We start from the raw sequence: 55,671 nt of genomic DNA on the forward strand, positions 1-55,671 counted from the left end.
CGAGGCGCCCGAGGGAACGGCGGCGCGGCCGAAGGACCCGTCCTCCAGGACGACGTCCACTTCGACGGTGGGATTGCCGCGGCTGTCGAGAATCTGACGGCCGACGATGTCGACGATGGCGGTCATGACGAGGTTCCTCTTCGTTGGGCGCGTCGGTCCGGTCGGGACCGCGAGGCGCGTCGAGATCGATGTCACGCCACGGTCAGCCCGTGGTCGCGGAAGACGGCGCGAGCGCGGTCGACCAGTTCGGGCGACGGCGGTTCGGTATCGGTGAGCGTGTAGGGGACGCCCTCGGCGGCCCATTTGTATTCGCCCATCTTGTGGAAGGGCAGCACGTCGACCCGCTCGACGTTGCCGAGGCGGGCGGCGAAGGCGGCGAGCCCGGCGATCTCGTCGAATTTGTCGGTGAGGCCGGGAACCAGGACATAGCGCAGCCAAATGGGCTTTCCCATCCGCGCCAGCCGTTCGGCGAAGTCGAGCGTCGGCTGCAGCGCGACCCCGGTCAGCGCCCGGTAGGTCTCCTCGGTGAAGGCCTTGATGTCGAGCAGCACCAGATCGACGTCGGCGAGGAGATAGTCGTCGGCGTGCAGGCCGAGGTAGCCGGAGGTGTCGAGCGCGGTGTGGAGACCCATCTCCTTACAGCCGCGCAGGATCGCGTGGGTGAAGTCGGGCTGGACCAGCGGCTCGCCGCCCGACAGCGTCACCCCGCCCTTGGCATGCATCAGAAACTTGGCGTAGGTCGCGATCTCGGCCAGCACCTCCCTCGAGGTGGTCGGCTTGCCGTGGTGCATGTGCCAGGTGTCGGGGTTGTGGCAATAGGCGCAGCGCAAGAGGCAGCCGGAGAGAAACAGCACGTAGCGGATGCCGGGACCGTCGACCGCGCCGCCGGTCTCGGTCGAATGGATCCATCCGCGAATGGCCGGGCGCACCGCGCGTAGGCCCGAAGGCTTGCGCGCGGGCGAATATCCGGCCGGTGGGCGTTCAGTGGAGACCATGGAACGTCCGCGAGATGACGTCGAGCTGCTGCTCGCGCGTCAGTTTGATGAAGTTCACCGCATAGCCGGAGACCCGGATGGTGAGCTGCGGATAGAGTTCCGGGTGGTCCATGGCGTGCAGCAGCGTCTCGCGATCGAAGACGTTGACGTTGATGTGGTGGCCGCCCTGGAAGAAGTAGCCGTCGAGCAGGCCGGTGAGGTTCTCCACCCGCTCCGCCTCGGCCGCGCCGAGCGCCGACGGGACGATGGTGAAGGTGTAGGAGATGCCGTCCTGGCTGTGCTGGTAGGGCAGTTTCGCCACCGAGGCCATCGAGGCGACCGGACCCTTGACGTCGCGGCCGTGCATCGGGTTGGCGCCCGGCGCGAAGGGCTGACCGGCCTTGCGGCCGTCCGGCGTGTTGCCGGTCTTCTTGCCGTAGACGACGTTGGAGGTGATGGTCAGCACCGACAGGGTGGCGACGGAGCCCCGATAGGTCTTCTGCTTGCGCAAGGACCCCATGAAGGTCTCCACCAACCACACCGCGATGTCGTCGACCCGGGCGTCGTTGTTGCCGAAGGCGGGATAGTCGCCCTCGATCTCGAAGTCGTGGGCGAGGCCGCGCGCGTCGCGGATCACCTTCACCTTGGCGTAGGTCATCGCCGACAGGCTGTCGGCGGCGACCGACAGGCCGGCGATGCCGCAGGCCATGGTGCGCAGGATGTCGCGATCGTGCAGCGCCATCTCGATCCGCTCGTACATGTACTTGTCATGCATGTAATGGATCGAGTTGAGGGCGCCGACATAGACCTTGGCGAGCCAGTCCATCATCGGCAGCAGCTTGGCCTTGACCTCCTCGACGTCGAGCACGTCGCCGGAGACCGGCGCGAAGGTCGGGCCGATCTGATCGCCGGAGAGCTCGTCGCGGCCGCCGTTGATCGCGTAGAGCAGCGTCTTGGCGAGATTGGCGCGGGCGCCGAAATACTGCATCTGTTTGCCGATCCGCATGGCGGAGACGCAGCAGGCGATGCCGTAGTCGTCGCCCCAATAGGGCCGCATCAGATCGTCGCTCTCGTATTGGATCGACGAGGTGCGGATCGAGGTCAGCGCGCAATAGTCCTTGAAGCCCTTGGGCAGGCGCTCCGACCACAGCACGGTGAGGTTCGGCTCCGGCGCCGGGCCGAGGGTCTCGAGCGTGTGCAGGAAACGGAAGCTCGACTTGGTGACCAGAGGCCGTCCGTCGATCCCCATGCCGCCGATCGACTCGGTGACCCAGGTCGGATCGCCGGAGAAGAGCTGGTCGTATTCGGGCGTGCGCAGGAAGCGGACGATCCGCAGCTTCATCACGAAATGGTCGATCAGCTCCTGCGCGCCCTCCTCGTCGAGCGTGCCTTCGGCGAAGTCGCGCTCGACATAGACGTCGAGGAAGCTCGACACGCGCCCGAGCGACATGGCGGCACCGTTCGATTCCTTCACCGCCGCCAGATAGGCGAGATAGGTCCACTGGATCGCCTCGCGGGCATCGACCGCCGGCCGCGACAGGTCGAAGCCGTAGGACCGGCCCATGACGACCAGTTCCTTCAGCGCCCGAATCTGCTCGGCGATCTCCTCGCGGCGACGCAGGGTCTCCTCGTCGAGCGTGTCGAGTTCGAGGCTGGCGCCTTGCGCCTTCTTGTCCTCGATCAGCCGAGCGACGCCGTAGAGCGCGACGCGGCGATAGTCGCCGATGATGCGGCCGCGGCCGTAGGCGTCCGGCAGGCCGGTGATGACGCCCGACTTGCGGCACTTCAGCGCCTCGGGCGTATAGACGTCGAAGACACCGTCGTTGTGGGTCTTGCGCAGGCTCGGGAACACCTTCTCGAACCACGGCTGGCCCTCGAAACCATAGGCCTCGAGCCCGTTCTTGACCATCCGCCAGCCGCCGAAGGGCATGATCGCCCGCTTCAAGGGAGCGTCGGTCTGAAGGCCGACGATCTGTTCGAGGTCGCGGTCGATGTACCCCGCGCCGTGGCTGACGATCGAGGCGACCACCGAGGCGTCGACGTCGAGGACGCCGCCCCGGGCGATTTCCGCCTCGAGCAGAGTCTTCACCTTCGCCCACAGGGCGTCGGTGCGCGCGGTGGCGCCGGCGAGGAAGGCCGCGTCGCCCTCGTGAGGCACGACGTTCTTCTGGATGAAGTCGCGGACGTCGATCTCGCGCGTCCACACGCCGTCCTCGTAGCCGCGCCACGGCGCCCGTTCGGCTACGGAGAGAGGATCGGCTTCGAATTCGCGCGGCTGGATGTTCATGGCTGTGACCTCGTCGAAGACGCGTCGGGAGTGATTTCGAAACCCTGTCGCGTGCCTTCTTGCGTTCGAGACGGATTGTACGACTTTAGTCGAGAAGGGCCGTCAGGGAAGCCCCTCATCGAGCTTTGCATTCCGGCATGTCGGGCATGCCCTCGGCGGTGACGGTCGCGACCCTGAGGACGTTGGTCGATCCGGCGACGCCGTCGCCGTCGCCGGCGGTGACGACGACGAGATCGCCGGGCGTGGCCAACCCTTCGGCCGCGGCCTTGCGTACCGCGCCGCGGATCTTGTCGGCGAAGCCGTCCGGAACCGGCCCGATCACCGCATGGACGCCGTAGGCGATCATCAGCCGCCGCGAGATCGCGGCGCTGCGGGCCATGCACAGGATCGGCATCTCCGGCCGCTCGCGAGCCGCCCGGAGCGTGGTCGAGCCGGAGGTGGTGTAGGTGACGATGGCCGCCGCGCCGAGCGAGCGGGCGACCTGGGAGGCGGCGGCGGTGATCGCGTCGGAGGGGGTGAGGATGCGCGGCGGCACCCGTTGGGCGTCGCTCATCTGCCGCCAGATCGGGTCCTTTTCGACCCGCCGGGCGATGCGGTCCATCATCGTCACCGCCTCCAGCGGATAGGCGCCGGCGGCGGTCTCCGCCGACAGCATCACCGCGTCGGCGCCGTCGAAGATGGCGGTGGCGACGTCGGAGGCCTCGGCGCGGGTCGGCGCGGGGCTCGTCACCATCGATTCCAGCATCTGGGTGGCGACGATCACCGGCTTGCCGGCGCGACGCGCCTCGCGAACGATGGTCTTCTGCAGGGTCGGCACGTCCTCCGGCGGCATTTCGACGCCGAGATCGCCGCGCGCCACCATGATCCCGTCGGCGAGATCGACGATCGCCTCGAGATGGTCGATCGCCTGCGGCTTCTCGATCTTGGCGAGCAGCGCCGCCCGCCCGCCGATCAGCGCCCGCGCCTCCGCCACGTCCTCGGGACGCTGGACGAAGGAGAGGGCGATCCAATCGACGCCGAGATCGAGCGCGAAGGCGAGATCGGCGCGGTCCTTGGCCGTCAGGGCCGAGATCGGCAGCGCGACGCCCGGCACGTTGACGCCCTTGCGGTCGGAGAGGGCGCTGCCGGCGATCACCCGCGTCTCCGCGTGATCGGGGCCGCGGCTCTCCACCTCGAGCCGCACCTTGCCGTCGTCGAGCAACAGCTCGGCGCCGGGAACGAGCGCGGCGAAGATCTCCGGATGGGGCAGGCCCACCCGCGTCTCGTCGCCGGGCTCCATCGAGAGATCGAGGCGGAAGCGTTGCCCCGCGACGAGGTCGATGCGACCGGCCGCGAAGGTCGCGAGCCGCAGTTTCGGCCCCTGGAGGTCGGCCATGACGCAGACCGGGCGGCCGGTCCGCCGCTCGAGATCGCGCAGGATCTCGGTGCGGCGGCGATGCTCCTCGTGTGTGCCGTGGCTGAAGTTGAGCCGGAACACGTCGACCGCCCGGTCGAACAGCGCCGCCACGACCTCGGGCGTCGACGACGCCGGCCCGAGGGTCGCCACGACCTTGGTGCGCCTGAGCCGCAGGATCGCGGGCAGGGCGTCCGTCCGAGGGGTCGCGAGGGGGGCGTTCATCACAGAAGCCTCGCCATGGCGACGGCGGTGTCGGACATGCGGTTGGAGAAGCCCCACTCGTTGTCGTACCAGGAGAGGACCGAGACGAGCGTGCCGTCCATGACCTTGGTCTGATCGGTGTGGAAGATCGAGGAATGCGGGTCGTGGTTGAAGTCCGACGAGACGTTCTTGTCGTCGGTGTAGCCGAGGATCCCCTTCAGCGGGCCGTTGGCGGCGGCGCGGATGGCGTCGTTGATCTCGTCCTTCGAGGTGGCGCGCTTGGCGATGAACTTCAGATCGACCACCGACACGTTCGGGGTCGGCACGCGCACCGCGAAGCCGTCGAGCTTGCCCTTGAGTTCCGGCAGCACCAGACCGACGGCCTTGGCGGCGCCGGTCGAGGTCGGGATCATCGAGAGGGCCGCCGCGCGGGCGCGGTAGAGGTCCTTGTGCATGGTGTCGAGGGTCGGCTGATCCCCCGTGTAGGAGTGGATCGTCGTCATCATGCCCTTCTCGATGCCGATGGTGTCGTTGAGCACCTTGGCGAAGGGGGAGAGGCAGTTGGTGGTGCAGGAGGCGTTGGAGACGACGAGATGATCCTTGGTCAGCTTGTCGTGGTTGACGCCGTAGACCACGGTGAGGTCGGCGCCGTCGGCGGGCGCGGAGACCAGGACGCGCTTGGCGCCGGCGGCGAGATGCATGGCGGCCTTGTCGCGGGCGGTGAAGATGCCGGTGCATTCCATCGCGACGTCGACGCCGAGATCGGCCCAGGGGAGCTGGGTCGGATCCTTGATGGCGGTGACCTTGATCGGGCCGCGGCCGACGTCGATGGTGTCGCCGGCGACGGTCACGGTGCCGGGGAAGCGGCCGTGGACGCTGTCGTAGCGCACGAGATGGGCGTTGGTCTCGACCGGGCCGAGATCGTTGATGCCGACCACCTCGATGTCGGTGCGACCCGACTCGACGATGGCCCGCAGCACGTTGCGACCGATGCGACCGAACCCGTTGATGGCGACGCGGACGACCATGGATGTTTCCTCCTGAAAGGGGATCTCGACCTCTCCGGTTCGATCCGGACGGACATCGATCGAGCAGGGGCGAACCGCACCCTTCTCCTCTTTTCGACGGTCCGCGGGGCGGCGGCGGTCGTTCGGAGGGGAAGGGTGCGATCGTTCATTCGGCGGCCTTGCGGGCCGCCTTCGCCGGTTCGGCACTCGCCGGCGCGGTCGCCTCGACGAAGGGGCGGCCGTAATAGGTGTCGAGCAGGATCGCCTTGAGTTCGGCGATCAGCGGGAAGCGCGGGTTGGTGCCGGTGCACTGATCGTCGAAGGCCTCGACCGCGATCCGGTCGAGCTGGGCGAGGAAGTCGGCTTCCGCCACGCCCGCCGCCTGGATCGACACGGGGATGTCGAGCGCCGCCTTCAAGTCGTCGAGCCAGCCGAGCAGAGCGGCGATCTTGTCGCCGGTGCGAGCGCCGCCGAGACCGAGATGATCGGCGATCTCGGCATAGCGCCGACGGGCCTGCGGCCGGTCGTATTGCGAGAAGGCGGTCTGCTTGGTCGGGTTGTCGGTGGCGTTGTAGCGCACGACGTTGGAGATCAGCAGCGCGTTGGCGAGCCCGTGCGGGATGTGGAAGGCGGCGCCGATCTTGTGGGCCATCGAGTGGCAGACGCCGAGGAAGGCGTTGGCGAAGGCGATGCCGGCGATGGTGGCGCCGTTGTGGACCTTCTCGCGCGCCTCCGGGTCGCTCGCGCCGTTGCGATAGGCATCGGGCAGATGCGCCTTGAGGAGCTTCAGCGCCTGCAGCGCCTGACCGTCGGAGAACTCGTTGGCCATCACCGAGACATAGGCCTCGAGCGCATGGGTGACCGCGTCGATGCCGCCGAAGGCGGTGAGCGACTTCGGGAGGTTCATCACGAAGTTCGGATCGACCACCGCCATGGTCGGGGTCAGCTCGTAGTCGGCGAGCGGATACTTCATGCCGGTGGCGTCGTCGGTGACGACGGCGAAGGGGGTGACCTCCGAGCCGGTGCCCGAGGTGGTCGGGATCGCCACCAACTCGGCCTTCACGCCGAGCTTCGGGAACTTGTAGATGCGCTTGCGGATGTCCATGAAACGCAGCGCCAGATCCTCGAAGTGCACCTCCGGGTGCTCGTACATCACCCAGATGATCTTGGCCGCGTCCATCGGCGAGCCGCCGCCGAGCGCCACGATGACGTCGGGCTTGAAGGCCGCCGCCCGCTCCACGCCCTTGCGCACCGTGGTCAGGGTCGGATCGGCCTCGACGTCGCAGAAGATCTCGACGTCGAGCCCGGCTCGCTTCAGGAGCGCGATGGTCTCGTCGACATGGCCGTTCTGGAACAGGAAGCGGTCGGTGACGATCAGGGCGCGATGCTTGCCGGCGAGATCCTTCATCGCCTCGACGATCGAGCCGCGCCGGAAATAGATCGACTTGGGGAGCTTGTGCCAGAGCATGTTCTCGGCTCGCTTCGCGACTGTCTTCTTGTTGATCAGGTGCTTCGGTCCGACGTTGTCGGAGATCGAATTGCCACCCCAGGAGCCGCAGCCGAGGGTGAGCGACGGCGCGACGTTGAAATTGTAGAGATCGCCGATGCCGCCGTGCGACGAGGGCGTGTTGATCAGGATGCGGGCGGTCTTCATGCGGGCGCCGAAGGCGCGGACCCGCTCGTCGTGCCGATCCTGGTCGGTGTAGAGCACCGAGGTGTGGCCGATGCCGCCGAGCGCCACCAGTTCGGCGGCGGCGTCGAGGGCGGCCTCGAAGTCGCGGCGGCGATAGAGCGCCAGCGTCGGCGACAGTTTCTCGTGGGCGAACGGCTCCTCGTCGCCGATCACGTCGACCTCGCCGATCAGCACCTTGGTGTCGGCCGGCACGGCGATGCCGGCGCGCGCGGCGATCGTCACCGCCGACTGACCGACCACGTCGGCCGAGAGATGGCCGTTGGGGAACACCACCGGGCGCACCCGGTCGAGTTCCTCGGGCGAAAGGATGTAGCCGCCGTGGCTCGCGAAACGATCGCGCACCGCGTCATAGACCGCGTCGACCGCGACCACCGCCTGTTCGGAGGCGCAGATCATGCCGTTGTCGAAGGTCTTCGACATCAGGATCGAGGCGACCGCGCGCTTGATGTCGGCGAATTCGTCGATCACCACCGGCGCGTTGCCGGCGCCGACGCCGATCGCCGGCTTGCCCGAGGAATAGGCCGCCTTGACCATCGCCGGACCGCCCGTCGCCAGGATCAGATTGATCTCGGGATGCTTCATCAAGGCGTTGGAGAGGTCGACGGTGGGGGTGTCGACCCAGCCGATGATGTCGGCCGGCGCGCCGGCGGCGATCGCCGCGTCGAGCACCACCTTGGCGGCGGCGCAGGTGGAGAACTTGGCGCGCGGATGCGGCGAGAACACGATGCCGTTGCGGGTCTTCAGGGAGATCAACGCCTTGAAGATCGCCGTCGAGGTCGGATTGGTGGTCGGCACGATGCCGCAGATGAGGCCGATCGGCTCCGCGATGGTGAGCGTTCCGCCGACCTCGTCGACCGAGAGCACGCCGCAGGTCTTCTCGTCCTTGTAGGCGTTGTAGATGTATTCGGAGGCGAAGTGGTTCTTCACCACCTTGTCCTCGACCACGCCCATGCCGGTCTCCTCGGCCGCCATCATGGCGAGCGGGATGCGGGCGTCGGCGGCGGCGAAGGCGGCGGCGCGGAAGATCTCGTCGACCTGGGCCTGGGAATAGCCGGCGTAGATCTGCTGGGCACGCTTCACGCGCGCGACCAGCGCGTCGAGGTCGGCGAGGGTCGATACGGGCATCTGGCACTCCTGTCGTCTGGACGGGGATGCGATCGATCGTTTCCGTCCGAAGGATACCGGCGCGGGACGGGACGTCGTCGGACGTCGCATCGTGACGACACGAGGGTCGTGACCGGACCGTGTCGCCGATCACGCGGAGCCCCGCCGGAAGAGACGCCGCCGAGCGGCGCCCTCGTTCTTTTCGGACGCACTGAAAACGATTTCACACGAATCGTCAAGGTGAACCGTGGGGTTTTCGGCCCGATGCGCATTGCTACGGACCCCATGCGCGGCAGTGTGCGGGAGTGCATTTCGGAATTCCAGCGAAATGATATGTAAACGTTTTCTAATATTGGCCGTCGAAGGCGCGCTCCCGCGGCGAGAGGCCCCGCTTCACGATCGGGTGAAACCGCCTCGGCGGGGGGGCGTCGCGGCCCGCGATCCCGGGTTTGGAACCGGCTGGCGCCGTCGCGCCGCTCCGGAGAACGGAATTTTCCAGATCCCGCGAACAAGAGTTGCCGTGCTCTCGGCCGTCCACCCCCGACGTGGAATGATCCGAGGCGAGACGGGGACCGCCGCCCGCCCTTCGCGGACACCTCGCGGGAAGAGGACCTTCATGACGATCGACTGGCAGAACTTCACGCCCTGGGCCTCGCTCGCCGGCGGCCTCCTGATCGGCCTCGCGGCCGGTGTTCTGGCGCTGCGGTCGGGTCGCATCCTCGGGGTCAGCGGCCTCGTCGCCGGCCTGTTCGAGGCCGACGACGAATGGCGCGCGCGTTTCGCCCTGATCGCCGGTCTGGTCGCCGCCCCGGTCCTGCTCGGGTTGGTCGCGCCGCTCGCCGCGCCGACCCTCGACGCGGGATGGCTCGCGGTGATCGGCGGCGGCCTTCTGGTCGGTTTCGGCACCCGGCTCGCCGGCGGCTGCACCTCCGGTCACGGCGTCTGCGGTCTGTCGCGCCTCTCGCCGCGTTCGATGGTCGCGACCGGGGTCTTCATGGCGGCGGCGGTGGCGACCGTCTTCGCCGTCCGTCATCTCGCCTGACGAGGTCGAACATGCGCCCGCTCTTCACCTTCTCCGTCGGTCTCGCCTTCGGGCTCGGCCTCTGCCTCTCCGGCATGACCCTGCCGTCGAAGGTGCTCGGCTTCCTCGACGTCGCCGGCGCCTGGGATCCCTCGCTCGCCTTCGTCATGGGCGGGGCCGTCGCCGTCGGTCTGGTGCTGTTCCGCCTCGCCCGCTCCCGCCTCGCGCCGCCGTCGACGCGGATCGATCGCGGTCTGGTGACCGGCAGCGCCCTCTTCGGCATCGGCTGGGGCCTCGTCGGCTTCTGCCCGGGGCCGGCGCTCGCGGCGCTCGGCGTCGGCGAGCCGAAGGCCCTCGCCTTCGTCGCGGCGATGATCGCCGGCACCCTGGCGCATCGCCTCGTCGCGGCGCCGAAGGCGGCCGTCCTCGGCCTCGATCTCGCCCGCCCGCGCGAGACCTGCGGCGCCTGAACCGCGACGTGAGGCGCGCGGGGGCTCAGCCCAGGAAGCGCCGCATCACCGCGGCGATGTCGTCGCCGTCGTTGTCGCCGATCACCTCGTCGGCGATCGCCTTCAGCCCCGGCGCGGCATTGCCCATGGCGACGCCGTGGCCGACCGCCGAGATCATCGAGACGTCGTTGAGATTGTCGCCGAAGGCGAGGATCTCGTCCGGCGCGATGCCCTGCGTCGCCGCCCATTCGACGAGACGCGGCCCCTTGCTGGCCCCGGTCACCATCACGTCCCAGCGGTTGGTCCAGGACGATTCGATGTTGAACCCGTCGAGCGCCTCGGCCTCGCGGTGCCAGTCGGCGAGCGCCTCGGTGTTCTCGGAATTGACGACGAGCTTCCAGACGAGCGGCGCCGCCTCGATCGTCGCCTCGAAACTCGCGACCTGCTCGAGACGCGGCCTGAGGCGTTCGGGAAAGCCGTTGCCCCAGGCGGCGAGCCCGTCGAGATGCGGGGTCGGGACCTCGAAGGTCATGGCGTCGCGCACGTAGAGCAGGCAATGGACGTCGTGGCGGCGGCAGAGCGCGACCATCTCGCGCGCCTTGGCCTTGTCCATCGACCGCGCGAGCAGCGGGCGCTCCTCGGCGAAATCGTAGACATAGGTGCCGTTGCAGCAGATCGCCGGGGTCGTGAGCCCGAATTCGGCGTGGAGCGGCCGCGCCAGGACGTGATGCCGGCCGGTCACCACGACCACCGCCACCCCCTTGGCGCTCGCCTCGTCGACGGCCTGCCGGGTGCTCGGACGCAGACGGCCGCGACCGTCGAGCGAGGTGCCGTCGAGGTCGAGTGCGACGAGGCGGATCGATCGGGTGGACATGGCGTTCGTCTCCTCGTCGCGCGCACCCGCCCGAAGGCGGCCGGGGCGCCGACCCGAGACGTCATACGACGGCCCGGGTCGCGCCGAAAGCCGTGGCGCGGGCGGGGCAGATCCGTCGCGAGCGCCGCTCTCCTCAGCGCGTCTCGAAACGGACCGAGACCGAGGAGCGGAAGACCCCGCCGGGCGGCGGCGGCAGACGCACCGCCCCCATCATCGCATGGACCGCTCCGTCGAGGATCGCCTGCCCGCTCGAGCGCAGGATCGAATGGGCGACGATCGTGCCGCGCGGCCCGACCGTGAAGGCGACCACCACCACCCCGATCACGTTCGCCTCGCGCGCCGCCGACGGATAGTGGCGATGCCGCCGGATCTCGCCGGCGACGAGCGAGGCGTAGGAGGCCGCCGCGGCGCGCCGCGCCGCTCCCTCCGCCGCGCGCCGCGCCGCCTGGACGGCGGCGTCGATCGACGCGGTCCGGCGCGGCTCGGCCGGCTCGGTCCGGCGCTTCGGCGGCTTTTCCCGGCGCTCTTCGCGCAGGATCGTCGGCCGCTCCGGTGGCGGCGGCAGCGGCGCCGCCTCGGGCACGGGGACCGGCTCGGGCTCGGGCGTCGGTTCGGGCGTGGGCTCCGGTGGAGGCGTGACGGGAGGCGGCGTCTCGCTCGTTACCGGCTCGGGTGTGGGTTCGGGTTCCGGGACGGGCTCGGGTTCGGGCGGCGTCGGCGTCTCGGTGCGGGCGGCCTCGCTCGGCGGCGTCTCCGGCGTCGCCGCCGGGCTCGGCTCGGTCTCGGCGACGAGGCTGATCTCGACCGGCCCCTCGCCCGGCGTCACCCGTTCCTCGGCCCTGAGGAGCAGGGCGCCGGCATGGACGAGGAGGACGACCGCCACCGCGATCGGCCTCAGCCACGGCGGACGCGGCGCCCCCTCGGTCACGGCGCGGCCTCTGCGGGAGGCCGGCTCTTGGAGATCAGCGCGATCCGGGTGAGCCCGTCGGCGGCGAGCCGATCGATCACGGCGACGACGTCGCCATAGGGCGCGTCGCGATCGCCGCGCACATGGATCGGCCGATCGTCCCGCGCGCCGAGCCGGGCGCGGATCGTCGCGACGAGATCGCCGGCGGCGACCGGATCCGTCCCGACCGCGAGGCCGCCGTCGCGGCCGACCGTGACCACGATCGGTTCGGCCGGCGGCAGCAGCCGCGCCGTCGAGGCATGCGGCAGATCGACCTTCAGGCCCGCCGCCAGCATCGGCGCGGTGATCATGAAGACCACCAGGAGCACCAGCATCACGTCGACCAGCGGCGTCACGTTGATGTCGGCGAGCGGGCGATGACGGCGCCCCTGGGTCGGAAGACGGGCGTGGAGGTTCATGACGGGGGGCCTCCTTCGACGAGATCGACGGCATGGGCCTCGATCGCGTCGGCGAGATCGGCCGCGACCGCCCCGAAGGCGGCGCCGAGCCGGGTGTAGCCGACCGAGGCGGGAATGGCGGCGGCGAGCCCGTAAGCGGTCGCCGCCAGCGCCTCGGCGATGCCGGGGGCGACCACGGCGAGGCTGGTGTCCTTGGCGGCGGCGATGCCGGCGAAACTCGCCATGATGCCCCAGACCGTGCCGAAGAGCCCGACGAAGGGCGCGACCGAGGCGATCACCGCCAGATCCGGCAGCCGCCCCTCGGCGCGCGTGAGGAGCGCCCGCGCCGCCCGGTTCATCGCCTCGGCGAGGCGGTGGCGCTTTTCGCCGGTGGTCTCCGCCGGCAGGGTCCGGCGGGCGGCTTCGTCCCCGGCCGCGAGGATCGGCCGGGTCGGCCCGCGCCCCTCGTGGAGCGAGGCGATCGCCCGCCGCAGGCGCCACAGCGAGACCCCCGCCTCGACGATCAACACCCAGCACCACACCGAGGCGAGGCCGAGCAGGATCATGACGGCCCGGCCGACGAGGCCGGCGCTCTCGAAGAGGCCGAGCGGGGTGAGCGAGACGGTGTCCATGAGCGGGTCCGATCGAGGGGCGATCCGGGCGGCGGCCGGAGGCGAGGGGAGGCGCGGCGGTCGGCCCGCCGCGCCTCCGGTCCGTCAGAACTTCACCGTCGCGCCGGCCCAGAAGGTGCGGCCGGGACCGGCGACGCCCTGGAGGACGCCGGTGGTCTTGAAGGTGGTGAAGTCGACCCCGCCGAGCGGCAGCACGTAGGACTGGTCGAGGATGTTGTCGACGCCGACGTCCAGGCGGACGTTGTTCCACTGATAGCCGCTGCGCCAGTTGAGGAGGGCATAGCCCGCCGTCGTCAGCTCGCGCCGCGTCTCGGAGACGTCGGTCTTCTCGGCGACCATCTGCACGTCGACGTGGTTGGTCCAGGCGCCGAGACAATGATCGAGGCCGATCCGGCCCTCGAGCGGCATCACCCGATAGAGCCCGTCGCCGGTGTCGAGGTTGCGGCCGTGGGTGTAGGAGAGCCGTCCGGTCAGATCGAAGCGGCCCCAGGTCTCCGACGACCAGATCTTCGCCGCCGCCTTGGCGTCGAAGCCCCAGAGCTCGGCGTCGTGGTTGGCGAACTTCAACAGAACGAACGGGTTGGGCGCGCTCCAGCTGGTCGAGGTGATGCGATCGGCGTCGATGTAGTTCTCGACGTAGCTGTAATAGGGCGTCACCTCGAGGCTCCAGGCCTCGCGCGCCGCGTCGTGCAGCTTGAAGGTCGCGGAGAGCGTGTGGGCCACTTCCGGCTTCAGGTCGATGTCGCCGACATAGCCGTTGGCGTCGCCGAACCAGGTGGTCATCGACGCGGCCATGCGGCTCGACGACCACGCGTAGCGTTCGTAGAGGTTCGGCGAACGGGTCTTGCGGGCGTAGCCGAACTCGGTGTCGAGCCGCTCGTTCGGGGTCCAGCGGGCGAGCGCCGTCAGGTCGAAGTTGACGTCGGTCTTGGCGTGGCTGCGCGCGTTGAAGGCGGCGGCGTCGAGCGGATAGAGGAACATCGCCGGCATGTCGGTGCGGGTGTTGTAGCCCTGCACGTCGCCGGTATCCATCCAGACGGTGTCGTTGCGGACGCCGAACAGGGTCTTCCACTCCTTCGACCAGACGTGTTCCCACTCGACGAAGGTGCCGAGCCGGATGCGGCGGCCGTCATGGATGTTCTCGAAGGTGTTGCAGCACATGCCGGCCTTGCCGGTCACCGGCGGCCACCAGTCGTCGAGGGTCGTCGCCTGCAGCTCGTTGCCGATCCGGATCACGTCCTCTTTCGACCAGTCGACGTCGCCCTTGACCGACCAGCCGAGATCGTTGCCGCGCGTGTCCATCGGCATGCCGGTGGTGGGGGTCGATCCGCCCTTGTCGGCGAGGAAGTTCATGACGTGGTCGGTGTGATGCCAATAGGCGCGGGCGTCGATCCGCCCCCACGAGGTGTCGCCCTGATAGCGCAGGGTTCCGAACACGCCGCGATTGTCGGTCATGTCCATGCGCTGATTGACGAAGCCCTGATAGGGGATGTGCTGGAACCCGCCGGAGATCGAGAAGAGCCCGTCGGCGGTCTTCTTCGACAGGGTCAGCAGATGGTTCTGGGTGGCATATTCGGTCGAGCGCACCATGACGTCGCCGCCGGCGCGGTAGTTGCGCGCCTGCGAGGCCGAGCCGGAATAGTCGAGCGCCCATTCCGGGGTCGCCAGCGAAAGCGTCGCGGAGGTGCCCATGCCGTCGCCGTTGGAACGGTAGAAGGCGGAGACCGAGCCGTGGACGGTGAAGGCGGCGCCGGGCGCGGCGAACTGCGGTGCCTTGCGCTCGACGATGATCGAGCCGGCGATGGAATCGCCGCCCTTGGAGACCGGGGTCACGCCCGAGAGCACCTCGACCGAGCCGATCGCCGAGGGGTCCACATAGGAGAGGGGCGGGTTCATGTGGTTGGCGCAGGCCGAGGTGATCGCCATCCCCATGGTGAGGACGTTGATGCGGTCGTCGGCGAGCCCGCGCATCACGGGAAGGCTGGAGACGCCGCCGCCGGCCGCCGCCTGGACGCCGGGGATGGCGGTCATCATCGCGCCCGTGTCGGGGCTCGCCGCGCTCGCCTCGGCGAGCGGCGTGCCGGTCAGCGTGAAGGCGCCGAGCGGCGAGGCGAGGCCGGTCGCGCGTCCCGCCGGGGCGGGCGCGGCCGGCCTGTCGGCGGTCACCACCACCTCGGGGAGGGGCGCGGTGTCGGCGGGAGCGGCGAGGGCGGGAAGCGAGGCGCCGAGTACGGCGGAGAGCGAGAGGAGCGCGGTGCTCCCCATGAATCGAAGACGGATCATGATCGTATCCTGAGACGGCACGGCGCGGCGAACGGCGCGTGCGGCCGAGGGAAGGCGCCGTCGTGCCTCGTGAGGCATCGACGCGCGCGGCTCGTCGTCGTCAGGAGAGAGCGGGCGGGGCGCGGCCGCGAATGTGATCGAGCAGGCGCGGCGCCACCACCGCCTCGACGTCGAGGCGCCACTGGACGATGCGGCCGGCCGGCGTCGGCATCGGCGGCAGCGCGATCGCGGGCGGCGGGGCGATCCCGCCGGCGGCGACCAACTGGCACAGGCCGCAGGCGTCGCCGTGGCGCACCACGACCGGGTCGACGGTGGTGCGCCGGTCGAGGGTGACCTGATCCTGGGCGCAGACGATGATGTCGACCAGCGGGTCGAAGGTCATCCGCATCATCGCCGCGCTCGATCCCACCGGCGCGAAGATCTGAACGATCATCGCCAGTGCGATCAGAAGCCGGCCGATGTGGACGGAACGACCCGACATGGAACCCCCTTGCTCGATCGAGCCGTAACATCCCGGCTCCCTCGCGCCAATAGGCGGAATTCCACGTATCCACGATGCCGGCGGCGGCGTGTCGTCACATCGTCGTCGCGACCCGGCCGTCGGTGCCGACGAAGATCGCCGAGATCCCCAGCCGCTCGGCGAGGGCGAGCCCCTCGCGCCGGCCGCGCACCATCAGTGCCGTCGCCCAGGCGTCGGCCGCCATGCAGGTCGGCGCCGTCACAGTGACGGCGGCGAGGTCGTTGTCGAGCGGCGCCCCGGTCCTCGGGTCCATCGTGTGCGACAGGGTCCGGCCCGCGACCTCGACGACGTGACGGTAGTTGCCCGAGGTCGCGATCGCCGCGTCGCGCAGTTCGATCAGACCGAGCAGATCCCGGCTCTTGCCGTCGGGCCGTTCCTGACCCACCGCCCAGGCCGTCCCGCCCGGCTTGGTGCCGGCGGCGCGCAACTCCCCGTCGATGCCGACGAGGAAGGAGGAGAGGCCGGAGCGTTCCGCCTCGCGCGCCAATTCGTCGACGCCGAACCCCTTGGCGATCCCGGAGAGATCGATCCGGAGCGGCGCCAGCTTGCGCACCCGGCGTGCCGAGGGGTCGAGGATCAGCGTCTTCGGCGGCTCGAACGAGGGCCGGCCGGCGATCGCGGCGATCGCCCGTCCGTCGGGCGTGCGGGTGCCGCCGCCGAAGCCCCAGGCACGGACGAGATCGCCGACCCCGACGTCGAAGGCGCCCTCCGAGAGACGGCCGATCTCGAGCGCCGCGCCGAGGACGCCGAAGAGATCCTCCGGAACCTCGATCCAGGCGCCGACCGGAGCGGCGTTGAGCCGCTCGAGATCGGAGGTCGGCCGCCACGTCGACATCTGCCGCTCGACCCGCTCGACCGCCGCCTGGAGGCGCGCCGCCAGTCCGGCGGAGTCGAACCCCGCGTCGGCGAAGAAGACCGCCGACCAGCGCGACCCCATGGTCGGCCCGTTGAGGGCGAAGCGGTGCGAGGGTTCGGTCGGATCAATAGACGTCTTCGACATAACGGCCCTCCGAGCGCAGCGTGGCGAGGTCGAGCCCGACCGGACGAACGATCGCCTCGAGCGTATGGGTCACCGCGAGCGCCATGTCGCGGCCGCCGCACACCAGCACCTGGGCGCCGTGCAGGATCAGGTGACGCAGCCGATGGGCATCGGCGGCGATCCGGTCCTGGACATAGGCGCCGTCGCCGGGATCGCGCGAGAAGGCGGTGCTGAGCGAGGTCAGCCGGCGTTCGGCGAGATGCTGGGCGAGCTCGTGCTCGTAGAGGAAGTCCGACGACGGGCTTCGGCCGCCCCAGTAGAGATGGACCGGACGTCCCTGGGCATTGGCGCGGACGAAGCCGGCGAGCGGCCCGATGCCGGCGCCCGCGCCGATCAGGATCAGCGGCGCGAGGCCCTGGTTCGGACGGAAGGTCGGATTGGCGCGGATGAAGGCGTCGATCCGCTCGCCCGGCTCGAGATCGTGGAGGAAGGTCGAGCAGAGGCCGCCCGGCTGCAGGCGCACGCAGATCTCCAGGACGCCGTCTTCGGTCGAGGAGGCGAGCGAATAGAACCGCGGCATGGTCTCGCCCGGCGGCAGGATGCCGACGAGGTCGCCGGCCTCGAAGTCGGGCAGACGGGCCGGCCGTCCGGTCCGCTCGTCGGTCGGCCCGCAGAAGCGCAGGATCGCCACCGGCGCGCCGACCGCGACCCCGTAGTCCTCGCGCTCGACGAGCTGGAGGGCCTGGGTCTTCGGCCGTTCCGCGACGTGTTCGAGCACGAGGTCGTGGCCGAGCGCAGCGCCGAGGTCGCGACCCCATTGGGCGAATTCCTGGGCCGAGCGCCGGTCGATGCGCTTCATCGGCACGAGCCGGGGGAAGCCCTTCGCGTCGAGCCGGGCGGCGACGTCCTGAGCGAAGCGGGCGAAGTGGGGGAAGGTGCGATCGCCGAAGCCGAGCACCGCCACCGGCATCCGCCCCTCGAACCGCTCGAGGCGCTGGAGGAAGGTCTTGGCCGAGGTCGGCGCGGCGCCGTCGCCCCAGGTCGCGGTGAGGATCAGGAGGCGGCGCGCCGAGGCATGCGCCGAGGAGAGATCGTTCATGGCGGCGGTATGGACCCGGTGGCCGGCCGCCGTCAGGGCCGCGTGCAGGGTCGCGGCGAAGCCCCAGGTGGTGTTGCCCTCGCTGCCGACCAGGATGACGGTATCGGCCGAGCGCGCCGCGACGTTGCGGGCGATCCGCGGCCGCGCCGAGCGCCGCCGGAACCACATGGCGATGCCGGTGACGGCGAAGACCGGGACGGCGGCCGAGGAGAGGCCGAGCAGCAGGCCGAGCGCCCAGGCGCCGCGTCCGGTGTGCAGCATCTCCATGGTCCGGCCGACCCGCTCGAGCGTCGTCGCCGGCGTGAAGGCGAGACGTTCGCCCGTCGCCGGATCGATCGTCGCCTCGCCGGCGTCGGTGCGCAGGCGGAACGTGTCGGCCGGATCGCCGGCCGCCGGGAAGGAGAGTTCGCGCAGGCTCCCGACGTCGACGCCGCGCAGCGCGGCGAGGCGGTCGATCGGGGCGGGGGTCCCGCCGCTCGCCTCGGCGACCGCGCCGGCGGCCTCGCTCTCGGGCAGGAGCCCGAAGGTCGATGCGGTCATCCACAGTCCGGTCGAGGCCGAGAGGACCAGACCGAACACGGCGATGCGGCCGAGTTCGCCGTGCAGCCGCTCGGAGAGCGTGCCCCGGATCGGCCGGAACATGGCGCCGAGGCCGCCGAGGCGGGTCACCAGCAGGGCGCCGCCGGAGATCGCCAGCACCAGCATCGCCGCCGCCGCGACCGCCACCGCGATCCGCCCGGCGTCGCCCGCCAGGAGCGAACGGTGCAGATCGACGATGAAGCGCGAGGTCGCCGAGGGCACGTAGGGCCCGAGGCCGGCGCCGGTCTTCGGGTCGATCCGCTCGAGGCCGTCGGTCTCGCCGTCCGTGTAGGCGGCGGTGACGGTCCCGTCGGCGCGCACCCGGATCGTCTCGACGGCGCCGTGGCGCGCCGCGACCGCCGAGGCGAGATCGGCGACCGAGGTGCCGCTCTCGATCGTCGGCACCGAGAGCCGAGCGATCGTCGGCTCGAGCGAGAGCACCGCGCCGGTCAGGGCGACGAAGGCGAGGCCGAGGGCGAGCACGACGCCCGGCAACGAGTGGAGACGGCGAAGCATGGGGTTCTCCGATCGCTCAGAACGTGACCGAGAAGGATTTGACGTAGCCGCGTCCGCCGACCGCCTTGCCGGAGGCCGAGGTGGCGAGCGGGACGACGATTTCGGAGGGGTTGTCGCGACCGTCCTCGACGGCGGTGTCGACGTGGATCTGATAGCCGGCGTCGATCATCGCGTCGGCGATGTCGAGGCTGATCTTGAGGGTGCGGCCCGAGCCGATGCTGGCTCCGGTGATGCCGTCGACTTGCGAGGCGGCGCCGCCGGAGGCGCGCTGCCAGTCGGAGAGGTGGCGCCAATATTTCGACTTGGCGCCGGCCAGCCACAGCGTGCCCTTGTACTTGCCGGCGGCGTCGGTGACCCACAGCACCACATAGGCGCCGTTGCCGCCGTAGTTCTTGAGGGTGGTCTCGAAGGTGACCTGCCGGGCCTCGGCGAGCGTGGGGGCGACGAGGGCGGCGGTCGCGGCGAGGGCGGAAAGGGCGAGTTTCATGAAATCTGTTCCTCGATGGGACGTGAGGGGGGTGGGGCGGCCGGGGATCCGGCCGCCGGTCACTTGACCTCGACCTTGGGGCGGGCCTTGCCGTTGAAGAGGCCGTTGTCCGGCACCGGCGCGGCGGGGTCGGTCGGGCCGGTCGGGGAGACCGCGCCCATCGCGCCACCCGTCGCGCCGCCCTCGTCGTCGTCGTCCTCGTCGTCGTCGTGGTGGCGCTTGCGCTCGTGATGGTCCTTGCGGCCGTGATCCTTGTCGGCGACGCGCACCCGCGCCTCGCCGCGCTCGGCGGTGGCGGCGTGGGACCGGCCGGCGAGGCCGAGGCGATCGGCGAGGTGGACGTCGTCGGCGGTGGCGGCCAGCGCCGCGACGGCGGTGCCGAGAAGGAGGGTGGTTCCGAGCAGGATGCGCGTCTTCATGGGTGTCTCCCGTCTGTCGTGACGAGGAGACCTTCGTCGGCGCGCCTGACGCCGACCTGAAGGGGGCGCGGAAAGGCGTTCAGCTTCCCGTCAGGCTCGCGGCGAAGTCGTGGCGAAACGCACCGTGGCGCGGAAGCCGTCGGCCGCCCCGGGGATCGGCGAGGCGAGATCGAGGCCGAGCCCGGCGCCTCGGCAGATCGCCGCGGCGATGGCGAGGCCGAGCCCGGAGCCGTCCGAACGGGTCGGACCGCGTTCGAAGGGACGGGTGAGGAGCGCCAGCCGATCGGCCGGCACGATCGCGCCGCGGTTGGAGACGACGAAGGCGCCGTCGTCGAGCCGGACCGTCACCGGCGTGTCCGGCGCGCCGTGTTTGACGGCGTTCTCGACCAGATTTCGGGCGAGGATGGCGAAGGCGTCGGCGTCAAGATCGGAGACCGGCCCGCCCCCCGGCGCGATCCGGACGTCGAGCCGGTCGTCGCAGTCGGTCTGCCGCGCGACCTCCTCGATCACCAGCCGCAACACCGGCGCGAGCGGCGCGGGATGTTCGGCGAGGAGGCCGCCGCCCTCGGCCTTGGCCAGTTGCAGGAGCTTCTCGGAGAGACGGGCGAGGCGCCGGAGCGCGCCGGCGATCGCCTGGGCCCGTTCCCGGGCCGCGCCCTCCGGCAGTTCGGCGAGGAGACGCTGGGTCTGGGCGAGGGCGGCGGCGATCGGCGTCCGCAATTCGTGGGCGCTGTTGGCGGTGAAACCGCGTTCCGCCTCGAGCGTGCCCCTGAGGCGCTCGATCAGCGCGTCGACCGCCGCCGCCACCGGCGTCAGCTCGTCCGGCAGGCCCGACGAGGTCACCGGCGAGAGATTGCCGCGCCCGCGCCCCTCGATGGCGCGACGGAACGCGACCACCGGGCCGAGCGTCAGCCGCACCATCATCCACACCCCGAGGAGGGCGATCGGCACCAGCGCGAACAACGGCCAGACCAGCGCGGTGACGGCGCCGCGCACGGCGGCCTCGCGATGGCCGAGTTCCTCGGCGGTGGTGACGACGATCGTGCCGCGCACGGCCGCCTCGGAATAGGTACGCAGGCGCTCGGTGGTGAGGAAGCCCGGCGCCGTGGCCTTCGGCAGCCGCGCCGGATCGGCGTCGCTCGATTGCAGGAGGACCCGGCCCTCGCCGTCGCGCACCACCCAGGTGATGGTCTCGCGATGCGTGCCGATCGGCGCCATGTGCTGAGTGGTGCTGTCGGCGTCGCGCGCCAGCACCTCCGAATAGGCGAGCGGCAACACCCGCTGCGCCACCTCCTGGAGCGCGCTGTCGAAGACTTCGTCGATCTCGCGGCGCAGCACCAGCCCGGCGAGCGCCGCCGCGCCGAGCCACAACAGCGCGATCGCCACCGCCAGGCCGAGGGCGAGGCGGGTTCTGAGGCTCCAGGTCGCCCGCGCGCCGCTCACGGCGCCCCCCCGGGACGGCCGAGCCGATAGCCCATGCCGCGCACCGTCTCGATCACGTCCGATCCGAGCTTCTTGCGCAGCCGGGCGATGTAGACCTCGATCGTGTTGCTCTCGATCTCGGCGTCGAAGGAATAGAGCCGTTCCTCGAGTTGCGGCTTCGACATCAGCTGATTGGGCCGCTGCACCAGCGCCTCGAACAGCGACCACTCGCGCGCCGTCAGCGAGACCGCGCGTCCGTCGCGGCGCACCGACCGTGCCGCGAGATCGACCTCGAGCGGACCGATCGTGACGAGCGGATTGGGATTTCCGGCGTAGCGCCGCCCGACCGCCTTGATCCGCGCCGACAGTTCGAAGAGGTCGAAGGGCTTGACCAGATAGTCGTCGGCGCCGGCGTCGAGCCCGGCGATCCGGTCGGAGATCTGATCGCGGGCGGTGAGAATGACGACCGGCGTGACGTCGCCCGCCGCCCGCCGCGCCTTGAGGAAGTCGAGGCCGCGCCCGTCGGGCAGCATCAGGTCGAGCAGGACCAGATCGAAGGCGGCCGAGAGGATCGCCTCGCCGGCGGCGTCGAGGCGCTTGACCCAGTCGACGGTGTGGCCGTCGGCGGCGATCTGGTCGCGCACCGCCTGACCGAGCATGGGATCGTCCTCGACGAGAAGAATGCGCATGGGCCGCCTCGATGGGGTCGCCTCGATGGATGTCGCGCCACCCTATCGCGCCGAGGCCGTGAACGGATCCCCCCGTTTGCGCGCGCGCGTTCAGCCGGCCTTCAGGTCCGCGTGCCATGATCCCTTCGCTTGGTATGGAGTGAGAATCTTGGCGAGAGCTCTGGTGTCGTCGTCGTTCGCGATCGTGTTCGCGGCTCTCATCGCATCGCCATCGGCCTGGGCCGATCGCCGCTGCGCCGTGCCGCTCGCCGATTGGCAGCCGCGTCAGGCGCTCGAGAGCCGTCTCGCCGCCGACGGCTGGACCGTGCTGTCGATCCGCAGCGACGACGGCTGTTACAAGGTCTTGGCGAAGAACGCGCGCGGCGAGGTGATGAAGGCCAAGTTCGACCCCGCCACGCTGGAGCGCGTCACCGGCGATCGTCACGGCCACGGCGACCGCGACGACGACCGCGGCGGCGACGATCACTGAGCCTCACGGCGAGGCCGGCCCCCTGGAGAGATCCCGAGGAGCCGAGGCCCGCCGCGGGCTCCGCCGATCAGCCGAGCCAGCCGCCGATGTCCTCCGCCTTGGGCAGGCCGCCCGCGTGGACCACCTTGCCGTCGACGACGATGCCCGGGGTCGAGGCGATGCCGTAGCCGGCGATGGCGGCATAGTCGGTCACCTTCTCGATGGTGATGGGGATGCCGAGCCGATCGGCCTCCGCCTGCACCATCTCGGCGGTGGTCTGGCAGCGTTTGCAGCCGGGGCCGAGCACCTTGACGTCCTTCATGGGGTCTTCTCCTTGCCTGCCCTCACACGAAGAGGGCGTTGAACAGCCAGCCGACCGCGAGAATGCCGGCGCCGACGACGGCGATGAACACGGCGATCAGTTTCGCGGTCAGAACCTTGCGCAGGATGATCATCTCGGGCAGCGACAGCGCGATCACGCTCATCATGAAGGCGAGCACGGTCCCGAGCGCCGCGCCCTTGGTGAGCAGCGCCTCGACCACCGGGATGATGCCGGCGGCGTTGGAATACATGGGGATGCCGACGATCACGGCGGCGGGAACCGACCACCACGCCTCGCGTCCCATGATCGCGGCGATCAGATCGACCGGCGCCCAACCGTGGATGAAGGCGCCGGCGGCGATGCCGACGATGATCCACATCCACACCTTGCCGACGATGTCCTTCACCGCGTCGATGCCGGCGCGGATCCGGTCGACCACGGTCACGGTCGCGACCGGCAGATCGGCGGCCCCGGCCCGCACGTTCAAGACCCATTCCTGCAGCCAGCCCTCGAGATGCAGCCGCCCGATCACCCAGCCGGCGACGATGGCGACGCCGAGCCCGAAGCCGAGATAGGTCAGCGCGATCTTCCAGCCGACCAGCGCGAACAGGAGCCCGAGCGCCACCTCGTTGACCATCGGCGCGGCGATCAGGAACGAGAAGGTGACGCCGAGCGGCACCCCGGCCGAGACGAAGCCGATGAAGAGCGGCACCGCCGAGCACGAGCAGAACGGCGTGACTATGCCGAGCGAGGCGGCGGCGACGTTGCCGATCCCCTCGCGGCGCCCGGCGAGGAGCGCGCGGGTGTGTTCGGGCGAGAAGAAGCTGCGCACGATCCCCATGGCGAAGACCACGAGCGTGAGCAGCATCAGGACCTTCGGCGTGTCGTAGACGAAGAAGGCGACGGCGTCGGCGGCATGGCTTCCCGGCGTCAGCGGCAGCGCCGCGACGACCGCGTCGGCGAAGCCCGGCAACAGGCCGTAGACGAAGAACCAGGCCGCGACGAAGGCCACGGTTCCGCCGACCCACAGGCCGGTGTGGGCGTTCGGTGCCCCCCTCGGGGCCGGCGCGGAACAGGCGTTGGTCATGCGGCTTCCTCCTCGTCTTCGACGGCGGCGACCGGCAGCGCCAGAACCGCGTCGACCACCGCGACGATCAGCGGATCGAGGCGGGGCTTGCGGCGATAACGAACCCATTGGGCGTCGCGGCGGTCGCCGACGAGACCGGCGGTCTTCAGCGCGCTCATGTGTCGCGACATCCGCGACTGGCTCGCGCCGAGCTTCCCCATCAGTTCGCAGACGCAGTGCTCCTGCCCGTCCCAAAGGAGACGCAGCGCCTCGAGGCGGGTCGGATCGGACAGCACGGACATCAGGTCGGTGGGGCTCATCGCGGGGTCCTGCTCGTGTACGGCGACGCCGAATGTGAAAATGCGGACTGGCGCATATGCTGAGAGGAGAATGGACGCATGTCAATCGAGGGACAACACGGATCTCGCATTTTCATCGATAAATCGACGACCGTGGATATATGAAAGGATGCCGAAGTCCGTCCCACCTTCGCCACCGTCGTCGGCCCGCCGGTCGACGTTCTCGTGAGGATCGCGCCGGTCGATGTGGCGTCGTGGACGCGAGGGCGGTATGTCCCGAAGGACCGGACCACCCGACCCCGATCGCCGCGAGAGGAACCGAGATCCATGACCGTCGTCGTCTACCACAACCCGAAATGCGGCACCTCGCGCAACACCTTGGCGCTGATCCGCCACGCCGGGATCGAGCCCGAGGTGATCGAATATCTGAAGACGCCGCCGTCACGCGAGCGCCTCGTCGAGCTGATCGCCGCCATGGGCGTGCCGGTGCGCGCCGTCATCCGCGAGAAGGGTACGCCCTACGCCGAGCGCGGCCTCGCCGACCCGAGCCTGACCGACGATCGGCTGATCGACGCGATGATCGCCGATCCGATCCTGATCAACCGGCCGATCGTCGTCACCGAGAAGGGCGTGCGGCTGTGTCGTCCCTCCGAGCTGGTGCTCGATCTCCTGCCGGCGATGCCTGGGGCCGAGTTCCGCAAGGAGGACGGCGAACGCGTCCTCGATGCCGAGGGCCGTCCGGTCGCCGGCCGAAGCTGATCTCCTTCTCGTCCCCGTCGGCGCGGCTCTCGCCCCGGCGGGGACGAAAGGTGAAGAATTCATATCGATTGAAAGCAGAATGAAAGCGGAGGTCGGCATCCTGCCTCCCGAGCCTCCCCGGTCCCGAGCGCGGGACGAGAAGGGAGGCGTGGAAACGTCAGGAGAACGACATGTCTTTCAAGACCTGGGCGGCCGCTTCCGTGGCCCTCGCGACGATCACCGCGGCCGCGACCCCCGCTCTCGCGCTCGACAAGGTCACCATCATGGTGGGCGGCATCGAGAAGCAGATCTACCTGCCCGCCAAACTGACCGAGCAGCTCGGCTTCTTCAAGGAAGAGGGCATCGAGGTCGAGCTCCTCTCCGAGCCGGCCGGCGTCGACGCCGAGAACGAGATGCTGGCGGGCGCGGTCCAGGGCGTGGTCGGCTTCTACGACCACTGCGTCGACCTCCAGGCCAAGGGCAAGTTCGCCATGTCGGTGGTGCAGTTCTCGCGCGCCCCCGGCGAGGTCGAGATGGTCTCCACCAAACACCCCGAGATCAAGTCCCCGGCCGACTTCAAGGGCAAGTCGCTCGGCGTGACCGGGCTCGGCTCCTCCACCAACTTCCTCACCCAGTATCTGGCGGTGAAGAACGGCGTCGCGCTCGGTGAGTTCACCACGCTGCCGGTCGGTGCCGGCACCACCTTCATCGCCGCCATGCAGCAGGACAAGATTCAGGCCGGCATGACCACCGAGCCGACCATCTCGCGCCTCCTGAAGACCGGCGACGCGGCGGTCCTGATCGACATGCGCACGCCGGAAAAGACCAAGGAAGCCCTCGGCGGCACCTATCCGGCCGCATCCCTCTACATGTCGGCGGCCTATGTCGAGAGCCACAAGGCCGAGGTCCAGAAGCTCGCCAACGCCTTCGTCAAGACGTTGAAGTGGATGTCGACCCATTCGGCCGAGGAGATCACCGACAAGATGCCCAAGGACTATTGGGCCGGTGACCGCGCCATGTACGTGAAGGCGATCGCCGACGGCAAGGCGCAGTTCACCACCGACGGCGTCATGCCCGAGGACGGCCCGGCGACGGTCCTCGCCGTGCTCTCCGGCTTCTCCAAGAACGTCAAGGGCAAGCAGATCGACCTCGCCAAGACCTACACGACCGAATTCGTGAAGAAGGCGCAGTGATACCGGCGTGAGGAAGAGTCGACTCGCCGGACTCTGTTCGGCTTCACCCTGAGGTGCCCGGCCGCAGGTCGGGCCTCGAAGGGTGAAGCCTCCACGGAGGGTGCCTCTCGGCCCTTCGTCCCTCGAGACGCGCCTTCGGCGCTCCTCGGGATGAAGGCCCTCCGCACCAGGTCCGACGGGTCGGAATTTTCCGCACTCCGAACGAGATCCGCGGACCGGCCCCGGCCGCTCCGAGAAATCCCTCTCTCTCCCGATCCCTTCTCGGACGGCGGCGCGGCGACGCGTCGGCCGCAGGAGCCCCATGGCCACGATTTCTCCCCCCGGTGACGGCCCGGCCGTCGAACTGATCGACGTCGAGCGTCGCTTCCTCACCCCCGACGGCCGCTCGATGACGGCGATCCGCGATTTCTCGATGACCGTCGGTCGCGGCGAGTTCGTCGCGGTGGTCGGCCCGACCGGCTGCGGCAAGTCGACCACCCTCGGCCTCGTCTCCGGCCTGTCGCGGCCGACACTGGGGGCGGTGCGGATCTTCGGCGAGCCGGTGACGGGGATCGATCCGCGCGTCGGCTTCGTCTTCCAGACCGACGCGCTCTTTCCCTGGCGCACGGTGGTCGACAACGTCGTCGCCGGCCCGCTCTTCCGTGGGCGGTCCAAGGAGGAGGCCTACGAGGGCGCGCGCTCCTGGCTGAAGAGGGTCGGCCTCGCCAAGTTCGAGAACCACTATCCCCATCAACTCTCCGGCGGCATGCGGAAGCGCGTGGCGCTCGCCCAGACCTTCATCAACGAGCCCAAGATCCTGTTGATGGACGAGCCCTTCTCGGCGCTCGACGTGCAGACCCGGGTGGTGATGCACGAGGAGCTTCTGAACCTGTGGTCGGAGCAGCAGGCCTCGGTGATCTTCGTCACCCACGACCTCGAGGAGGCGATCGCCCTCGCCGACCGGGTCTATGTGCTGACCAACGGCCCGGCCACGGTGAAGTCGATCTACACGATCGATCTTCCGCGCCCGCGCGTCGTCGCCGACATTCGCTACCAGCCCCGCTTCATCGAGATCTCGCACACGATCTGGAACGATCTGCGCGAGGAAGTTCAGGCGGGCTATTCCCGCTCGGCCGCCTGAGGAGGGACGCCATGACCGACGTCACCACGCTGCCCGCCGCCATCGGCGAAAGTCTCGCCGCCGGCGAGACCCCCGGCGCCCGCGCCGCGCGCCTGCGCCATTACAAGGTCCTCGCCTGGCGCTGGGCCATCCTGGTCGCCTTCCTCGGCGGCTGGGAACTGACCGCCGCGACCGGCCTGATCGATCCCTTCTTCTTCTCCCAGCCGACCGCGGTCGTCGCGCGGCTGTGGGAATGGATGACCGAGGGCACCGCCGAGGGACCGCTGTGGTTCCATCTCTGGGTGACCATGGAGGAGAGCCTCATCGGCTTCTTCACCGGCGCCGCCGCCGGCATCGTGGTCGGCATCGCGCTCGGCCGCAACCGCATGCTGGCCGACGTCTTCTCGATCTACATCAAGGTGATCAACTCGATCCCCCGCGTCGTGCTGGCGCCGATCTTCATCATGATCTTCGGCCTCGGCCTCGGCTCGAAGGTGGCGCTCTCCTTCGTCATGGTGTTCTTCGTGGTCTTCTCCAACGCCTTCCAGGGCGTGCGCGAGGCCGACCGCAACATGATCGCCAATGCCCAGATCCTCGGCGCCTCGCCGTGGCAGCTGACGCGCTCGGTGATCGTGCCCTCGGCGATGAGCTGGATCTTCGCCTCGCTCCACGTCTCCTTCGGCTTCGCCATCGTCGGCGCCATCGTCGGCGAGTTCGTCGGCTCGCGCTACGGCATCGGCCTGCTGATCAACGTCGCCAAGGGCTCCTTCGACGCCGCGGGCATGTATGCCGCGATCGTCATCATCATGGTGGTGGCGCTCGCCGCCGACTGGGCGATGACCCGGCTCGAGCACAAACTCGCCAAATGGCGGCCGCAGCCGCACGGCGAACAGACCTGACCGGCGCCTCCCACGGAAGACCGCGACCACTCGACCTCGCCCCCTCCGGGGCGGGGTCTTCTTTCCCTCACGCCGACACCGGAAACCGCACCATCACCCTGAGGCCCGATCGCCCGTCGGCGCGCGGCCCGAGGGCGATCGTCCCGTCGTGGGCGGCGATCGCCTCGCGCACCACCGAGAGGCCGAGGCCGGTGCCGCTCGGATCGGAGCGATCGAGCCGGTGGAAGCGCTCGAACACCTGCTCCCGCTCGGCCTCGGGAATCCCCGGCCCGGTGTCCTCGACGGTGAGCTCGATCGCGCCGTCCCCGGAGGTGAGCCGCACCACCACCTCGCCGCCCTCCGGCGCGTGGCGCAGCGCGTTCTCGACCAGATTGACCACGATCTCGCCGAGCAGGGTCTCGTGACCGACGAAGGGGAGGGCGGTGGCCTCGGTCTCGAAGGCGAGATCGACGCCGCGCTCCAGCGCCAGTGGCGCGAGATCGTCGAGCCGGCCGCGCAACACCGCGACGAGATCGAGCGGCGCCTTGCGCAGGGCGTCGGTGCCGCGCTCGGCGCGGGCGAGCGACAGCAGTTGATTGACGAGGCGGTTCATCGCCCCGACCGAACGGTCGACGGCGCGCAGCGCCTCGCGCGCGGCCTCGGGGCTCGCCTCGGCGAGACCGACGTTCGCCTGGGTCTTGAGGATGGTCAGTGGCGTGCGCAACTGGTGGGCGGCATTGGCGACGAAACGGCGTTGGATCGCCACGTCGCCCTCGATCCGCACGAAGGCGTCGTCGAGCGCGGTGGCGAGGGGGCGGAGTTCGTTCGGCAGCGCCTCGTCGGCGAGCCGGTCGGGACGCTCGGGATCGCGCGCGAGGACGCGGTCGCGCAGGCGCGTCAGCCGGGCGAGCCCCCGCGTCAGTCCGTAGACGGCGAGGACGCAGGCGGCGGCGACCAGCAGCACCTGATCGCGCAGGGCCTTGAGCCAAAGTTCCGAGACCAGCCGATCGTGGTTCCTGAGCGTCGAGCCGACCACGACCAGACCGTTGCGGGTGCCGGCGGCCGAGACGATCGGCTGCGCCAGCGCCACCGCGCGCACCGGCCGCCCCTGGAACATCCCGTCGAAATGCATGGGCGCGAGCCCCTTCGGCGGCGTCGGCGGCATCGGGCCGTCGGCATAGCCGGTGATCAGGTCGCCGTCGGGGTCGAGAACCCGATAGACCACCCGGTCGGGCTCGTCGGAAACGAACATCTCGAGCGCCGCCGGCGGGATCGGCGCCTCGATCACGTCGTCGATGCTCTGGATCCGCTCGGCGATCACCCGCGCCGAGGCCGTCAGCGTGCGGTCCTGGACGAGATCGGCGGTGGAGCGGGCGTCGAGATAGGTGGTTCCGACGTTGAACGGCACCAGCGCCGCGAGCGGCACGCCGAGACGCAGCAAGAGTTCGGTCCGAAGGCTCGCCCGCCTCATCGCTCGGTCCCGAGCAGATAACCGAGGCCGCGCATCGTCACCACCGCGACCCCCGACCCCTCGAGCTTCTTGCGCAGCCGGTGGACGTGGATCTCGATCGCCGCCGGATTGGCCTCCTCGTCGACGCCGAACACGGTGTCGTAGAGGCTCTCCTTGCGCACCGGCTTGCCGTTCTTGAGGATCAGCGCCTCGAGCACCGCGCTCTCGCGCGGGGTCAGCGCCAGCGGCGCCTCGGCGAGGGTGAAGGCGCGGGTGGTGCCGTCGTAGACGAGCGGGCCGAACCGCACCTCCATCGCCCGGTTGGGGCGGGTGCGGCGGAACTGGGCGCGGATCCGCGCCTCGAGCTCGCTCGGCTCGAACGGCTTGATCAGATAGTCGTCGGCGCCGGCGTCGAGGCCGCGCACCCGGGCGCTGACCGCGTCGTTGGCGGTGAGGATCAGGACCGGCGTCGCCGTGTCGCGGGCGCGAAACCGCTTCAGGATCTCCCAGCCGTCGAGGCCTGGCAGATCGAGATCGAGGATCACCAGATCGTGGCCGCCGATGCGCAGCGCGGCCTCGGCCTCCTCGCCGTCGTGGACGAGGTCGATCGTGTAGTTCTCGCGGCGCAACAGCCGAGCGAGCCATTCGGCCAGCTCGCGATTGTCCTCGGCCAGAAGCAGACGCATGGGACGCGACCACGGGCGCGTCGGCGGGCCCGTCCCACCGATCGGGCGGTGATCATGACCCTGTCGCCCCGCCCTCGGCAAGGGTGGGACGCGCGCCGTCGGCGCGCGAGGCGATCCGCGACCTTGGTCGAAAATCGCGGCACCGAGACGATCCGTCGTCGCGACCCGGCTGGCGGGCGAGCGCCGGCGGGATTATCGTGTGGCCATGTTCAACGAAGACGAACTCGAGCGCTACGCGCGCCACATCGTGCTCGCCGACGTCGGCGGCCCCGGTCAGCAGAAACTGAAGGCGGCCCGTGTGCTCGCCATCGGCGCCGGCGGTCTCGGTGCGCCGATCCTGCAATATCTCGCCGCCGCCGGCGTCGGCACCATCACCACCGTCGACGACGACACGGTGTCGCTCTCCAATCTCCAGCGCCAGGTGATCCACGGCACGCCCGATCTCGGCCGCCTCAAGGTCGAAAGCGCGCGCGACGCCATGCTCAGGATCAATCCCAACGTCGTGGTGAACACGGTCGCCGCCCGCTTCACGCCGGCCAACGCCGCCGCCCTCGTCGCCGATCACGACGTCGTCGTCGACGGCTCGGACAATTTCACCACCCGCTTTCTCGCCGCCGACACCTGTTTCGCGGTGGGGCGGCCGCTGGTCACCGCCGCCGTCTCCGAATTCGACGGGTCGATCACCACGCTGAAACCCTACGAGACCGGCGCCGACGGCGAGCCGAACCCGAGTTGGCGCTGCCTCTTCCCCGAGCCGCCGCCGCCCGGTCTGGTGCCGGCCTGCGTCGAGGCGGGCATTCTCGGCGCCGTCGTCGGCGTGCTCGGCACGCTCGCCGCGACCGAGGTGCTGAAGCTGATCACCGGCGTCGGCGAACCGCTGATCCGCCGCTTCCTGATGGTCGACCTGAAGACGATGCGCTTCGACACGATCGACTACCACCGCAACCCGAACACCACGGTGCCGAAGGTCCCCCAACCGGCGTGAGTCGGCGAGAGGAACGAGGGTACGGCGTGAGCCGGCGAACGGGGAGAATGTCCGGCGCGAGCCGGGTGGGATCACCCGTTCCGCCGGACCGTCTCACATGCCCCGGATCTGCGGGCGCAGGCTGCGCGAGGCCGGTTCCTTCATGGTCTCGCGCCACGGCGCGGCGCGATAGACGCCGAGGATCCGATAGTCGGCGAAGAAGCCGAGTTCCTCGAGCGCCAGCGTGAGGCCGCGCTCGCTCGGATGGCCCTCGACGTCGGAGAGGAATTGGGTCGCGGTGAAATAGCCGTCGACCATGTAGCTCTCGAGCTTGGTCATGTTGATGCCGTTGGTGGCGAAGCCGCCGAGCGCCTTGTAGAGCGCCGCCGGCACGTTGCGCACCTTGAAGACGAAGGTCGTCATGATCGGCCCGACGCCCGGCGCCGCGCGCAGATCCTCCTTGGAGAGGATCACGAAGCGGGTGGTGTTGTGATCCTGATCCTCGACGTCGGCCTTGAGGATGTCGAGGCCGTAGATCTCGGCGGCGAGCCGCGAGGCGATGGCGCCCCGGGCCGGATCGGCGGCCTGCGCGATCTCGCGGGCCGAGCCGGCGGTGTCGGCGCCGACCACGGGCTTGAGGCCGAGATCGCGCAAGTGTTCGCGGCACTGGCCGAGCGCCTGCGGATGGCTCTGCACCGACTTCAGGCCGGCGAGCGTCGCCCCCTTCGGCGCCACCAGCTGATGGCGGATCGGCAGGAAATACTCGCCGATGATGTGCAGGTTCGACTGCGGCAGCAGATGATGGATGTCGGCGACGCGGCCGGCGATCGAATTCTCGATCGGGATCATGCCGAGATCGGCGGTGCCGTTCTCGAGTTCGGCGAAGCAGTCCTCGAAGGTGGCGCAGGGGATCGCCTCGAAGTCGGGATAGACCTCGCGGGCGGCGATGTGGGAATTGGCTCCCGGTTCACCCTGGAAGACGATCTTCTTGCGGCCGGTCATGACGGGTCCTTCGCGGAATGGTCGCCGTTGCCGGCGGAGAGAATGGCGCGGGCGCGCTCGAGATCGTCGGGCGTGTCGACGCCGAGGGGAACGGTGGCGACGATCTCGACGTCGATCCGCATCCCCGCCTCGAGCGCCCGGAGCTGCTCGAGCTTCTCGCGGCGCTCGAGCGGCGAGGGGGGCAGGCCGACGAACCGTTCGAGCGCGGCGCGACGATAGGCATAGAGGCCGATGTGGTGGAAGAGCGGCCCCTCGCCCCAGGGCGCGGTGGCGCGGGTGAAATAGAGGGCGCGCAGGCGCGTGTCGCCGATCGGCGATCCCACCACCTTGACCACGTTCGGGTTGGTCCGCTCCTCCTCGCGCACGATCTCGGCGGCGAGCGTCGCGACGTCGACGGCGGGATCGGCGAGCGGACGGACGGCGGCGCGGATCGCCGCCGGGTCGATCGTCGGCAGATCGCCCTGGACGTTGACGATCGCGTCGTGGCGGCCTTGCGCGTCGAGCCGGCCGAGCGCCTCGAAGATGCGGTCGGAGCCGGAGGGGTGGTCGGCGCGGGTCATCACCGCCTCGCCGCCATGGTCCTTGACCGCCGCGAAGATGGTCGCGTCGTCGGTGGCGACCGCGACCGGGCCGATGTCGGCCTCGCACGCGCGGCGCCACACCTGGACGATCATCGGCACGCCGCAGACGTCGGCGAGCGGCTTTCCGGGCAGGCGCGTCGCGGCGAGGCGGGCCGGGATCAGGACGAGAGGCGAGGGGTGGTCGGTCGGCATCGGCGGGGTCTCGCGGTCGCGCCGTCGCGGCGCGACGACGAGAAAACGTGCGTCCTTATAGATATGGACAGGCTCGCGGGAAAGCACGTAGTGTCCCGCTCGACGCCCCAGACCTTCGGCGAACTCGACTCGGCCGGCTCGGTGGAGGAGAAGGAGAGGCGTCGTCGGACCGGAGAGCGAAGGCCGCGACGTCGATCGGCGCGGTGACAAGGGGCGGAGCAACCCATGGATTTTCACGAGATCAACAAGTTCGCCGGAGCGCTCTTCGGCGCCGGCATCTGGGCGATGGTCGTCGGCATGACCTCGAGCTTCATCTTCGAGCCGGAGATGCCGACCAAGCCCGGTTACGCCGTCGCCGCCGCCGGTGAGGCTCCGAAGGCCGCCGCGCCCGCCGCCGCCAAGGTCGAGCCGATCGACGTTCGCCTCAAGACCGCCGACGCCGCCCGCGGCAAGAAGGTCTTCTCCAAGTGCACCTCCTGCCACGGCAACGACAAGGGCGGCCCGGCCAAGGTCGGCCCCAATCTCTACGGCGTCGTCGGCGGCCCCAAGGCGCACATGGAAGGCTTCAAATATTCCGGCACCATGGCCGATCGCGGCAAGGCGGGCGAGAAGTGGACCTTCGAGGACCTCGATCACTTCCTCGCCAACCCCAAGGGCTTCGTCCCCGGCACCGCGATGGGCTTCGCCGGCCTCCCCGATCCCGGCGACCGCGCCGACGTGATCACCTTCCTGAATTCGATGTCCGACGCTCCGGTGGCGGTGCCCTGAGCCGGCGCCCCCCGCGTCCCTACGTCATGTCCGTCGAGGCCGGGAGCGATCCCGGCCTCGTGCTTTCGTGATCGCGTTCGACCCATTGTGAACGGGATCGACGCCGACGGGGTTCGCAATCGGTTCAGGCGGTATATTCTCGCCCGAATCTTCCGCTTCGGTGGGAGGCCCACGGACCCGACCCTCGCGAGACCGCCCGCCCATGTGCCCCGCCCGCCCTGCCGTCGTCCCCTTCGTCCTCGCCCTCGCCCTCGGCGCCACCACGCTTCTCGCCGGCCCCGCCCGCGCCGACGATCGGGTCTGGCGCCACGGCGTCTCGCTGATGGGCGAGCCGAAATATCCCGCCGGCTTCACCCATTTCGACTACGTGAATCCGAAGGCGCCCAAGGGCGGTACGCTGCGCCTCTCCGACACCGGCACCTTCGACAGCTTCAATCCGGTCATCGCCAAGGGCAATCCGGCGGCCGGCATGGATCTCGTCTACGAGACGCTGATGACCTCGGCCCTCGACGAGGTCTCCAGCGAATACGGCGAGATCGCCGAGGCGGTGACCTGGCCGGCCGATTATTCCTCCGCCACCTATCGGCTGAACCCGAAGGCGCGTTGGCACGACGGCCGGCCGATCACGGCGGAGGACGTGGTGTGGTCGTTCCACGCGCTCACCACCAACAATCCGAGCCAGGCCTTCTATTACAAGCACGTGAAGTCCGTGACGGCCACGGGCGACCACGAGGTCACCTTCGTCTTCGATCAGGCGGGAAACCGCGAGCTGCCGCAGATCGTCGGCCAGCTGACGGTCTTGCCGAAGCACTGGTGGGAGGGCATCGGCCCCGACGGCAAGAAGCGCGCGATCACCGAGACGACGCTCGAACCGCCGCTCGGCTCCGGCCCCTACCGGATCGCGAGTTTCGATCCCGGCCGCAACGTCGTCTACGCGCGCGTCAAGGATTGGTGGGGCGCGGATCTGCCGAGCCATGTCGGCACCGCCAATTTCGACGAGATCCGTTACGAGTTCTTCCGCGACGAGACCGTCGAGATCGAGGCCTTCAAGGGCGACGGCTACGACGTGCGCTTCGAGAACACCGCCAAGAACTGGGCGACGGCCTATGACTTCCCGGCCCGCGCCGAGGGCCGGGTGATCCTCGAGAAGATCCCGATCAAGGGCCGCGGCGTGATGTCGGCCTTCGTGCCCAATCTGCGCCGCGAGAAGTTCGCCGATCCGCGCGTGCGTCTGGCGCTCTCCTACACGCTCGACTACGAGGAGATGAACCGCACCGTCTTCTTCGGCGAATACGACCGTATCCCGAGCTATTTCTATCCGACCGAACTCGCCTCCTCCGGCCTTCCCGAAGGGGCGGAACTGGCGATCCTGAAGGACGCGGAGAAGGCCGGGCCGATCCCGCCCGAGGTCTTCACCAAGCCCTTCGCCAATCCGGTCGCCAAGGACGGCACCGCCGCCCGTTCCAATCTGCGCGAGGCCCTGAAGCTCTTCTCGGAAGCGGGATGGGTGATCCGGAACGGCGCCCTCGTCTCCGCCAAGACCGGCGAACCCTTCAAGATCGAGTTTCTCACCAACGGCCCCGCCTTCGAGCGCGTCGCGGTCCGCTGGCGCGAGAGCCTCGCCAAGATCGGCGTCGACCTCTCGATCCGCACGGTCGACTCCTCCCAATACATCAACCGGGTCCGCGCCCGCGACTTCGACATGATCTATTCCGGCTGGGCGCAGTCGCTCTCGCCCGGCAACGAGCAGCTCAACTATTGGGGCTCGCAGGCCGCCGATCAGGAGGGGTCGCAGAACTGGGGCGGCATCAAGAACCCGGCGATCGACGCGATCATCAAGAAGATCCTCTTCGCCGGGGATCGCGCCGAACTGGTCGCCGCCACCCACGCGCTCGACCGGGTCCTGCTCTGGAACCACTACGTGATCCCCGGCTGGACCTCGGCCGACACCCGCATGGCGCGGTGGAACCGCTTCGGCCATCCCGATCCCCTGCCGACCCAGTCGCCCGGCTTCCCGGCGATCTGGTGGTGGGACGCCGCCGCCGCCGCCAAGACCGGGGCCGCCAAGTGAGTTCGCGCCCGCGCCTCACCCGCCGCGAGACGCTGGCGCTCGCCGCCGCCGGCCTCGCCTTTCCGATCCCCCGCGCCGCGCGGGCCGAGGAGGGGGCGGCGGCGCCCGTCGAAGGGGCGCGTCACGGCTTCTCGATCTTCGGCGATCTGAAATATCCGGCCGACTTCACCCGCTTCGACTGGGTGAACCCGGACGCCCCCAAGGGCGGCGCCCTCCTCACCCAGGCCGCGACCTGGTCGACCAACCAGAACCCCTCGACCTTCAATTCGCTGCACGATCTGATCCTCAAGGGCGACGCCGCCGTCGGCATGGACCTGACCCGCGCCGCGCTGATGACCCGCGCCCACGACGAGCCCGACGCGGTCTATGGTCTCGTCGCCGAGAGCCTGGAGATCCGCGACGGCGGCGCCACGCTGGTGTTCCGCCTGCGCCCCGCCGCGCGCTTCTCCGACGGGGCGCCGGTCACCGCCGACGACGTGGTCTTCTCCCTGACCACCCTGAAGGCCAAGGGCCACCCGCAGATCTCCGAACTCCTGCGCGAGATGGTCTCGGCCGAAGCCGCGGCCCTCGATCGGGTGGTGGTGCGGCTCTCGCAGAAGCGCGGGCGCGGTCTGCCGGCGATCGTCGCCACGATGCCGGTGCTGTCGAAGGCGTGGTGGGCGAAGCGCGACTTCGAGGCCTCGAGCCTCGAGCCCGAGCCGGGCTGCGGCCCCTATCGGGTCGGGCGGTTCGAGGCCGGCCGTTTCATCGAATACGAGGCCGTCGCCGGCTGGTGGGGCGCCGATCTCCCGGTCGCCCGGGGGCGTTGGAACTTCCGCACCATCCGCTACGACTTCTACCGCGAGCGCACCGCCGCCTTCGAGGCCTTCAAGGCCGGCGCCACCACGTTGCGCGAGGAGTTCGTCTCGCTCGCCTGGGCGACGCAGTACGATTTCCCCGCCCTCGCCGACGGCCGGGTGAAGAAGATCGAACTCGAGGACCATTCGCCCTCCGGCGCGCAAGGCTGGTTTCTCAATACCCGGCGCGAGATCTTCGCCGATCCGCGCGTGCGCGAGGCGATCGGCCTCGCCTTCGATTTCGAATGGTCGAACAAGAACCTCTTCTTCGGCTCCTACCTGCGCACGCCCTCCTTCTTCGTCAATTCCGAGCTGGAGGCGACGGGCCTGCCCGACGCGGCGGAACGCGCGCTGCTCGAGCCCTTCCGGGGCAAGGTCCCCGACGAGGTCTTCGGCGAGGCGTGGCGGCCGCCGGTCTCCGACGGATCGGGCCGCGACCGTTCCCTGCTCCGACGCGCCTCGGTGCTCCTGACCGAGGCCGGATGGACCCGCAAGGGCGACCGTCTGGTCGACGCGCGCGGACGGCCGATGGAGATCGAGTTCCTCGAGGCCGAGACGAGCTTCGCCCGCATCACCGGCCCCTTCGTCAACAATCTGCGGGCCCTCGGCATCGACGCCCGCGAACGTGTCGTCGATCCCTCCCAGTTCGAGAAGCGCGTGACCGACTTCGATTTCGACGTGGTCAGCCGGCGTTGGTCGCTCGGCGCGACGCCGGACGACGGCGTCCGCCAGTTCTGGCATTCGTCGTCGCGCGACACGCCCGGCTCGAACAACCTCGCCGGCATCGCCGACCCGGCGGTCGACGCGCTGGTCGAGACCCTGCTCGCCGCTCCGACGCGGGAGGTCCAGCTCACCGCCGCCCATGCCCTCGATCGGGTGCTGCGCGCCGGGCGCTGGTGGGTGCCGCACTGGTACAAGGCCGACCACTGGATCGCCGCCTGGGACGTCTACGAGCGCCCGAAGGTGAAACCGCGTTACGATCGCGCCATCGAATCGACCTGGTGGGTCGACGCGGCCCGGGCGAAGGCCCTCGGCAAGGGTCTGTGACCAGAGAGACGGAGCCCCCATGGGTGCCTATATCCTCCGCCGTCTGTTGCTGATGATCCCGACCCTGATCGGCATCATGGCGATCAGTTTCGTCATCGTGCAGTTCGCCCCCGGCGGCCCGGTCGAGCGCGTCATCGCCCAGGTGACCGGCACCGACGTCGGCGCCACCGCCCGCGTCTCCGGCGGCGGCGGCGATTTCGGCGGCGTCCAGGGCGGTGGTGGCGGCGACGTCGGCTCCAAATATCGCGGCGCCCGCGGTCTCGATCCGGAGTTCATCAAGAAGCTCGAGAAACAGTTCGGCTTCGACAAGCCGCCGCTCGAGCGCTTCTGGCTGATGATGAAGAACTATGCCGTCTTCGATCTCGGCGAGAGCTATTTTCGCTCGATCTCGGTCCTGAAACTGGTTCAGGAGAAGATGCCGGTGTCGATCTCGCTCGGCATGTGGATGACGCTGATCTCCTACGGCATTTCGATCCCGCTCGGCATCGCCAAGGCGGTCCGCGACGGTTCCCGTTTCGACGTGTGGACGTCGGCCGCGATCGTGGTGGGCTACGCGATCCCCGGCTTCCTCTTCGGCATCCTCCTGATCGTGCTCTTCGCCGGCGGTTCGTTCTGGGATCTCTTCCCGCTCAGAGGTCTGACGTCGGAGGGGTGGAGCCAGATGTCCTGGCCGATGCGGATCCTCGACTATCTCTGGCATCTGGTGCTGCCGCTGACCGCGATGTCGCTCGCCGCCTTCACCACCACCACGCTCCTGACCAAGAACTCGTTCCTCGACGAGATCCGCAAGCAATATGTCGTCACCGCCCGCATGAAGGGCCTGCCCGAGCGCCGCGTCCTCTACGGCCACGTCTTCCGCAACGCCATGCTGCTCGTGATCGCCGGCTTCCCGGCCGCCTTCATCGGCGCCTTCTTCGGCGGCTCGCTGCTGATCGAGACCATCTTCTCGCTCGACGGTCTCGGCCTCCTCGGCTTCGAGAGCCTCGTCAACCGCGACTATCCGGTCGTCTTCGGCACGCTCTGGGTGTTCTCGCTGATGGGTCTCCTGGTCAATCTGATCTCCGACCTCACCTACACCTGGATCGATCCGCGGATCGACTTCGAGAGCCGGGAGGCGTGACCATGGCTCTTCTTCGGCCACTCTCGCCCCTCAACGCCCGCCGCCTCGCCAATTTCAAGGCGAACGGTCGTGGCGCCTGGTCGCTGGTGATCTTCCTGGTGATCTTCGGCATCTCGCTCTTCTCCGAGCTGATCGCCAACGATCGCCCGATCCTGATCGTCTACAAGGGCGAGGTCCTCTCGCCGCTCCTCAAAGATTATCCCGAGGAGAAGTTCGGCGGCTTCCTGCCCCAGACCCAGTATCGCGATCCCGTGATCCGCGACGAGATCGAGGCCCACGGCTTCATGATCTGGCCGCCGATCCGCTATTCCTACAACACGCCCAACAACGAGATCCCCGACCCCGCCCCGGCCAAGCCGTCGTGGATGTACGACGAGGAGAAGCGCTGCGAGCGCTATCCGCAAGGGGTGAACGATCCCGGCTGCACCATCGGCAACTGGAATTGGCTCGGCACCGACGATCAGGCCCGCGACGTCGCCGCCCGGATCCTCTACGGCTTCCGCATCTCGGTCCTGTTCGGCCTCGTCCTGGCGATCGTCTCCTCGGCGGTCGGCGTCGCCGCCGGCGCGATCCAGGGCTATTTCGGCGGCTGGATCGATCTCGGCTTCCAGCGCTTCATGGAGGTGTGGTCGTCGCTGCCCCACCTCTATCTCCTGCTGATCGTCTCCTCGATGTTCGTGCCGAGCTTCTGGATCCTCTTGGGCATCCTGTTGATGTTCTCCTGGGTCAGCCTCGTCGGCGTGGTCCGCGCCGAGTTCCTGCGCGCTCGAAACTTCGAATACGTCCGTGCGGCCAAGGCGCTCGGCGTCGGCAATCTCTCGATCATGGTCCGCCACCTGCTCCCCAACGCCATGGTGGCGACGCTGACCTTCATGCCCTTCATCCTCAACGGCTCGATCACCACCCTGACCTCGCTCGACTTCCTCGGCTTCGGCCTGCCGCCCGGCTCGCCCTCGCTCGGCGAACTGCTGGCGCAGGGCAAGAACAACCTCCAGGCCCCCTGGCTCGGCCTGACCGGCTTCTTCATGATCTCGCTGATGTTGAGCCTCTTGATCTTCGTCGGCGAAGCGGTCCGCGACGCCTTCGATCCGAGAAAGACCTTCGCATGACGGATCAGCCCCTCCTCTCCGTCCGCGACCTCTCCGTCGCCTTCACCCAAGGCGGCAGGACTCAGCTCGCCGTCGATCGGGTCTCCTTCGACATCGTTCGCGGCGAGACGCTGGCGCTGGTCGGCGAATCGGGCTCCGGCAAGTCGGTGACGGCCCTGTCGATCCCGCGCCTTCTGCCCTATCCGGCCGCCTCCCACCCCTCCGGGGAGATCCTCTTCAAGGGCACCGATCTCCTGAAGGCGTCGGAACGGGAGTTGCGCGCCGTGCGCGGCGCCGACGTCACCATGATCTTCCAGGAGCCGATGACCTCGCTCAATCCGCTCCACTCGATCGAGAAACAGGTCGCCGAGATCATCGAACTGCACGAGGTCTCGCGCGGCATGGCGACGCGCACCCGCGTGCTCGAACTCTTGAAGGCCGTCGGCATCCAGCGCGCCGAGGACCGGCTCGACGCCTTCCCCCATCAGCTCTCCGGCGGCCAGCGCCAGCGCGTGATGATCGCCATGGCCTTGGCGAACGAGCCCGATCTCCTCATCGCCGACGAGCCGACCACAGCCCTCGACGTCACCGTCCAGGCGCAGATCCTGAAGCTCCTCGCCGAGATCAAGACCCGCATGGGCATGGCGATCCTGTTCATCACCCACGATCTCGGCATCGTCCGCAAATTCGCCGATCGCACCTGCGTCATGACGCGAGGCGAGATCGTCGAGGCGGGACCCACCGCCGAGATCTTCGCCGCGCCGCGCCACGACTATACGAGGAAGCTCTTGGCGGCCGAGCCCAAGGGCGACCCGCCCGTCGCCGACCTCTCCGCGCCGGTGGTGGCCGAGGCCGACGACCTCAAGGTCTGGTTCCCGATCAAGCGCGGCTTCCTGCGTCGCACGGTCGATTACGTCAAGGCGGTCGACGGGGTCAGCGTGACGCTGCGCGCCGGCCAGACTATCGGCATCGTCGGCGAATCCGGGTCCGGCAAGACGACGCTCGGCCTCGCCATGCTGCGGCTGATCCCCTCCGACGGGCGCATCGTCGTCCTCGGCCGCGACGTCCAGGGTCTCGGCGCCAAGGCGATGCGCCCGCTCCGCCGCGAGGCGCAGATCGTCTTCCAGGATCCGTTCGGCTCGCTCTCGCCGCGCCTTTCGGTCGCCGACATCGTCGCCGAGGGGCTCGAGGTCCATCGCCCCGGCCTCTCGGCCGAAGAGCGTGAGGCGGCGGTGATCCGCGTGCTCGGCGAGGTCGGCCTCGACCCCGAGACGCGCCATCGCTACCCCCACGAGTTCTCCGGCGGCCAGCGCCAACGCATCTCGATCGCCCGCGCCATGATCCTGGAACCGGCGGTGGTGGTGCTCGACGAGCCGACCTCGGCGCTCGACATGTCGGTCCAGGCCCAGGTGGTCGACCTCCTGCGCGACCTCCAGACGCGGCATCGCCTCGCCTATCTCTTCATCTCGCACGACCTGAAGGTCGTCCGCGCGCTCGCCAACGAGGTGATCGTGATGAAGGACGGCAAGGTGGTCGAGCAGGGCCCTGCGGTCGAGGTCTTCGACCGGCCCAAGACCGACTACACCAAGGCCCTGATGGCCGCCGCCTTTCGCCTCGAGGCGGTCGAGGGGGCGGTCCGGCAATAGACGGTCTCCGGGCCGGAGACCGTCGTCCCCGGGCTCGCCCCGGGGATCCGTCGACCCGGTCAGCCGACCCGACCGATCATCTCGTCGACGGTCCGCAGCAGCAGATCGATGTCCTCCGGCCGCGACAGACGATGGTCGCCGTCGTCGACCAGCGTCAGCGTGGCGTCGTCGAGCGCCAGCCGCTCGGTGAGCCGCAGCGCGTGGGCGACCGGCACGCTCTCGTCGTCCTTGCCCTGGAGAATGGCGACCGGGCAGCCGGTCTCGATCGTCCCGCCGAGGAGGAGGTTGCGCCGTCCGTCCTCGATCAGCGCGCGCGTGATCACATAGGGCTCGTCGGAATAGGCCGAGGGTTCGGCGTAGCGCCCCTCGTCGAGGATGGTCCGGCGGATCTCCTCGGAGAAGCTCGCCCACATCAGCGCTTCGGTGAAGTCGGGCGCCGGCGCGATCAGGACCATGCCGACGATGCGCGAGTTCGCGCGCCCGACCCCGGCCAGATGGGCGCGCGCGGTGAGAAGGCTCATCCATCCGCCCATCGACGAGCCGATCAGGATCTGCGGCCCCTCGGTCGCGGCGAAGACCGCCGCCGCTTCCTCCGCCCAGCGCGAGATCGTGCCGTCCTCGAAGCGCCCGCTCGAGACCCCGTGTCCGGAATAGTCGAAGCGGGTGAAGGCGAGCCCACGCGCGGCGGCATGGGCGTCGAGCGCCAGCGCCTTGGTGCCCTCCATGTCGGAACGGAAACCGCCCAGCCAGATCAGGTCCGGGCCGCGCCCGGACCGGCGCTTCACCGCGATCGTCCGCGCCTCGGCGCCCGCACCCACGGTGATCGTCTCGACCTCTGCGCTCATGCTGTCCTCTTTCGGCTTCGACCCTCCCGGAGGTAGCCGATCCCGACCGACGAGGGGAGGGATTTCTTCACCGAATGCCGGGTTCACCCCCCTCCGCGAGGGTGTCTCGCCCCGTCGCGACGCGATCTCGGCGTTGACTTCCCGGCAAAATCGGCGAATTGTCGGGTCCAACGGTTCGGCGCGCTCATCCTCGTCGATCGATGGCCTCGGCGTCACGCGCGCGGGGCTTTCGTCACAGGACCAGTCCGACCCCCGATCGCGCTCGCGATCGGTCGTCGAGCGAGGCGCGCCCCCGATCATCGAGAGGAGATCACGACCATTCGCCGTCCGTTTCGCGCACCGCCGCCGCCCAAGGAAGGGCCGCGTATCAATCGAGAGATCCGGGGTACCCCGCAGATCCAGTTGATCGACGAAGAAGGCGTCAACGTCGGCGTCGTTTCCTTCTACGACGCGCTCGATCGCGCCGAAGAGCAGGGCCTCGACCTCGTCGAGATCGCCCCCAACTCGGTGCCGCCGGTCTGTAAGCTTCTCGACTATGGTCGCTTCAAGTACCAGTCGCAGAAGAAGGCCGCCGAGGCGCGCAAGAACCAGAAGGTCGTCGAGATCAAGGAAGTCAAGCTCCGTCCGGGCATCGACGACCACGACTACGACGTCAAGATGAAACAGTCGCGCAAGTTCTTCGAGGAAGGCGACAAGGTCAAGATCACGCTGCGCTTCCGCGGCCGTGAGATGGCCCATCAGGACCTCGGCGTCCAGGTTCTCGACCGCGTGCGGACCGACGTCGCCGACGTCGCCAAGGTCGAGTCCGAGCCCCGCCTCGAGGGCAAGCAGATGATCATGATCCTGGCGCCGCGCTGAGCGGCGTCGATCGATCCTCTCCCGACGCGGCGCTCGGTCGCCGCGTCGTGTCGAACGGCCTCGGTCCCGCGCCTCGTGATGCCGGACCCTCTCTCCAACCGTCCTCGGAGTGCCGACCATGAGCGGAACCCATCGGTCCCTGCGCTGGCGGACCCTGCGGGGCGGCGACGGTGAGGGGGCGGATGCGGCGATCGGCCTCGAGCACGTCGACCTGAAGATCGCGGAGACCGGCATCACCGCCGAGGGTGTCGCCATCGGCGGCGAGGGCGAGACCGCTTTCGGCGCCCGTTGGCGCATCGGCATCGACGCCGAATGGGCCTGCGTCCGCTCGCTCCACCTCACCCGCCTCGGCGGCGCCACCGTGGCGCTGCGCCACGACGGCTACGGCGCTTGGACCGACGGCGAGGGCAAGCCGCGCAAGGACTTCGCCGGCATTCTCGACGTCTTCGTCGAGGGCTCCCCCTTCGGCCTGATGGCCCTGGTGAAGCGGTTGGCCAAGAAGGCGGAGAAGGCGCAGGCGCTCGAGGCGATCCACGTCTCCCTTCCGGATCTCGCGATCGCCAAGATCGCGGTGACGCTGAAGCCGAGCGCCGCCGGCCGGCACCTCGCCGTCACCCTCGGCGAGACCGGCCTCGAGGTCGATCTCGACGAGGACGGCGTGCCCGAGCGTTTCGGCGCGCTCGTCGAGCGTGTCGCGGCGCCGTGAGCGCTTTTCGCGGCCCCGGCCGTTGCATTCCCGCCGAGGCGCGCCTATAAAGCCCGCCGTCTCACGAACCGACCGGCTGATCAAAGGGCATGCCGTGGCGGTTCATGAAGGCTCGAACCCGCACAGTCGAACACAGGACGCGAGGGTTCACGCGCGATCGTCGATCGCGTGGCCGGTGGTGCTTTTTCGGGCGCCGCCGTTTTCGCGTCCCAACCACGAGAGAGCCAAATGCCCAAGATGAAGACCAAGAGCGGCGCCAAGAAGCGCTTCAAGCTCACGGCCACTGGCAAGGTGAAGGTCGCTCAGGCCGGCAAGCGCCACGGCATGATCAAGCGGACGACGAAGTTCATTCGCGACGCGCGCGGCACCACGGTGCTCGCCGATTGCGATGCGAAGATCGTCAAGCAGTTCATGCCCTACGGCTGAGCCGCGGCCCTCGACCTCACGATATCTGAAGGATAACCAGCCATGGCTCGTGTCAAGCGCGGTGTCACCGCTCACGCCAAGCACAAGAAGGTTCTGAAGGCCGCCAAGGGTTACTACGGCCGCCGGAAGAATACGATCCGTACCGCCAAGGCGGCCGTCGAGAAGGGCATGATCTATGCCTATCGCGACCGCAAGACCAAGAAGCGCAACTTCCGCGCCCTGTGGATCCAGCGCATCAACGCCGGTGTCCGTCAGGTCGCCGCCGAGATGACCTATTCGCGCTTCATCGACGGCCTCAACAAGGCCGGCATCGAAGTCGACCGCAAGGTCCTCTCCGATCTCGCGATCACCCAGCCGGAGGCCTTCGCGGCCCTGGTCGGAAAGGCCCAGGCCGCGCTCGCAGCCTGATCGCCCGATCCCGTCTTCGAAGACCCCGCGCCTCCCGCGCGGGGTTTTTGTTTGAGAAAGCCCGTCGAGAGAGAGGAACGACCATGTCCGACGAGACCCGCGATTCCAACGGCAATCTGCTCGCCGACGGCGACAGCGTCACCCTGATCAAGGACCTCAAGGTCAAGGGCACCTCGGTGACCCTGAAGCGCGGCACCCTGGTCAAGAACATCCGCCTGACCGGCGATCCCGACCTGATCGAGTGCAACGCCGAGAAGGTCAAGGGCCTGGTGCTGCGCACCGAGTTCCTCAAGAAGGCCTGACCAATTCGTCAGGGACTTGACGGACAGGGGTGGCAGTCTGCGATGATGGGACCGCGCCGAGCGGTCCCGGCGGCGCGTCTCGATCGGGACCACCGGAGATCCCAATGACCACCCCGCCGACGCTCGAGTCCTTCCCCGCCCGCGCCTACGACAAGCTGCGCTACGGCGATACCGACCGTCAGGGTCACGTCAACAACGCGGTCTTCGGCACGTTCTTCGAGACCGGCCGCGTCGAGTTGATTCTCGATGCGGAGCACTCGCTGCTCGAGCCCGGCCAGTCCTTCGTGCTGGCCCGCATCGAGATCGATCTCGTCGCCGAGATCCTGTGGCCGGGCACGGTCGAGATCGGCTCGGCGGTGTCGCGGGTCGGCCGCTCCTCGATCCACGTCGCGCAGGCCTTGTTCCAGAACGGCCGTCTCTGCGCCCGCGCGACCTCGGTCGTCGTCCTCGTCGACGGCACCACCCGCCGCTCCACCCCCTTCGGGGAGGCCGCGATCGCCCGGCTGAAGGCGCTCCACCTCACCGACGAGGCCTGACCGCCCACCGTTTCCCCTCGCGGGAGAAGGTGCCCCGGGGGGGCGAACGAAGCGGTTCTTCGTGGGAGACCCACCGCGGAGGGGCATCCCGGCGCGACGGTCGGGGCATTGGCGTCGGCGCGCGGCTTCGGCTATGGTCCGGCGCAGTCAGGAGCCTTCCCATGTCGCACGATCCCGCCGCCGCCACCGCCCCCCGTCCCACGCCGGCCGAGGCGCCGAGCGCCGGGCCGGGTGGAGAGGCGACCGCCTCCTTCGGCTTCACCGAGGTGCCGCTCTCCGAGAAGCAGCATCTGGTCGACGACGTCTTCCACAAGGTGGCGAGCCGCTACGACGTCATGAACGACGTCATGTCCGGCGGCCTGCACCGGCTGTGGAAGGACGCGATGGTGGCGAAACTGTCGCCGCCGCGCCTCGGCCGTCGCCCCTACACGGTGCTCGACATGGCCGGCGGCACCGGCGACATCGCCTTCCGCATCGTCGAGAAGTCCGATCGCAAGGCTCACGTCACCGTCTCCGACATCAACGCCTCGATGCTCGGCGTCGGCCGCGAGCGCGCCGAGAAGCGCGGCCTCTCCGCCAATCTCGACTTCGTCGAGGCCAACGCGGAAGAGTTGCCCTTCGAAAACGACCGCTTCGACGCCTATACGATCGCCTTCGGCATTCGCAACGTGCCGCGCATCGACAAGGCGCTGAAGGAGGCCTACCGGGTCTTGAAGCCGGGCGGGCGCCTCCTGGTGCTGGAGTTCTCCGCCGTGGTCGTCCCCGGCCTCGACAAGATCTACGACGCCTTCTCCTTCAATCTGATCCCGCTGATGGGCCGTGCCATCGCCGGCGACGGCGAGCCCTACCGCTATCTGGTGGAATCGATCCGCAAGTTCCCGCCCCAGGAGAAATTCGCCCAGATGATCCGCGACGCCGGCTTCTCGCGCGTCGACTACACCAATTTCACCGGCGGCATCGCCGCGCTGCACTCCGGCTGGAAGATCTGAGATCATGAGCGGGGCGATCGGTTCGGTGTTCCGGCTCGCCTGGGCCGGATGGGTTCTGGCGCGCGAGGGCGTGCTCACCGCCATGGCGCCGCCGGATCCCCCGGCGATCGGCCGCGTGGTGCTGTGGGCGGCCGGGCTGATCGAGCGCCGCGAGGCCGACGGCGTCTCGCGCGGCCTGCGCGCCAGCCGCGCGCTCAATCGCCTCGGCCCCTCCTACGTCAAGCTCGGCCAGTTCCTCGCCACCCGCCCCGACGTGGTCGGCCGCGCCATGGCCGACGATCTGGAAGCCCTCCAGGACCGGGTCGAGCCCTTCTCGTCGGATCTCGCCCGGACGATCGTCGCCAAGGCGCTCGGCAAGCCGCTCGACGCGCTCTTCGTCTCCTTCGGCGACGCGGTGGCGGCGGCCTCGATCGCCCAGGTCCACAAGGCCCGCGTCCGCTCCCGCGACGGCGTGGAGACCGACGTGGCCGTGAAGGTGCTGCGACCCGACGTCGAGATCCGGTTCCGGCGCGATCTCGACGCCTTCTATCTCGCCGCCCGGCTGATCGAGCGGCTCCTGCCCTTCACCCGGCGCCTCCGCCCGGTGGCGGTCGTCGATACGCTCGCCCGCTCGGTCCGCCTCGAGATGGACCTGCGCCTCGAGGCGGCGGCGCTTTCGGAAATGGCCGAGAACACCCGCGACGACCCCGACTTCCGGGTACCCACGGTCGACTGGGAGCGCACCCAGCGCGGCGTCCTGACGCTCGAATGGATCGACGGCATCAAGCTCAACGAGGGCGAGAAACTCGCCGCCGCCGGCCATGATCCGGTCCGTCTCGCCCGGGTGGTGATGCAGTCCTTCCTGCGCCACGCCATGCGCGACGGCTTCTTCCACGCCGACATGCACCAGGGCAATCTGTTCGTCGACGCGAAAGGCGATCTCGTCGCCGTCGATTTCGGCATCACCGGCCGCCTCGCCCCGTCCGAGCGCCGTTTCCTCGCCGAGATCCTCTACGGCTTCATCACCCGCGACTACGTCCGCACCGCCCAGGTCCATTTCGACGCCGGTTACGTGCCGCCGTCCCACGACGTCGAGGTCTTCGCCCAGGCGCTGCGCGCCGTCGGCGAGCCGCTGCACGACCGCCCGCCGAGCGAGATCTCCATGGCGGGTCTGCTCGGCCAGCTCTTCGAATACACCGAGGTCTTCGACATGGCGACGCAGCCGCGTCTGATCCTGTTGCAGAAGACCATGGTGGTGGTGGAAGGCGTCGGCCGCGTCCTCGATCCCGATCTCGATCTGTGGTCGGTGTCCGAGCCGGTGGTGCGCGAATGGGTCGAGAAGAACCTCGGCCCCGGCGCTCGTCTCGCCGACGTCGGCGCCAGTGCCGGCGCCGCCGGCCGTCTCGCGCTCGCCCTGCCGCGCCTCGTCGAGCGGCTCGACGCCGTCTCCGGCGCCGCCGCGCGCTGGGCCGAGGGCGGTATGCGCCTCGATGCCGAGACGGTCGCCGCGCTCGCCGCCGAGACCCATCGACGCGGTCGCCTCGAACGGGTGGCTTTGGCGGTCGGTGCCGCTTCCCTGGCGGTGATCGCCTATGTCATGATGACATCCTAATATATGTCCGCCCGACCTCGGTCGGAGCCACGCGGACGGGATGCGAGGGAGGGCACCCGATGGTTTCCGAGAACCGGCTCCAGGCCGTCTACGATCTGATCGACGCGACCAATGCCGACGATCCCGTCTCGGTCGAGGTCGGCGGCGTCGCCCGCCCCTACGCGGTGGTCTATGGCGAGCGCATGACCGAGCGGTTGGCGAAACTCGCGCCCGAGGCCTCGGACCTCCTCAAGATCGCCGTGCGTGCCCAACACGTCCGCCGCTTCGACATCGCCCGCTCCACCTACCCGATGGACAAGGTCGGCTATTACGCCTGGCGCAACGCCCTCAAGGTCCATCACGCCGAGGTGGTCGGCAAGCTGATGGTCGAGGTCGGTTACCCGCAGGCGGACATCGACCGGGTCGGCCAATTGGTGCGCAAGGAGCGGATCAAGCGCGACCCGGAGGCGCAGACCGTCGAGGATTGCGCCTCGCTGGTCTTCCTCGAGCACGAATACGCGGCCTTCGGCGCCAAATACACCGACGAGAAGGTGATCGACATCGTCGCCAAGACCTGGGCGAAGATGTCCGACGCCGGTCACGCTCAGGCGTTGGAGCTGGTGCCGCTCCTGCCCGAGCGCCTGCAGACGCTGACCGTCAAGGCCGTCACCGGGGCGTGACGGTCTCCGCCTCGGACGGCGCGGCCGCATCGGCGCTGGCCTCGGGATCCGGGCGCGGAGAGCGGCGTCCGAGGAAACCGGCGACGCCCTCGCCGGCGATCACGCCGGTGGAGAAACACGCCTGCAGCAGATAGCCGCCGGTCGGCGCCTCCCAGTCGATCATCTCGCCGGCGACGAAGACGCCCGGCAGACGCTTGATCATGAAGGCGTCGGTGAGTTCGGCGAAGCGGATGCCGCCGGCCGAGGAGATCGCCCGGTCGAGCGGCCGCGCCGCCGTCACGGTGATCGGCGTCGCCTTGATGAGATGCGCCAGTTCGGCGTGGTCGTGCGGCAGCTTGCCGCCGGCGCCCTCGCGCAGGATGCCGATCGCCGCCGGCGGCAGACCCGCCGCCTTGCGCAGAAGATTGGACTGGCTGTCGCCCTTGCGGCCGCGCGCCAGCGAGGAGGCGAGCTCGGCGGCGCTCATCGCGGTCTTGAGATCGATCTCGATGGTGACCGGCCCGGCGTCGGCGGCGAGCGCCTCGCGCAGTGGCGCGGAGAGCGCGTAGATCGCCCCGCCCTCGAGCCCGTCGGCGGTGATCATCGCCTCGCCGATCGAGACGCGGTCGCCGAACCGGATCGCCACCCGCTTCAAGGGCTGCCCGGCGAAGCGCGCGCGGAAGATCTCCGACCACGGCACGGTGAAGCCGCAGTTGGTGGGCCGCAGGGGCGCCACCTCGACGCCCTCGGCGACGATCGTGTCGACCCAGGCGCCGTTCGAGCCGAGCCGTGGCCAACTGGCGCCGCCGAGCGCCAGCACGCAGGCATCCGCCTTCAGCGTCTCGACCGTGCCGTCGGCATGGGCGAAGGTGAGCCCGCCCTCCGCGAGGCTCGCGCCGGGGCCGAAGCCGGTCCATGTGAGCCGGGTGCGCATGGTGACCCCGAGCGCGTCGAGCCGGCCGAGCCAGGCGCGCAGGAGCGGCGAGGCCTTGAACGAACAGGGAAAGATCCGTCCTGACGAGCCGGTGAAGGTCTCCTCGCCGAGGCCGCGCGCCCAGGCGCGCAGGTCGTCCGGCGAAAACACCGAGATCGCCGTGGCGAGCGCCCCGGCGGCCTCGCCGTAGCGCGCCATGAAGCGCTCGCGCGCCTCCGAATGGGTGAGGTTGAGCCCGCCGCGCCCGGCCATCAGGAGCTTGCGCCCGAACGACGGCATCCGGTCCACCAGGGTGACGTGATGGCCGGCGGAGGCGATCACCTCGGCGGCCATCAATCCGGCCGGCCCGGCGCCGACGACGATCACTTCACCCATCACGACTTCTCCGATTTGCGGGCCTGCGGGGGGCGCGGGCCGGGCGGTGCGCCGTCGCGCGTCCATGATCGACTCGCGTTTCGCCGCCAGCCGGTGTGATCGGCGATCACGACGCCCGGCGCAAGGAAAACTTGATCGCGCGGAAGGAGTTACCGGAGGCGAGAGGGCCGAGCGGTTGCGCCGCGACGCCCGCTTCCGGGTCGGTGCGCCGGTCCGGGCGGTGGAACGGGCGACGGACGGCCGGAAGCGTTCGACGAGCCATCGTTCGCGATCGTCGAACGATCCATTCGATCGCTCGGGGATGGGCATGGTCGAGGCGACGGTGCATGGTGGTTTCACGGATGCGGCACGGGCCGCCCCTCTCATCATCCTTTCGGAGACGGACATGACCAAGGTTCTGGTTCTCTACTATTCCACTTACGGCCACATCGAGGCGATGGCGAACGCGGTCGCCGAAGGCGCGCGGTCGGCCGGCGCCGAGGCCGTGGTCAAGCGCGTGCCGGAGACCGTGCCGGAAGAGATCGCCAAGGGCGCGCACTTCAAGCTCGACCAGGCCGCTCCGGTCGCCACCGTCGACGAACTGCCGGAATACGACGCGATCGTCTTCGGCGCCCCGACCCGCTTCGGCACCGTCGCCTCGCAGATGCGTTCCTTCATCGACCAGACCGGCGGCCTGTGGTTCCAGGGCAAGCTGATCGGCAAGGTCGGCTCCGCCTTCACCTCCTCCGCGACCCAGCACGGCGGCCAGGAATCGACGCTCCTCGGCTTCCTGCCGACCTTGCTCCATCACGGCATGGTCGTGGTCGGCCTGCCCTACAGCTACGCCGGCCAGATGACGATGGACGAGATCGTCGGCGGCTCGCCCTACGGTGCCACCACCATCGCCGCCGGCGACGGCTCGCGCCAGCCCTCGAAGAACGAGCTCGACGCCGCCCGCTTCCAGGGCAAGCACGTCGCCGAGATCGCGGCGAAGCTGAAGGGCTGAGCACACCTCGGTCCGGCGATCGGCGCCGAGCGCTCGTCGCTCGCGCCCCGCCGCCTCGAACCACCGATGGACCCCGTCGATCTCGCGATCGGCGGGGTCTTTCGCGTCAGGCCGCGGCGACCGCCTCGCGCACCATCCGCGTCACCGCGACGTTGTCGACCTTGCCGGTGCCGAGCAGCGGCATCTTCTCCCAGATCATCACCTCGGACGGGTTCATCAGCTCCGACGCCCCCTGATCCCGGGCATGGGCGAGGAACTGCGGTCGGGTCGCCGTCGGTTCGGTGGTGACCAGGATCACTCGCTCGCCCTTCTTCGCGTCGGGCACGGCGGCGGCGGCGATCTGCGCGTCCGGCCAGACGCCCGCCGCCAGTTTCTCGATCGCCGCCAGCGACACCATCTCGCCGCCGATCTTGGCGAAGCGCTTGGCGCGGCCGAGGATGGTGACGAAACCGTCCGCGTCGATCTTCACGATGTCGCCGGTGTCGTGCCAGCCCTCGACCGGCGGCTCCAGCACGCCCGGTGCCTCGGCGCGCAGGTAGCCCATCATCACGTTGGGCCCCTTGAGGTGGAGACGCCCGCCCTCGGCGACGCCCGGCACCGGCTCGAGCCGCGGCTCCATCCCCGGCAGGAGCCGGCCGACCGTGCCGAAGCGGTTGAACATCGGCGTGTTGAGCGCCACCACCGGCGCGGTCTCGGTGACGCCGTAGCCCTCCAGGATGCGCAGGCCGAACTTCTCGCCCCACACCCGCCGCGTCGTCTCCTTGACCGGCTCGGCCCCGGCGACGACGTAGCGCAGCGAGCGGAAGTCGTAAGGGTGCGCGGCGCGGCCGTAGCCGGCGAGGAACGTGTCGGTGCCGAAGAGGATCGTGGCGTTGAAGCCGTAGACCAGTTCCGGCACCACCCGGTAGTGCAGCGGCGAGGGATAGAGGAAGACCGGCACGCCATAGACCAGCGGCAGCACCAGACCCGCCGTCAGTCCGAAGGAATGGAACACCGGCAGCACGTCGAGCACCTTGTCGGCGCGGCCGAAGTCGATCCGGGCGGCGGCCTGGGCGGTGTTGGCGAGCATGTTGCGCGAGGAGAGCACCACGCCCTTCGGCGTCCCCTCCGAGCCGGAGGTGAAGAGAACCGCGACCCGGTCGTCGGGTCCGCGCCGATGCAGCGGATGTTTCCAGCGCAGGAGCCCGAGGAGCCGCTCGATCGTGCCGACCTCGGCGCGCAGATCCTCGAGCCAGAGGAAGGCGACGTCGTCGGCGAGCGCGGTGATCAGGCCCTCGAGCCGGCCCTTCTCGACGAAGGCGCGCGAGGTGACGATCGTGCCGATCTCCGCCGCCTTCACCGCCGCGCGGATGTTGGTCGCCCCGGCGGTGAAGTTGATCATCGCCGGCACCCGTCCGGCCGAATGGAGCCCGAGGAAGGCGAGCACGGCGGCATTGGCGTTGGGCAGCATCACCCCGACCGCCCCGTCGAGCGGCGCCAACCGCGCCAGCCGCCGGCCGATCACCCGCGATCCCGCCAACAGGCGGCGATAGGAGAGGGCGCCCGTCACCGGATCCTCGACCGCGACCCGGCCCGGCCCCTCCCGCTTCGCCGCCTCGATCACCGCCTCGATCACGCTCTGATCGGTGCGGGTGGTGGCGAAGGTGAGATCGGACATGACGCCGTAGAGCGCGGCCCCGGCGGCGCGGCGGCGATGGCGCCCGACCAGCGTCGGATCGACGGTGATCGGCACACCCGGCAGGATCGTCACCCGCACCTTGGGAAAAAGGCGCCGCCGCACCTGTGAGCGGTCGAGCCGGGTGAAGAAGGTCTGTTCCAAGCCTTCGATCCGGACCGGAATGACGGTGGCCCCGGTCTTGATCGCCACCAGTCCGGCGCCGTCGTAGACCTTCATCAGCGAGCCGGTGACGGTGAGGCGCCCCTCGGGGAAGATCACCAGCGGATCGCCCGATTCCACCCCGTGGATCAGGGTGCGGGTCGCCATCGGCTTGGAGGGGTCGAGCGCCAGCGCGCGGGCGACCTTCAGGAACGGCCGCACCCACCAGCGTTTGGCGATGGTCGCGTCGATCGCGAAGACCGGCTCGCGTTCCATCAACGCCAGCGCCAGCCCGGCGTCGAGGAAGGAGACGTGGTTGAGCGCCACCACCGTGCGGTCGCCGAGCCGGTCGAGGTGCTCGCCGCCTTGGACCTCGAGCCGGAACAGGATCCGGTAGATCAGGAACAGCGCGTCGCGCAGCGGCGGCGTCGGCAGGGTGGCGAAGACCGCGACGGCGACGACGAGGCCGATCACGGCCATGCCCGCCCAGATCGCCGGGATCGGGATCCCGGCGCTCTGCAGCGCCGCGACGGCGAGCGCCGACAGCGTCATGAACAGGGCATTGAGCACGTTGACGGCGGCGACCACGCGGGCGCGCGCCTCGACCGGCGCCCAGGTCTGGAGCGCGGCGAAGACCGGCACCACGTAGAGCCCGCCGGCGATCGCCAGCCCCGCCATGTCGAGCGCGAGGCGCCGGGCGAGCGGGTCGGCGAGGGCCTGCGTCAGCGCGAGCGGGGCCGTGCGCGGCGCCGCGCCGGCGAGCGCCCAGGCCGCGTCGCCGGCGGCGACGGCGATGAGGACGGCGGCGATCGGTGTCGTCACCAGGATCAGCCGATGGCCGGAGAGCCAGGCCGCGAGGCCGGAGCCGACGGCGATGGCGATGGCGAAGATCGCGAGATAGATCGTCACCAGTTCGTCGACGCCGCCGAGCGCGCCCTTGACCACCGTCGGCAGCAGCGCCAACGCCACCGCGCCGACCGCCCAGAACCAACTGGAGGCGAGGCCGGCCCAGAGCAGGCGCCGATCGCGACCGAGATGGCGCAGGAGATCGAAGGTCGAGGCGAGGATGTTGGCCCGTATGGCGAGATCGGGGACGCCGCGTCCGGTCTTCGGAATGGCGAAGGCGGCGACGACGGCGGCGAGCGCGAAGACCATCATGATCCCGGCGAGCCGGACCGGATCGCCGCCGTCCGCCGCCGCCCAGCCGCCGATCACCGTGCCGAGCAGGATGGCGAGAAAGGTCGCGGTCTCGATCAGGGCGTTGCCGGCCGGCAGTTCGCCCTTGTCGAGCTGGTCCGGCAGGATCCCGTATTTCACCGGCCCGAACAGCGCCGCGAGAATGCCGAAGCCGAGCAGGGCCGCGAACAGGACCGGGATCGAATGGAGGACGAAGCCGAGGATCGCCAATCCCGCCACCGGAATTTCGACGAGCTTCAGCCGCCGCGCCACGATCGCCTTGTCCCATCGGTCGGCGATCTCGCCGCCGAGCGCGGAGAGGAAGAAGAACGGCGCCATCAGCGTCGCCGCCGCGAGGCTGACCAGCGGCCCCGCCGCCTCCGCCCCGAGCCGGAAGAGGATCAGGAACACCAGGGCGTTCTTGAGGAAGTTGTCGTTGAGGGCCGAGAAGAACTGGCACCAGAACAGACCGGCGAAACGGCGCGTGGCGAGGAGCGAATGCGACATCGGTGTCTCCGGTGCCCGAGGCTCGGGCTGACGTCGGGCGATCCTGTCCGCTTCGCGCTCTTTGCGAAACCCGGAATCGCCGGACGCTTCGCCCCTTTTTGATTTGAACAATGTTCAGAAAAATATGTCACAGGTCGCGCTTCGTCGCAAGAGGGCCATGCCGCGCCGCAGAAAAGCCGTGATGGGCGAATGGCATTTCATGCGTGGCGCGGTTAAGTTGACGCAAACGGAAGGGGGACTGTGCGACATGGCGATGTTCGGAAAGACGACGCGGGCGGGCCTCGCCCTGACCGCGCTGCTGGCGAGTGTGGTCGAAGCCGGTGCCGAGGAGGCGGTCCATCACGGCATCGACGGAGCCTCGCTCGGCGCGCTCTGGGCGCTTCCCTTCGCCGGCATTCTCCTGTCGATCGCCGTCTTCCCGCTGGTCGCCCCGCACTTCTGGCATCACCACTTCGGCAAGGTGGCGGCCGCCTGGGGGCTGGTCTTCGCGGTTCCTTTCGCCGTCGCCCACGGTTTCGGGCTCACCGGCGGTGAGATCCTGCACGTGGCGCTTCTCGAATATCTGCCCTTCGTCATCCTGCTGTGGTCGCTCTTCTCGATCTCCGGCGGCATTCTGGTGACGGGCAACCTTCACGGCAGCCCGCGCCTCAATCTGTCGATTCTCGCCGGCGGCACCGTGCTCGCCTCGCTGATCGGCACCACCGGCGCCTCGATGGTGTTGATTCGCCCGCTGCTGCGCGCCAACGACGAACGCCGCCACAACGTCCACGTCGTGATCTTCTTCATCTTCCTGGTGTCGAACATCGGCGGCTCGATGACCCCGCTCGGCGATCCGCCGCTGTTCCTCGGCTACCTCAAGGGCGTCGGCTTCTTCTGGACCGCCATCCACATGGTGGAGGAGACCGCCTTCGCCGCCGGCATTCTGTTGACGATCTTCTACGTCGTCGACCGTTGGCTCTATCACCGCGACGAGGCCTTCAAGGCCCGTTTCGACCCGACTCCGGACACCCACAAGATGGGCCTGATCGGCTTCCCCAACATCGCGCTTCTCGGCGTGGTGGTCTTGGGCGTGCTGATGTCGGGATCGTGGAAACCGGGCGTCTCGTTCCA

General features: G+C 69.5%; 53 protein-coding genes (1 of these 53 only partly in view). 25 read left to right on the forward strand and 28 right to left on the reverse strand.

The features are described 5' to 3' along the window. The 6 genes from J3S89_RS23420 to adhE all read right to left on the reverse strand — a co-directional run. The coding region (locus J3S89_RS23420; protein ID WP_217929173.1) for a hypothetical protein at positions 1-126 on the reverse strand (126 nt) is incomplete at its 3' end. Positions 127-191: 65 nt separating this feature from the next. Next, positions 192-995: a pyruvate formate-lyase-activating protein gene (pflA, locus tag J3S89_RS15480; protein ID WP_217928619.1), complete on the reverse strand. Its 804-nt coding sequence runs from the start codon at positions 993-995 to the stop codon at positions 192-194. Continuing rightward, complete coding sequence (pflB, locus tag J3S89_RS15485; protein ID WP_217928620.1) at positions 982-3,261, reverse strand: formate C-acetyltransferase; 2,280 nt, start codon at positions 3,259-3,261, stop codon at positions 982-984. Before pflB ends, pflA begins: the two co-directional genes overlap by 14 nt. A gap of 115 nt (positions 3,262-3,376) precedes the next feature. Continuing rightward, positions 3,377-4,879, reverse strand: a complete 1,503-nt coding sequence (gene pyk, locus J3S89_RS15490) for a pyruvate kinase (protein ID WP_230489131.1) — start codon at positions 4,877-4,879, stop codon at positions 3,377-3,379. Further along, positions 4,879-5,886 carry a type I glyceraldehyde-3-phosphate dehydrogenase gene (gene gap / locus J3S89_RS15495; protein ID WP_217928622.1) on the reverse strand — a complete coding sequence of 336 codons (1,008 nt, stop codon included), beginning with the start codon at positions 5,884-5,886 and terminating at the stop codon, positions 4,879-4,881. The genes pyk and gap overlap by 1 nt, the downstream gene beginning before the upstream one ends. A gap of 145 nt (positions 5,887-6,031) precedes the next feature. Then, positions 6,032-8,773 (reverse strand): bifunctional acetaldehyde-CoA/alcohol dehydrogenase, encoded by a 2,742-nt coding sequence (gene adhE, locus J3S89_RS15500; RefSeq protein ID WP_217928624.1) that lies wholly within the window; start codon positions 8,771-8,773, stop codon positions 6,032-6,034. A gap of 505 nt (positions 8,774-9,278) precedes the next feature. Here adhE and J3S89_RS15505 point away from each other — a divergent pair. Both J3S89_RS15505 and J3S89_RS15510 read left to right on the forward strand, forming a co-directional pair. After that, complete coding sequence (locus J3S89_RS15505; protein ID WP_217928626.1) at positions 9,279-9,704, forward strand: YeeE/YedE family protein; 426 nt, start codon at positions 9,279-9,281, stop codon at positions 9,702-9,704. Positions 9,705-9,715: 11 nt separating this feature from the next. Beyond that, positions 9,716-10,153, forward strand: a complete 438-nt coding sequence (locus J3S89_RS15510; protein WP_217928628.1) for a DUF6691 family protein — start codon at positions 9,716-9,718, stop codon at positions 10,151-10,153. Between the two features lie 25 nt (positions 10,154-10,178). Here the strand turns inward: J3S89_RS15510 and J3S89_RS15515 are convergent, their stop codons facing one another. From J3S89_RS15515 to J3S89_RS15570, 12 genes are all read right to left on the reverse strand, one after another. After that, positions 10,179-11,006, reverse strand: a complete 828-nt coding sequence (locus J3S89_RS15515; RefSeq protein ID WP_217928630.1) for a Cof-type HAD-IIB family hydrolase — start codon at positions 11,004-11,006, stop codon at positions 10,179-10,181. A gap of 133 nt (positions 11,007-11,139) precedes the next feature. Next, positions 11,140-11,934, reverse strand: a complete 795-nt coding sequence (locus tag J3S89_RS15520) for a TonB family protein (RefSeq protein WP_217928632.1) — start codon at positions 11,932-11,934, stop codon at positions 11,140-11,142. Further along, a complete protein-coding gene (locus tag J3S89_RS15525) occupies positions 11,931-12,371 on the reverse strand; it encodes a biopolymer transporter ExbD (RefSeq protein ID WP_217928634.1) in 441 nt (146 codons plus the stop codon). Before J3S89_RS15525 ends, J3S89_RS15520 begins: the two co-directional genes overlap by 4 nt. Further along, positions 12,368-12,982 carry a MotA/TolQ/ExbB proton channel family protein gene (locus J3S89_RS15530; protein ID WP_217928635.1) on the reverse strand — a complete coding sequence of 205 codons (615 nt, stop codon included), beginning with the start codon at positions 12,980-12,982 and terminating at the stop codon, positions 12,368-12,370. Before J3S89_RS15530 ends, J3S89_RS15525 begins: the two co-directional genes overlap by 4 nt. An 84-nt stretch (positions 12,983-13,066) precedes the next feature. After that, positions 13,067-15,265: a TonB-dependent receptor gene (locus J3S89_RS15535; RefSeq protein ID WP_230489200.1), complete on the reverse strand. Its 2,199-nt coding sequence runs from the start codon at positions 15,263-15,265 to the stop codon at positions 13,067-13,069. A 100-nt stretch (positions 15,266-15,365) separates the two neighbouring features. Then, positions 15,366-15,746, reverse strand: coding sequence for a DUF2946 family protein (locus tag J3S89_RS15540; protein WP_217928637.1), 381 nt, complete (start codon positions 15,744-15,746; stop codon positions 15,366-15,368). A gap of 94 nt (positions 15,747-15,840) precedes the next feature. After that, positions 15,841-16,785: an FAD:protein FMN transferase gene (locus J3S89_RS15545; protein WP_217928639.1), complete on the reverse strand. Its 945-nt coding sequence runs from the start codon at positions 16,783-16,785 to the stop codon at positions 15,841-15,843. Next, positions 16,766-18,958, reverse strand: coding sequence for a PepSY domain-containing protein (locus tag J3S89_RS15550; protein ID WP_217928640.1), 2,193 nt, complete (start codon positions 18,956-18,958; stop codon positions 16,766-16,768). The genes J3S89_RS15545 and J3S89_RS15550 overlap by 20 nt, the downstream gene beginning before the upstream one ends. Before the next feature lie 16 nt (positions 18,959-18,974). Further along, positions 18,975-19,445 (reverse strand): DUF2271 domain-containing protein, encoded by a 471-nt coding sequence (locus J3S89_RS15555; protein ID WP_217928642.1) that lies wholly within the window; start codon positions 19,443-19,445, stop codon positions 18,975-18,977. 59 nt (positions 19,446-19,504) lie between these two features. Next, positions 19,505-19,864, reverse strand: coding sequence for a hypothetical protein (locus J3S89_RS15560; protein WP_217928643.1), 360 nt, complete (start codon positions 19,862-19,864; stop codon positions 19,505-19,507). Positions 19,865-19,954: 90 nt separating this feature from the next. Then, positions 19,955-21,307 carry a sensor histidine kinase gene (locus J3S89_RS15565; protein WP_217928644.1) on the reverse strand — a complete coding sequence of 451 codons (1,353 nt, stop codon included), beginning with the start codon at positions 21,305-21,307 and terminating at the stop codon, positions 19,955-19,957. Beyond that, the gene (locus tag J3S89_RS15570) at positions 21,304-21,975 is read right to left on the reverse strand and encodes a response regulator transcription factor (RefSeq protein WP_217928645.1); all 672 of its coding nucleotides are present in this window, start codon (positions 21,973-21,975) and stop codon (positions 21,304-21,306) included. The genes J3S89_RS15565 and J3S89_RS15570 overlap by 4 nt, the downstream gene beginning before the upstream one ends. A 163-nt stretch (positions 21,976-22,138) precedes the next feature. Here J3S89_RS15570 and J3S89_RS23195 point away from each other — a divergent pair, with 163 nt between their 5' ends. Then, positions 22,139-22,444 carry a PepSY domain-containing protein gene (locus J3S89_RS23195; protein WP_230489199.1) on the forward strand — a complete coding sequence of 102 codons (306 nt, stop codon included), beginning with the start codon at positions 22,139-22,141 and terminating at the stop codon, positions 22,442-22,444. Positions 22,445-22,511: 67 nt separating this feature from the next. On the opposite strand, the gene J3S89_RS15580 is transcribed toward J3S89_RS23195, so the two are convergent. From J3S89_RS15580 to J3S89_RS15590, 3 genes are read right to left on the reverse strand one after another with little or no spacing between them, the layout of a single operon-like run. Further along, positions 22,512-22,745, reverse strand: a complete 234-nt coding sequence (locus tag J3S89_RS15580; protein ID WP_217928646.1) for a thioredoxin family protein — start codon at positions 22,743-22,745, stop codon at positions 22,512-22,514. Positions 22,746-22,767: 22 nt separating this feature from the next. Next, entirely contained in the window at positions 22,768-23,832 is a 1,065-nt protein-coding gene (locus J3S89_RS15585) for a permease (protein WP_217928647.1), read from the reverse strand. Next, the gene (locus J3S89_RS15590; RefSeq protein WP_217928648.1) at positions 23,829-24,131 is read right to left on the reverse strand and encodes an ArsR/SmtB family transcription factor; all 303 of its coding nucleotides are present in this window, start codon (positions 24,129-24,131) and stop codon (positions 23,829-23,831) included. Before J3S89_RS15590 ends, J3S89_RS15585 begins: the two co-directional genes overlap by 4 nt. 306 nt (positions 24,132-24,437) lie before the next feature. On the opposite strand from J3S89_RS15590, the gene arsC reads away from it, so the two are divergent. From arsC to J3S89_RS15610, 4 genes are all read left to right on the forward strand, one after another. Then, a complete protein-coding gene (arsC, locus tag J3S89_RS15595) occupies positions 24,438-24,869 on the forward strand; it encodes an arsenate reductase (glutaredoxin) (protein WP_217928650.1) in 432 nt (143 codons plus the stop codon). Between the two features lie 170 nt (positions 24,870-25,039). Continuing rightward, positions 25,040-26,041 (forward strand): ABC transporter substrate-binding protein, encoded by a 1,002-nt coding sequence (locus J3S89_RS15600; protein ID WP_217928652.1) that lies wholly within the window; start codon positions 25,040-25,042, stop codon positions 26,039-26,041. A gap of 301 nt (positions 26,042-26,342) precedes the next feature. Further along, positions 26,343-27,161 (forward strand): ABC transporter ATP-binding protein, encoded by an 819-nt coding sequence (locus J3S89_RS15605; RefSeq protein ID WP_217928653.1) that lies wholly within the window; start codon positions 26,343-26,345, stop codon positions 27,159-27,161. An 11-nt stretch (positions 27,162-27,172) separates the two neighbouring features. Next, a complete protein-coding gene (locus J3S89_RS15610) occupies positions 27,173-28,039 on the forward strand; it encodes an ABC transporter permease (RefSeq protein ID WP_217928654.1) in 867 nt (288 codons plus the stop codon). Between the two features lie 67 nt (positions 28,040-28,106). Here the strand turns inward: J3S89_RS15610 and J3S89_RS15615 are convergent, their stop codons facing one another. Both J3S89_RS15615 and J3S89_RS15620 read right to left on the reverse strand, forming a co-directional pair. After that, a complete protein-coding gene (locus J3S89_RS15615) occupies positions 28,107-29,489 on the reverse strand; it encodes a sensor histidine kinase (RefSeq protein ID WP_217928655.1) in 1,383 nt (460 codons plus the stop codon). After that, positions 29,486-30,154 (reverse strand): response regulator, encoded by a 669-nt coding sequence (locus J3S89_RS15620; RefSeq protein ID WP_217928656.1) that lies wholly within the window; start codon positions 30,152-30,154, stop codon positions 29,486-29,488. Before J3S89_RS15620 ends, J3S89_RS15615 begins: the two co-directional genes overlap by 4 nt. Before the next feature lie 205 nt (positions 30,155-30,359). On the opposite strand from J3S89_RS15620, the gene moeB reads away from it, so the two are divergent. Continuing rightward, a complete protein-coding gene (gene moeB / locus J3S89_RS15625; protein WP_217928657.1) occupies positions 30,360-31,139 on the forward strand; it encodes a molybdopterin-synthase adenylyltransferase MoeB in 780 nt (259 codons plus the stop codon). 93 nt (positions 31,140-31,232) lie between these two features. Here moeB and J3S89_RS15630 read toward each other — a convergent pair whose 3' ends face one another. Both J3S89_RS15630 and J3S89_RS15635 read right to left on the reverse strand, forming a co-directional pair. Further along, positions 31,233-32,120 (reverse strand): prephenate dehydratase, encoded by an 888-nt coding sequence (locus J3S89_RS15630; RefSeq protein WP_217928658.1) that lies wholly within the window; start codon positions 32,118-32,120, stop codon positions 31,233-31,235. Next, positions 32,117-32,893, reverse strand: a complete 777-nt coding sequence (locus J3S89_RS15635) for a 3-deoxy-manno-octulosonate cytidylyltransferase (RefSeq protein WP_217928659.1) — start codon at positions 32,891-32,893, stop codon at positions 32,117-32,119. The genes J3S89_RS15630 and J3S89_RS15635 overlap by 4 nt, the downstream gene beginning before the upstream one ends. A 225-nt stretch (positions 32,894-33,118) precedes the next feature. Here J3S89_RS15635 and J3S89_RS15640 point away from each other — a divergent pair, with 225 nt between their 5' ends. The 6 genes from J3S89_RS15640 to J3S89_RS15665 all read left to right on the forward strand — a co-directional run bounded on the left by J3S89_RS15640 (position 33,119) and on the right by J3S89_RS15665 (position 41,469). After that, entirely contained in the window at positions 33,119-33,661 is a 543-nt protein-coding gene (locus J3S89_RS15640) for a c-type cytochrome (RefSeq protein WP_217928661.1), read from the forward strand. 202 nt (positions 33,662-33,863) lie between these two features. Next, complete coding sequence (locus J3S89_RS15645; protein ID WP_217928662.1) at positions 33,864-35,732, forward strand: extracellular solute-binding protein; 1,869 nt, start codon at positions 33,864-33,866, stop codon at positions 35,730-35,732. Continuing rightward, positions 35,729-37,615, forward strand: a complete 1,887-nt coding sequence (locus tag J3S89_RS15650; RefSeq protein WP_217928663.1) for an extracellular solute-binding protein — start codon at positions 35,729-35,731, stop codon at positions 37,613-37,615. Before J3S89_RS15645 ends, J3S89_RS15650 begins: the two co-directional genes overlap by 4 nt. A 19-nt stretch (positions 37,616-37,634) precedes the next feature. Next, positions 37,635-38,735 (forward strand): microcin C ABC transporter permease YejB, encoded by a 1,101-nt coding sequence (locus tag J3S89_RS15655; protein WP_217928664.1) that lies wholly within the window; start codon positions 37,635-37,637, stop codon positions 38,733-38,735. Positions 38,736-38,737: 2 nt separating this feature from the next. Beyond that, complete coding sequence (locus J3S89_RS15660; protein WP_217928665.1) at positions 38,738-39,844, forward strand: ABC transporter permease; 1,107 nt, start codon at positions 38,738-38,740, stop codon at positions 39,842-39,844. Continuing rightward, complete coding sequence (locus J3S89_RS15665; protein WP_217928666.1) at positions 39,841-41,469, forward strand: ABC transporter ATP-binding protein; 1,629 nt, start codon at positions 39,841-39,843, stop codon at positions 41,467-41,469. Before J3S89_RS15660 ends, J3S89_RS15665 begins: the two co-directional genes overlap by 4 nt. 59 nt (positions 41,470-41,528) lie before the next feature. On the opposite strand, the gene J3S89_RS15670 is transcribed toward J3S89_RS15665, so the two are convergent. After that, positions 41,529-42,314, reverse strand: a complete 786-nt coding sequence (locus J3S89_RS15670) for an alpha/beta hydrolase (protein ID WP_217928667.1) — start codon at positions 42,312-42,314, stop codon at positions 41,529-41,531. A 318-nt stretch (positions 42,315-42,632) separates the two neighbouring features. On the opposite strand from J3S89_RS15670, the gene infC reads away from it, so the two are divergent. The 9 genes from infC (at position 42,633) to J3S89_RS15715 (ending at position 48,789) form a co-directional block, all read left to right on the forward strand. Beyond that, positions 42,633-43,172 (forward strand): translation initiation factor IF-3, encoded by a 540-nt coding sequence (infC, locus tag J3S89_RS15675; RefSeq protein WP_217929177.1) that lies wholly within the window; start codon positions 42,633-42,635, stop codon positions 43,170-43,172. A gap of 118 nt (positions 43,173-43,290) precedes the next feature. Next, positions 43,291-43,878, forward strand: coding sequence for a putative glycolipid-binding domain-containing protein (locus tag J3S89_RS15680; RefSeq protein WP_217928668.1), 588 nt, complete (start codon positions 43,291-43,293; stop codon positions 43,876-43,878). Between the two features lie 228 nt (positions 43,879-44,106). Then, a complete protein-coding gene (gene rpmI, locus J3S89_RS15685; protein WP_217928669.1) occupies positions 44,107-44,304 on the forward strand; it encodes a 50S ribosomal protein L35 in 198 nt (65 codons plus the stop codon). 42 nt (positions 44,305-44,346) lie between these two features. Then, complete coding sequence (rplT, locus tag J3S89_RS15690; protein WP_217928671.1) at positions 44,347-44,712, forward strand: 50S ribosomal protein L20; 366 nt, start codon at positions 44,347-44,349, stop codon at positions 44,710-44,712. A gap of 83 nt (positions 44,713-44,795) precedes the next feature. Then, a complete protein-coding gene (locus J3S89_RS15695) occupies positions 44,796-45,014 on the forward strand; it encodes an alkylphosphonate utilization protein (RefSeq protein WP_217928673.1) in 219 nt (72 codons plus the stop codon). A gap of 104 nt (positions 45,015-45,118) precedes the next feature. Next, on the forward strand, positions 45,119-45,550 hold the full coding sequence (locus J3S89_RS15700; RefSeq protein ID WP_217928675.1) for an acyl-CoA thioesterase: 432 nt from the start codon (positions 45,119-45,121) through the stop codon (positions 45,548-45,550). Positions 45,551-45,711: 161 nt separating this feature from the next. Beyond that, positions 45,712-46,539: a bifunctional demethylmenaquinone methyltransferase/2-methoxy-6-polyprenyl-1,4-benzoquinol methylase UbiE gene (gene ubiE / locus J3S89_RS15705; RefSeq protein WP_217928676.1), complete on the forward strand. Its 828-nt coding sequence runs from the start codon at positions 45,712-45,714 to the stop codon at positions 46,537-46,539. Positions 46,540-46,543: 4 nt separating this feature from the next. Continuing rightward, positions 46,544-48,130 (forward strand): 2-polyprenylphenol 6-hydroxylase, encoded by a 1,587-nt coding sequence (gene ubiB / locus J3S89_RS15710; protein WP_217928677.1) that lies wholly within the window; start codon positions 46,544-46,546, stop codon positions 48,128-48,130. 59 nt (positions 48,131-48,189) lie between these two features. Then, the gene (locus J3S89_RS15715; protein WP_217928678.1) at positions 48,190-48,789 is read left to right on the forward strand and encodes a DUF4202 domain-containing protein; all 600 of its coding nucleotides are present in this window, start codon (positions 48,190-48,192) and stop codon (positions 48,787-48,789) included. On the opposite strand, the gene J3S89_RS15720 is transcribed toward J3S89_RS15715, so the two are convergent. Next, positions 48,776-50,077, reverse strand: coding sequence for a BaiN/RdsA family NAD(P)/FAD-dependent oxidoreductase (locus tag J3S89_RS15720; protein ID WP_217928679.1), 1,302 nt, complete (start codon positions 50,075-50,077; stop codon positions 48,776-48,778). The two genes, J3S89_RS15715 and J3S89_RS15720, sit on opposite strands and share 14 nt — an antisense overlap. 385 nt (positions 50,078-50,462) lie before the next feature. Here J3S89_RS15720 and wrbA point away from each other — a divergent pair, with 385 nt between their 5' ends. Next, positions 50,463-51,062, forward strand: coding sequence for an NAD(P)H:quinone oxidoreductase (gene wrbA / locus J3S89_RS15725; protein WP_217928680.1), 600 nt, complete (start codon positions 50,463-50,465; stop codon positions 51,060-51,062). A gap of 106 nt (positions 51,063-51,168) precedes the next feature. Here the strand turns inward: wrbA and J3S89_RS15730 are convergent, their stop codons facing one another. Beyond that, the gene (locus J3S89_RS15730; protein WP_217928681.1) at positions 51,169-54,561 is read right to left on the reverse strand and encodes an acyl-[ACP]--phospholipid O-acyltransferase; all 3,393 of its coding nucleotides are present in this window, start codon (positions 54,559-54,561) and stop codon (positions 51,169-51,171) included. A 247-nt stretch (positions 54,562-54,808) separates the two neighbouring features. On the opposite strand from J3S89_RS15730, the gene J3S89_RS15735 reads away from it, so the two are divergent. Then, positions 54,809-55,671, forward strand: partial view of a sodium:proton antiporter gene (locus J3S89_RS15735; protein ID WP_217928682.1) — the 5' portion only. 583 nt of this gene lie beyond the right edge of the window; the window shows 863 of its 1,446 coding nt (coding positions 1-863); the start codon lies at positions 54,809-54,811; its stop codon lies beyond the right edge, outside the window.

It is taken from the genome of Pinisolibacter aquiterrae (genome assembly GCF_019160155.1).
GTDB lineage: Bacteria > Pseudomonadota > Alphaproteobacteria > Rhizobiales > Ancalomicrobiaceae > Pinisolibacter > Pinisolibacter aquiterrae.

Bases quoted from the DNA above. Each gene is read 5' to 3' on its own strand.
- J3S89_RS15630 (WP_217928658.1), bottom strand. From the start codon at position 32,120: ATGACCGGCCGCAAGAAGATCGTCTTCCAGGGTGAACCGGGAGCCAAT.
- J3S89_RS15645 (WP_217928662.1), top strand. From the start codon at position 33,864: ATGTGCCCCGCCCGCCCTGCCGTCGTCCCCTTCGTCCTCGCCCTCGCC.
- J3S89_RS15620 (WP_217928656.1), bottom strand. From the start codon at position 30,154: ATGCGTCTGCTTCTGGCCGAGGACAATCGCGAGCTGGCCGAATGGCTC.
- J3S89_RS15720 (WP_217928679.1), bottom strand. From the start codon at position 50,077: ATGGGTGAAGTGATCGTCGTCGGCGCCGGGCCGGCCGGATTGATGGCC.
- J3S89_RS15590 (WP_217928648.1), bottom strand. From the start codon at position 24,131: ATGAGCCCCACCGACCTGATGTCCGTGCTGTCCGATCCGACCCGCCTC.
- J3S89_RS15605 (WP_217928653.1), top strand. From the start codon at position 26,343: ATGGCCACGATTTCTCCCCCCGGTGACGGCCCGGCCGTCGAACTGATC.
- ubiB (WP_217928677.1), top strand. From the start codon at position 46,544: ATGAGCGGGGCGATCGGTTCGGTGTTCCGGCTCGCCTGGGCCGGATGG.
- adhE (WP_217928624.1), bottom strand. From the start codon at position 8,773: ATGCGACGTCCGACGACGTCCCGTCCCGCGCCGGTATCCTTCGGACGG.
- J3S89_RS15640 (WP_217928661.1), top strand. From the start codon at position 33,119: ATGGATTTTCACGAGATCAACAAGTTCGCCGGAGCGCTCTTCGGCGCC.
- moeB (WP_217928657.1), top strand. From the start codon at position 30,360: ATGTTCAACGAAGACGAACTCGAGCGCTACGCGCGCCACATCGTGCTC.
- J3S89_RS15570 (WP_217928645.1), bottom strand. From the start codon at position 21,975: ATGCGCATTCTTCTCGTCGAGGACGATCCCATGCTCGGTCAGGCGGTG.
- J3S89_RS15635 (WP_217928659.1), bottom strand. From the start codon at position 32,893: ATGCCGACCGACCACCCCTCGCCTCTCGTCCTGATCCCGGCCCGCCTC.
- J3S89_RS15550 (WP_217928640.1), bottom strand. From the start codon at position 18,958: ATGCTTCGCCGTCTCCACTCGTTGCCGGGCGTCGTGCTCGCCCTCGGC.
- pyk (WP_230489131.1), bottom strand. From the start codon at position 4,879: ATGAACGCCCCCCTCGCGACCCCTCGGACGGACGCCCTGCCCGCGATC.
- J3S89_RS15555 (WP_217928642.1), bottom strand. From the start codon at position 19,445: ATGAAACTCGCCCTTTCCGCCCTCGCCGCGACCGCCGCCCTCGTCGCC.
- J3S89_RS15510 (WP_217928628.1), top strand. From the start codon at position 9,716: ATGCGCCCGCTCTTCACCTTCTCCGTCGGTCTCGCCTTCGGGCTCGGC.
- J3S89_RS15530 (WP_217928635.1), bottom strand. From the start codon at position 12,982: ATGGACACCGTCTCGCTCACCCCGCTCGGCCTCTTCGAGAGCGCCGGC.
- J3S89_RS15730 (WP_217928681.1), bottom strand. From the start codon at position 54,561: ATGTCGCATTCGCTCCTCGCCACGCGCCGTTTCGCCGGTCTGTTCTGG.
- J3S89_RS15615 (WP_217928655.1), bottom strand. From the start codon at position 29,489: ATGAGGCGGGCGAGCCTTCGGACCGAACTCTTGCTGCGTCTCGGCGTG.
- wrbA (WP_217928680.1), top strand. From the start codon at position 50,463: ATGACCAAGGTTCTGGTTCTCTACTATTCCACTTACGGCCACATCGAG.
- J3S89_RS15670 (WP_217928667.1), bottom strand. From the start codon at position 42,314: ATGAGCGCAGAGGTCGAGACGATCACCGTGGGTGCGGGCGCCGAGGCG.
- J3S89_RS15545 (WP_217928639.1), bottom strand. From the start codon at position 16,785: ATGTCGAAGACGTCTATTGATCCGACCGAACCCTCGCACCGCTTCGCC.
- rpmI (WP_217928669.1), top strand. From the start codon at position 44,107: ATGCCCAAGATGAAGACCAAGAGCGGCGCCAAGAAGCGCTTCAAGCTC.
- J3S89_RS15660 (WP_217928665.1), top strand. From the start codon at position 38,738: ATGGCTCTTCTTCGGCCACTCTCGCCCCTCAACGCCCGCCGCCTCGCC.
- J3S89_RS15505 (WP_217928626.1), top strand. From the start codon at position 9,279: ATGACGATCGACTGGCAGAACTTCACGCCCTGGGCCTCGCTCGCCGGC.
- J3S89_RS15525 (WP_217928634.1), bottom strand. From the start codon at position 12,371: ATGAACCTCCACGCCCGTCTTCCGACCCAGGGGCGCCGTCATCGCCCG.
- J3S89_RS15580 (WP_217928646.1), bottom strand. From the start codon at position 22,745: ATGAAGGACGTCAAGGTGCTCGGCCCCGGCTGCAAACGCTGCCAGACC.
- J3S89_RS15535 (WP_230489200.1), bottom strand. From the start codon at position 15,265: ATGATCCGTCTTCGATTCATGGGGAGCACCGCGCTCCTCTCGCTCTCC.
- J3S89_RS15600 (WP_217928652.1), top strand. From the start codon at position 25,040: ATGTCTTTCAAGACCTGGGCGGCCGCTTCCGTGGCCCTCGCGACGATC.
- J3S89_RS15610 (WP_217928654.1), top strand. From the start codon at position 27,173: ATGACCGACGTCACCACGCTGCCCGCCGCCATCGGCGAAAGTCTCGCC.
- pflB (WP_217928620.1), bottom strand. From the start codon at position 3,261: ATGAACATCCAGCCGCGCGAATTCGAAGCCGATCCTCTCTCCGTAGCC.
- J3S89_RS15715 (WP_217928678.1), top strand. From the start codon at position 48,190: ATGGTTTCCGAGAACCGGCTCCAGGCCGTCTACGATCTGATCGACGCG.
- ubiE (WP_217928676.1), top strand. From the start codon at position 45,712: ATGTCGCACGATCCCGCCGCCGCCACCGCCCCCCGTCCCACGCCGGCC.
- J3S89_RS15515 (WP_217928630.1), bottom strand. From the start codon at position 11,006: ATGTCCACCCGATCGATCCGCCTCGTCGCACTCGACCTCGACGGCACC.
- J3S89_RS15665 (WP_217928666.1), top strand. From the start codon at position 39,841: ATGACGGATCAGCCCCTCCTCTCCGTCCGCGACCTCTCCGTCGCCTTC.
- J3S89_RS15540 (WP_217928637.1), bottom strand. From the start codon at position 15,746: ATGTCGGGTCGTTCCGTCCACATCGGCCGGCTTCTGATCGCACTGGCG.
- J3S89_RS15700 (WP_217928675.1), top strand. From the start codon at position 45,119: ATGACCACCCCGCCGACGCTCGAGTCCTTCCCCGCCCGCGCCTACGAC.
- J3S89_RS15695 (WP_217928673.1), top strand. From the start codon at position 44,796: ATGTCCGACGAGACCCGCGATTCCAACGGCAATCTGCTCGCCGACGGC.
- J3S89_RS15655 (WP_217928664.1), top strand. From the start codon at position 37,635: ATGGGTGCCTATATCCTCCGCCGTCTGTTGCTGATGATCCCGACCCTG.
- J3S89_RS15560 (WP_217928643.1), bottom strand. From the start codon at position 19,864: ATGAAGACGCGCATCCTGCTCGGAACCACCCTCCTTCTCGGCACCGCC.
- arsC (WP_217928650.1), top strand. From the start codon at position 24,438: ATGACCGTCGTCGTCTACCACAACCCGAAATGCGGCACCTCGCGCAAC.
- J3S89_RS15680 (WP_217928668.1), top strand. From the start codon at position 43,291: ATGAGCGGAACCCATCGGTCCCTGCGCTGGCGGACCCTGCGGGGCGGC.
- J3S89_RS15585 (WP_217928647.1), bottom strand. From the start codon at position 23,832: ATGACCAACGCCTGTTCCGCGCCGGCCCCGAGGGGGGCACCGAACGCC.
- rplT (WP_217928671.1), top strand. From the start codon at position 44,347: ATGGCTCGTGTCAAGCGCGGTGTCACCGCTCACGCCAAGCACAAGAAG.
- pflA (WP_217928619.1), bottom strand. From the start codon at position 995: ATGGTCTCCACTGAACGCCCACCGGCCGGATATTCGCCCGCGCGCAAG.
- gap (WP_217928622.1), bottom strand. From the start codon at position 5,886: ATGGTCGTCCGCGTCGCCATCAACGGGTTCGGTCGCATCGGTCGCAAC.